Raw genomic sequence first — 57,671 nt, forward strand, 5'->3', positions numbered from 1 at the left:
GACCGACTGAACCGGGCTGAAGAGGTGGCCATGTTCGGCAACTGGGAACTGTCTCTCACCGACAGCACGATGCGCGCATCCGACGGTGCGAGGAGACTATACGGCATCGAGGACGTTGTTTTTGAATTTGTCGGGATCAATATCCCGAACCAGAGACAGCAATCCAGTCTGATGATCGACCAGTAGAACAGCGGCATTATTTTTGTCGAGACGGACATAAGGTGTAGTCATGGTATTTCTCCTTAACGGTTGATATGGTGCCTAGGCACCGGTTGGTGACGCTCCACCGCCCTGAGGCGGTTGAGCTGGATCTATTCACATTTGGCCGAAATGGCCGCTGTTGAAATCGTCTATGGCTTGCATGATTTCTTGTTGACTGTTCATCACGAACGGACCGTGACCCACAATGGGCTCGCCTATCGCTTCGCCGCTCAACAGCAATACCACGGCATCGGTGCTGGCCTCGATGGCGATATTTCGTCCTGACTGGCCCAGCACCACCAACTGTGCATCGCGGGCGGTCGCGCTGCCGTTTACCCTCACACTGCCGTGCAGAACCACCAATGCCACATTCCATCCCTCAGACAACGCCAGTTCAGTCATGCCACCTTGCGCCAGTCGCATGTCCCAGACCTGAAGCGGCGTGAAGGTTCGGGCCGGGCCGGCATGGCCGCCGAATTCACCCGCAATCACCCGTAGTGTTCCAGCATTATCGCCAAGGGATATGACAGGAATATTTTGGTCGAGTATGGCCTGGTAACCTGGCTGGGTCATTTTATCCTTGGCCGGCAAGTTTACCCAAAGCTGCACCATTTCCAGCGTGCCACCGGACTGGGTAAATGCCGGGGAGTGGAATTCTTCATGCAGAATCCCGTCGCCCGCCGTCATCCATTGCACATCGCCGGGGCCAATGACCCCGCCCTGGCCGGTCGAGTCGCGATGAGCGACTTCGCCCTTGTAGACGATGGTGACTGTCTCGAAGCCACGGTGCGGATGTTGACCGACGCCTCTCGGTCTATCAGTGGGGGTGAAGTCGGCCGGCCCTGCGTAGTCTAGCAACAGGAAAGGACTGAGCTGCTTGCCGTGGCTTTCGTAGGTAAACAACGAACGGACTGGAAAGCCATCGCCCACCCAATGAGAGCGCGGTGCGGTGTAGATGCCGAGGACGTTTTTCATGTCGATCTCCTGATAGTGAGGATGTTTATAGCGTTGGGTAAAGTATAATATCGACACAATGGTTCGTGTAGCCTGCTAAACTGGGCCTCAGAGTCCTATTTTATGAACGATGAAGCGTAGGCTGTAATGCAGGATCTGAATGACCTTTACTACTATGTCCAAACGGTTGATCACGGCGGCTTTGCGCCGGCAGGCCGGGCCTTGGGCATCCCGAAGTCCAAACTCAGTCGTCGTATGGCCCAGTTGGAAGAGCGTTTGGGTGTGCGTCTGATTCAACGTTCGACACGCCATTTCACCGTCACGGAAGTCGGACAAACCTATTATGAACATTGCAAAGCGATGTTGGTGGAAGCTGAGGCGGCGCAAGCGGCTATCGACACGGTGCATGCCAAGCCTTGCGGCGTGATCCGCCTGACTTGCCCGGTGGCGCTGCTGCATGCACATGTTGGCGCCATGCTGGCCGATTTCATGATGTGTTATCCGCAGGTCACAGTATATCTGGAAGCCACCAACCGGCGGGTCGATTTGCTGAGCGAAGGCGTGGATGTGGCGATTCGGGTGCGCCCGCCGCCGCTAGAGGACAGTGATCTGGTCATGCGGGTGTTGTCCGAACGAGGCCAATGTTTGGTGGCCAGCCCCAAACTGGTTCAGCAGTTTGGCCCGCCTGCCGCCCCGTCCGAGCTGGGTGAGTGGCCTAGCTTAGGTCTCGGTGCGCCGCAGCAAACCTATAGCTGGGTATTGCATGGCCCGAATGCCGCAGAAGCGATTGTGCATCATAGGCCGCGCTTTGTGACAACCGATATGATCGCACTGAGAAATGCGGCCCTGGCTGGTGTCGGCGTCGTACAACTACCGGTACTGATGGTGCAGGCGCAGTTGGCCGCTGGCTCTTTGCTCAAAGTGTTGCCCGAATGGAAACCACGTCGGGAGATCATCCATATCGTGTTTCCTTCGCGACGAGGCCTATTGCCTTCTGTTCGGGCATTGATTGACTATCTCGCCAATCGTTATGCATCTTTCGATGAAGAATGACGCAAACACCCAGCGATGTCTAACGTAACTTTTGATGTTGCAGGTCTTCGGTGCCAGCTATACAGGCCAATTCAGCCTATCGACTTTTAGCATTGCCACAGGCAGCAAAGAGCCGATACTTGACGGTTAACGTCAATAAAATCAATCATTGCCAGCGGTCGGTTTTTTGCCGGAATATCCGGCGGGTTTGCTATAAAATAGGTGGCATTTTGACGGGAATACTCAGTCCGCAAAAGACCCGCCGGAATTTCGGCGGTTTGGGCTTACACTTCCGGGATGGGCGTACTGTCCGCGTCCTATTCCGTAGCGACGCTTCGATAACCATTTAACCCATATTCCAACCGATAGGATCTCTCATGACTATAACCTTAATCATCGGCAACAAGAATTACTCGTCCTGGTCCCTGCGCCCCTGGCTGTTTTTGAAACACCACGGCATTGCGTTCGAGGAAGTGCGGATACCCCTTTACCGGGACGATACACAAGCCCGCATCGCCGAGTTTTCTCCCGCGGGTAAGGTACCGGTGCTGATGGACAATGGCATAACCGTCTGGGATTCGCTGGCGATCCTGGAGTATCTGGCCGAGCGCTTCCCGGAAACTCAGGGATGGACGGTATCGCGGGCCGACCGCGCCCTGGCCCGTTCCCTGGCTGCGGAAATGCACGCGGGCTTTGCCAACCTGCGCAGCCATTGCGGGATGAATTGCCGGCGGCCACTTGCCGCCAAGGCATTGCCCGACGGGGTCCATAAGGAAATCGCACGGATCGGTCGAATCTGGAGCGAATGCCGGGACAATCACGCCGCTGACGGCCCTTGGCTGTTGGGCCGTTTCAGCATTCTCGATGCCATGTACGCGCCAGTTGCCTTGCGTTTCCATACCTATCGGCTAGCAGCGGGGCCGACGGCTCAAGACTACGTGGATACGGTGCTGGATCATCCGGCGGTAAAGGAATGGATCGCATCGAGTCTAGCGGAAACCGAGGTCATTCAGGCGTTTGAAGAATGAAGGTGAAGGTTTGGGCCGCGTTGCTGGCGGTTTATCTGGTTTGGGGATCGACTTACCTGATGATCCGCTTTGTGGTCGAGACGTTGCCGCCGTTTTTGTCGGCGGGATTGCGTTTTGTCGTTTCCGGCGTCATTTTGCTGGGTTGGCGGCGCCTGGCCGGCGATGCCGCGCCGACCTTGCGCCAGTGGCGTTCGGCCGCCATTGTCGGCACCTTGTTATTGCTCGGCGGCAACGGCTTGGTCTGTTGGGCCGAACAAACCGTCCCGTCCGGCGTTGCCGCGCTGATCATCGGTACCGTGCCCCTGTTCCTAGTGATTGCCGATGCGGTCAGGCCAAACGGCACCCGGCCGTCGCTGCGTGTGCTTACCGGTTTGGTCATCGGTTTCTTGGGGATTTACCTGCTGGTCGGCCCGTCGGCGATTTCGGACGGCATGTCGTTAAACGGGCCCGGCGTGGCGGCGCTTCTGCTTGCCAGTTTGCTTTGGGCGATCGGTTCGATCTACAGCAAGAGCGCGGATTTGCCGAAGACGGCACTGATGACGACGGGCGCGGAAATGCTGGCTGGCGGATTTGCCTTGTTGGTTGTCAGCGTACTAAGCGAAAGATGGAGTGTCTTCAGCTTTGCCCAGGTATCGGCCGGCTCATGGCTGGCATTGGCGTATCTGATTGTGTTCGGCTCAATGATCGGTTTCGCGTCCTATGCCTGGCTGCTGCAGAACGCGTCGATCCCGCTTGTGGCGACTTACGCTTACGTCAACCCATTGGTGGCGGTGTTTTTAGGCAATTGGTTCGCGCAAGAGCCGCTGACGCCGCGCATTCTGAGTGCATCGGCGGTCATTATTGGATCGGTCATATTCATGAACGGCTCATATCGGGGAAAGCCAGCAACGGCGCAAGGCGTGGGCAAATGATGCGCCCCGACCGTTAGGCTTAGGGAACCCCGCCCTGGGCTTTTGCGTAGCTGTCCACGAACGCCCTGGCCGCCTTATATCGCGCGAATTCAGGAGGAAAAAAGAGAGGCGCGATCTGTTCGCGTTATCTGGAGCGATTTCCACTGGATGCCGAGGGTAAGGACTCCTGTGTCTATGGTGTTGATTGGAGTCGTGGCGGAAAAAAATTAAACCGGCTTGGCGTTAATGAGTTCGTTTGATAATGAATCCGTTTTCAATTTTCTCGAAGCCAACCTTGGGGTAATACGCCATTGCCTCAGGAGCCGATAATAGGATAAGTGCGACCTCATCACCGATGGAAGCTTGGACTCGGGCAATAAACCCACGCCCAATGCCATGCTTTTGGTAGGCATGGGCGACAGCAAGATCGGACAAGTAACAACAATAACTGAAATCAGTCAGTGCGCGACATACGCCAATGAGTTTGCCTTCATGCCAAGCGGAGAGGATGAGGTTGGCATTAGCAAACATACGCTCAATCCGCGCCAAATCCCTGGTGGGGCGGCGAATGCCTGATGCCTCAAAAACCGCTGCCACATCAGCAGCCTAAAGGGGGAAATTGTGGCGATATTCAATTATGATACGAATTCACCACCATAAAACAGGAGGCACAACATGAAAATTGGTTTTATCGGCCTAGGCGCAATGGGCTTAGGGATGGCACGCAACCTTGCCAAAGCAGGTTTGCTGGCAGGCGTGTACAACCGCACTGCCGTAAAAGCGCAAGATTTAGCGGTGGAGTTGGGTGTTTCCGCTTATGCAGACATCGCCACGCTTGCCGCTGACATGGATGTGGTGCTGACCTGCGTGTCGGCGGATGGCGATGTGTTGGCGGTGGTTGCGGCGATTGCCGGGACTGCCAAAATAGGTGCGGTGGTGCTTGATATGTCCACGGTCAGCAGCGAAACTGCGAAACAGGCGGCGGCATTGTTACAGGCCAAAGGCGTGGCATTTTTGGACGCACCCGTTTCCGGCGGCGTGGAAGGGGCGAACAACGGCACGTTGTCGATCATGATCGGCGGCGACGCGGATACGTTGGACAAAGTGCGCCCGGTGCTGGAAGCCATGTCTTCACGCATTATCCATATCGGCCCTGTAGGTTCCGGGCAAGCGACCAAAGCGGTCAACCAAGTCTTATGTGCGGGCATCAACCAAGCGGTGACCGAAGCCTTGGCGTTTGCGCAAGCGCAAAACCTGCCGATGGAAAAAGTGATTGATGCCGTGGCGGGCGGTGCGGCGGGGAATTGGTTTTTGGACAAGCGCGGCAAAACCATGACCAGCGGCACGTTTGCCCCGGGCTTTAAGCTGGCTTTACACCATAAGGATTTGAAAATCTGCCAACGCATGGCGGAAAAAGCCCATGTCGCCATCCCTTTGTCGGCGATGACCGTTACCGACTACGAACGGTTGATGGCGGAAGGCTATGGGGATGAAGACATATCGGCGTTGTATCGTCTGAGAAAACCTATCTGACCCTTTGGCCTGATGGTTTCCCAAGCAAGGAAGTGATAACAATCTTAACTAGCACTTGACAGAAAACACTAATAACCGTTATATAACAATAAGATAAGACAAGATAATACAGACGAAGATGATAGTCCGGCTCCAAGCAGGTATCGGTGAAGAATCTTAACTTTGTATAGTTCCGCGCGATCATATACCCACACAAGATCATTCGGATTGATCAGGTAACAGCAAGGCAAGGCTAAAATACGGGCGGCAGGGAAGGCAGGCGGAAGCCTATAGCAAATTCTATGTTGTATAAACCCGATAAAAACTAAGCCATGCCTTTTTGTCAGGGCACGGCTTGAATTGGATTTATTTCACAACGCGCAGATGTGGTCGGGAAGGAGGCTTTTTCTCTGGTGGAGGATCTCCGGCATCATGGTATTCCTCCTGGTCGAAGCCCATGCCTTTGTTGTTTTCTTTGGCATAAATCGCCAATACGGCAACAACCGGGACAATGATGTGCATCGGTTTGCCACTGAAGCGGGCGTTAAACTCGATATCATCATTGCCCAAGGATAATGCCTCTACAGCCTGTGGCCTTAGATTCAGGACAATTTTGCCGTCATTGACAAACTGTTCAGGAACCACTGCTTGCTTGTGCAGGGCATCAACCAACAAATGCGGGGTCAAGTCATTGTCAATAAGCCATTCATAAACAGAGCGGATTAAATAGGGTTTTAAGGGTGTCATTTTAACTCCACCATCTCTTTTTCGGCATCGCTGAGACTGCGTTTAAAAGCGGCGCGTTTAAAAATACGTTGGGCATAGTTGTTGATGGCTTCATTCTGGGTCGTGACATCAATTCCCACACTCGGCAACCGCCACAACAAAGGTGCGATCACACAATCAATCAGCGAAAACTCATCACTCATAAAATAAGGCCGTGCGGCGAAAACAGGTGCTGCGGCAAGCAGGCTTTCGCGTAGCAGTTTTTTGGCACGCGCCGATTTTTTCTCCCCGGACGATGAAATTTCTTCCAGCAATTCATACCAGTCCTGGTCTATACGCTTAATCACCATTCTAGCGGTGGCTCGTGAGACCGGATCCATCTGATGCAAGGGCGGGTGGGGAAAACGCTCGTCCAGGTATTCCATAATGATACGGGAATCGTATAAAACCAGTTCGCGTTCAATCAATGTTGGGGATGTGCCTGTTGGATTTAACTCCAGCAAATCTTCAGGGGGATTGGCGGGATCGTAATATTCTATGTCAGCGGTGATGGCTTTTTCGTGTAAGACAAAGCGGGCGCAGTGGCTCATCGGACAGGTGGCGGATGAAAAAAGCGTCATTACAGATTTACGAGTAATAATATTAGCCACAAATAACAACCTCTTTGACGTATGTAGGGCGATAAAAAAGAGCCATTATAGCAGAAAGATAGAGCTTTTTGTTGGAACTGTCGGATTGTTGTCGGAAACAAAGCCGCTTTTTTTGTTACAGCCCACGCTTCCATAATCTTATGGTATAGGCCAAATTAATGAATTGCATACGGGTATTGCTTATCCACCCAGCATTTTTATAGATTTTCGACATAATGTTTGCCATGTGGATAAAGAATCAACTGGCAACTTACACAATCTGGGTTATTTAAGGAACGGGCATGAAATAATTTCCGCACCGGCTCGTCAGACCTGTCAGGTTTTGAAAACCTGACAGGTCTTGATCCGAGAATTTATTCCATGCACATTCCTAAGTTATTTAACTAATCCGGGCTAAAACCCAATAGGCAAGTGGGTGTTGAAAAAGCAAGCCTTTGGGAATGTTAAATGCTTTTTTGACGGAATCGTGATCTATGATATATTCGCCATAAATGAGAATGATTATTGATAAATTATTGTTCTTTTAAAGTGTATTCACAATTTTGGGATGATTTTATGGCTCTTAGTTTAAAAAGTCTTCATGTCGGTGATCTAGGAAAAATTGTTGGCTTTGAACAGTCCGGCAAAGCTTACCGTAAACGTTTGCTGGCTATGGGGTTGACTCCAGGTACAGCATTTAGCGTGACCCGGTTCGCGCCTATGGGCGATCCGGTGGAAATCAAATTACGCGGTTTTTCCCTGACCTTACGCAAAGACGAAGCGGCGATCTTGTTGATAGAGAAGCTGTGATGAGGGCGGATTTTACGGTCGGTGTGGTTGGCAACCCCAATTGCGGCAAAACCACCTTGTTTAATGCCTTGACAGGTGCTAAACAACATGTGGGCAATTGGTCGGGTGTGACCGTGGAGAAAAAATCCGGCGAATATTCCCATGATGGCAAAATCATCGAATTGGTCGATTTGCCCGGCACCTATTCGCTGGAAGCCGCCGATGACCAAGTTTCTTTAGATGAAAAAGTCGCCAGGGATTATGTGGCGTCCAGGCAAGCCGACCTCGTTATCAACATCATTGACGCATCTAGCATTGAGCGTAACCTGTACTTGACCTCGCAATTGATAGAAATGCGTGTGCCAATGATTTTGGTGCTGAATATGATGGATGCCGTCAAACGGCGCGGCATAAAAATAGATGTAGACGAACTGTCCGTCCAATTAGGCTGTCCGGTAGTCCCTATCACCGCCTCAGCCAAACACGGTATTGCCGGATTAAAAACCGCGATCAACAAAGCCGCGCAAACCCAGCCCGTCCCATCTATTGCCATAGCCTATTGCCCTGCCTTGGAACAGGCCGTCAACGACTTGTCGCCCGACTTACAGGAAACGGCGGCCAATTATCCATGCGATTTGCGTTGGTTGGCTCTGCGCTTGCTCGAAGACGACACGCTCGCCAAAGACATTGGCGGCTTCGCGATCTTGCCAAAAGTATTGTCTTTGCAAGAGCGCGTCGCCGATGAGACCGATGATGAGATAGACATCCTCGCCGCCGACGCCCGGTATGCCTTTGTCAACCAACTCACCCAGCGCAGCGTCTGTAAACTCAACGAAATTAGCCGCCACACCACAGAAATGATCGACCGGTTTGTATTGAACCGCTTTCTTGGCATCCCCGTGTTTTTGCTGGTGATGTACACGATGTTTATGTTTACCATTAACATCGGCAGTGCGTTTATTGATTTTTTCGATCAAGCGGTCGGTGCGTTGCTGGTCGATGGTTTGGGGGTGTTGTTGACCGCTTGGTCAGTTCCTGACTGGCTGAATGTGCTCATCACCAAAGGCATTGGTAGTGGCATCCAAGTGGTTGCCACCTTTATCCCGATCATCGGTTTTCTGTTTTTATTCCTATCCGCGCTAGAAGATTCGGGTTATATGGCTCGTGCGGCGTTTGTAATGGACCGGTTCATGCGGATGATGGGTTTGCCTGGCAAATCCTTCGTGCCGATGATAGTCGGTTTTGGCTGCAATGTCCCCGCGATTATGGCAACGCGCACCTTGGAAAACCAGCGTGACCGGATACTGACTAATTTAATGAACCCGTTCATGTCCTGCGGCGCACGTTTGCCCGTGTACGCGCTGTTCGCCGCCGCTTTTTTTCCGGTCGGCGGGCAAAATATTGTGTTCGGTTTGTATTTGCTAGGTATTGCCGTCGCGGTCATCACGGGACTCATCATGCGCCATACCCTGTTCAAAGGTGAAACCACTCCTTTCATCATGGAACTACCCGCCTATCATTTGCCAACTATCAGCGGTGTCTGTATTAGAACGTGGGACAGACTCAAATCCTTCATTTTTAATGCCGGAAAAGTCATTGTGCCGATGGTTTTGATACTGAATTTCCTCAATGGCTTGGGTGTGGATGGCAGTTTCGGACGCGAAAACAGCGATAAATCGGTGTTAAGTGCCATAGGCCGCAGTTTGACGCCAATCTTTAAACCGATGGGCATCAGCGACAATAATTGGCCGGCGACAGTGGGCATATTCACGGGGATACTCGCCAAAGAAGCCGTCGTGGGGACATTGGATGCCCTGTACAGCCAACTGGGCAGCGACAGCACCGCACCAAACGTACCAGAGGCGGAATTTAGCTTAAAACAGGCGTTATTGGATGCGCTTTTGACCATTCCCAAAAATCTGCGTGACGTCGCTGACAACGCCCTCGATCCATTGGGCTTGAATATTGGCAACGTCAACGACCTAGCTGCGGCAGCCACCGAGCAAGAAGTAAAAACCGCCACTTTTGCGGCGATGCAGCGGAGTTTTGATGGCAAAGCGGGGGCGTTTGCATATCTGTTGTTCATCTTGCTTTATGCCCCATGCGTGACCGCAACCGCCGCCATTTACCGCGAAACCAACCGGACCTGGGCTATTTTTGTCGTCTGCTGGACAACCGGCATTGCCTACCTGACCGCCACGGTTTTCTACCAAACCATGACTTACGGGCAACATCCCTTTTATTCATTGGCCTGGATAAACGGTTTATTGATGGCCTTTGCTTTGGTCTGGCTGGGTTTATGGTTGACCGGAAAAAATGCCGACAATAAACCTCGTCAGGAGGTGTTGAAATGATTTTGGATTTACGCGAGTTTTTAAAACAACAACATCGGGTGTCATTAAAAGAGTTGGCCACCCATTTTGATGCTGAGCCGGATGCCATACGCGGCATGTTGGGTAAATGGATCAGCAAAGGCAAGGTGCGTAAAATGTCCCTGGAAGCCAATTGCGGCGGCAGTTGTTGCAAATGCGACCCGACCTTGACCGAGTTGTATGAATGGGTTGATAAGGTTTAAGTTAGCTGGTTTCAAGTCGGGATTGGCGCGATGAATCCTAGAAAAATGGGGTAGTGATTGTGATTTAATTGTTGAAGACTACAAACCGGGGTTTGTAGTCCATGAACACATATACTCTGAACGGTCACGTTTTCGGTTTTTTGCAATCCATCGTAGGGTACGCTGTGCGTACCTTTTGCGTTGATTTTATGATGATTTTTTAAAGGTACGCACAGCGTACCCTACCTAAAAAACCGAAAACTTGAGCGTTTAAAGTATATTTTGAAGCCTTAAACTTGGCTAACAAACCCATTGTTGGATTGTCAGGCTACCTTGCAATCACCAACAACCTGATATATCGCCCCCTTTAGTGCCAAAATTATCAATAGTCAAGGTTCCACAAGGGTCGCCGTCCTGGCCGCTACCCACTATAGGTGTAGCCGATAAAGTGTAGGTGGTCGCAGTAACCGGATTAATCGCTATTGTGTAATAAGGAGTGGGGGGGGGAGCGGGAACCAAGGTATAGTCAGGTTTTTCTGTATACCTCCGCTCCATGACGTTGACCAAATTCAATAAGTTGGCTTGCACATCGGAGCGGTGGGATTTTTGGACGCTGCTTTGGTAACTGGGATAGGCAATGCTGGCAAGAATACCAACAATGGCTACCGATATCATCAACTCAATCAGGGTGAACCCGTTGATTTTTTTTGCTTTATTCATGATGTTTTATTTAACCTCATTGATATTCCAATAGATGTGGCCTATACGGGGCTTGCTAAGGATTTGCTCAATAATTGCTTCCGGCATGAGAACGGTTGTTTCCGGCAAACATTCTTTCCTATTGCCGGAAACACCCACCCTGCGCTTCGCACGGGCGGCCTTATTTATGCCCTGCGGGTATTCCGGCCGGCCACGCCAATACCCGTCAAAATAAAAATGACTGGGTACTAGGTTTGCACTCCTGAAAACCTAAAGCCAAAGGAATTGTAAGATTGCCTTCAGTAGCGATTGTAACGCTTAGGATTTGGCTAAAAATAACTTCCCTGAACCATTCTTGAAACTCTAGACCTGACGGGTTTCAAAAACCCGTCAGGTCTTAATATCAGGAAGTTATTAATGGCCAAATCCTTAACTGATGTTACTCAAGCGTTGCGGCACCAATGGCTTACCCGAATTGTAGCTTGGTAAGCCGTTGGTTTTTTAGTTTGCCGCATAACATCATCAGTGCCTGGCGGATTGCAAGCTACCTTAGTTGCCGCCAAGACCGGCGGATTCCGGGACCAGCGGGCGGCTTGACATCAGCAACAGAACCCATTGTTCCATCAGAACCACTGACATATTTGTAATCAACTATTGGCGCCTCAACCACCGCAGGGGTTTTAATAATGCCGACTCCCAAGTCAATACCCGACGCCGCGTGTTTTTCACCGTTTACGGTTACCAAGTCATCGTTATCAACTTTACCATCCCCGTTAGTATCAAATGGCGCGCCACTAAATTCCCCGCCATTGAGCGCGTCGAGCTCCATTAACCATGATTTTCCACCAGAGCTGCATGGGTCACGATCTGGAATAACGGTTGGAAATATCACTAAGCCTCGGCGGACAAGGGGGAAACTGACAACCCGCTCACCTTCGGGACCATTTACTGGGCTTTTTAAATCTAATGCCCAACCGCTTCTAACCGGGCCACTCGGACAAGGAGCTTTATAACAAACAGGATCTTTCGAGACGACGCGAAGCGGATGGGCCGTCCCAAATGTGCCTTCAGCATCAATGGTTTGTTCTTTTAACAAGCCCCGGTCAGTGATAGACGTCCCCTTGTCCCATAAGCCGTAAAACGTTTGCACTGGCGGTGGCGGGCTGGCACTAACAATATTGTCGCCTGTTTCAAAGTATTTGCCGGTGCCAAAATAAACCATAATACCGACACCGTTTTGATCAGTACCCACAGCCCCCACTGCGCCTACGTTGGGTTTGCCGGTGATGGGTTGGCGGTTAGGGTCATTAGGGGCGCTACAGCCGCCCGCTGTCGTGCAAGCCACAAAGAACGGGGCGGATGGGACCGGCCAAGTGCCGGCGGCATCGGCAAGATTAAATTTCCATAAATTGCCGTACAAATCCCCTGCGTAAACCGTATCTACACTGCGGTCAAGATTAGCGTCAACGGCTACCGGGGAAGAAAGGCCATTTTTATTGGTCGGATCGCCAATCCCCGTATCAATTTTTTGCAGCACCGCACCCGTTTCTACATCAAGGACAAACAGCACGGCATGGCCTGAGTCACTGTTATAGCCATTGGCGACAATCACCGCCCAATGCCCGTCTTGCATCTTGACTACCGTCGGCTGCGCCAAGGTATAGCCTAAGTCACCATCGTCTGCGTTGGTAAACTCCCACAAAGGGCCGCCGACGCTGCCAAAGTGGTCAGGATCGGTCACGTCCAGCGCGAATACGGCACGACCACCGGCGCCAGTCGTCCCTGCCAGCACGGTGTGCCAATCCGAACCGTAATAAACATCGCTCACAGCAGACTGGCCATCGACATAATACTGATGGGCATAGTTAGGGGATGTCAACTTACTTAATTCAGGAAATAAGGCATTGGGAATGTAAGCCAATATTTCTGTCCCGCCAGTTGCGTTGGTGGCATCAAAACCATGCAACATGCCATCATTGCCCCCCACATAAATCATAGGCTTACGGGTTTTGTTGGTTGTTAGAAAGGCTTCATAACTGCTACCTTCTACGCCGGGTAAGCCAGCGTAGCCATAATCTTCTTTCCCCACAAATACGGGGTCGGAATTAACGATATCGCCCAAGGCACTATAAAGCCTATCCCTAAAGATACCGCCAGTATATTTTTGTTCTTTTGCGTTATCCCCCCGCAACCAGTCAACACGCAAACTGCCGTTGCCATCGTTAAAGCCTACCAAGGTATCCAGATAAGTCTGCTGGGAAGGGTTTAAGTTGTCCCACTTAAACTCGATGCTTCGAGGCACTGCCAAAGGGTTATAAGTGTAGATCTTGCGGCTGGCAGTAACCGGTAAAGGAAGTTTGGACGAGGCTTCCCAGTCTATAGTTAAAGCACCGGTATCAGGATCAATGTTATAGGCAAACAATTGACCGTTCCAGTATTTTGAGTTGAATTTGGCCTGATAAACTTGAGTGCCTTTATCCAAGCGGGTGGAATTGGCCGCCACTGCGGAAGCCGAACCCACGACATTGAGTGCCTTGGCAAAAGCTTTGCCCAGTTGCTCTGGAAGCTTTCCGGCATTGGTCACCAAAAAATAATTATCGGGCACACCGTCCTCATCGCTATCCCAATCTAGAGCATCAATAACGCCGTCATCATTTTTGTCAGTTGTTCCCCATTTTGCGGCATACCAGAGCGGATCGTGCTTGATAAAGCTGGCCGAGGTGTTAGCCCCTGCGGTGAAGGTTCTTGATGCTGTTAATGGCAAGGGCTGACCATCGTTCCATGGTGCCGATCCTGGCGGGGTATCCAGAAAATAGTCTGGATCACTGCCTACGGCTGTATCTTTATCACGAACTTCCAGATAAACCCCGTCGCTAGACTCAGTGCCGGAGATGACATAACCCATGTGTTGGATAATACCACCCGCAGCATAAGTAGAGTTAAGATCAACCACTACCTGCTTGGAGGCATTAACAGTAAAGGTGTATTCAACAATTGCATCCATATCATGGTCGGCGGCTTGTTCCACGTCTTCATAATTGATTCGGAATTTGCCATAAGGGCGGCCTTGGTTTATCGAGCCGTCCATGTTTCCAGTCGCCGTGTTCGCAATTTTTTCAACATAAAAATCAACAATTTGATTGGTTGGCTGAAATTGGCCTTCCGAATTGCTAATCCCGAATGCTCCTCCTACTGATTTTGCAAAAGGCACTAAGGTGATTTTTTTACCGTCTACCGGAATTTCAATGCGGGGTAGCGGGGAAGCCAAAGCCACTGCAATCGTATCGGTTTTTTGATTCCCCGCCGCCGTATGCAAGTCGCTTCCCCTACCATGCATAGCAACGCTGGCCGCATAATACCCGCCCAATTTGGTGGGCTCTTCCGGAGCCAAGCCCCGAATATCTTTAAAACTGGTCACTGTTTTAGGGGAAGGGGTGCCATCGCTATGCGTGTTTGATTGCCCGATGAATATATTGCTCGCTTCAGTTTCCCCCGCCCAGATGCTATCCGCCAAGGTGGACACATTGAGACCAGCCAAGTCACTGGCAAAAACATTGAAATAACTACCAGGCAATTGGTCAGTATCATACGATGGGTTGATATCGCTAATGACCAATTCCATCGGCCTAGCACAACTGAGGTGGCCCCCGCCACCTGCCGCCACCGCTTTATACGGGTCTAGCCAAGTTGCCACGGGCAAGCCTAAGGTGGCATCGGGTGTGTCAGTTGAAGATATTGAAAATGCAGGGGTCGGGCTGGCTTTCCCGGCAAAATAGCGCAACCCTTCGTACATCATTTCGGCAACAGGTTCGCCCCATTCAGCGGCCTCGCCTTCATTAATGGGACGGGTAGCGATCCAGCCTGACGCATAGCAATACGGGCATGCATAATTAAAAGTCACTACCCGCAACTTGTTGATAGTGTCGACAATGCCCTTGACGGCAAGGAACTGCCCTGTAGTAGGGTTCACCTCGTTTTTGAATGATTGTATATTTTTTCTAAGCACCCCGCCCGATATGTTTTTCTTGTACGATCCAGTGAGCAAACCAAAATACACCAAATCTTCTTCGCCATAGATATGCAGCAATCCGGTGGGTTTATAGGTGGTGGTGGTGCCATCACTGTAAGCCTTGCAGTTGGTTTCTAACAGGCTAGGCAAGCAGACATCGACGTATACGCGGTAATCCGTGATCGTACCGCAAGCCGGTCCGCTACTACCATGTAGACATTTTGGCCCTGCTACGGGCCGTTCAATGGACACCCATTCCCATATCCGGTATGTGCTATTTGGAAGTACGCGCAACAGCGGGTCACTTGCTGAACCGGTCAACGTGGTGCTGGCAAAAAGATGCCGCTTCCCCGAAGCAGGAAGCGGCAAAGGGGTGTAGTCCCTGATGTCATAGCCATCAACTGCCACGCTGGTATATTCCTTGCCCCAACTATGGGCGTCCTGAGGGATAAAGACCCGCTTTAAAACCGTGCTGCCCGTGGTGTCAGTACTGCGTTGGCCGCCGTATAACACTTTGCGTATCGCGTCCATTCTGGAGGTGGTCAAGTAGTTAAGGAAGTCGCCGCTCCATTCGCTGGTGCAGCTTTTGTCGGTAGTTATCGAGGTGGGCGTGAATTTATTTAAGTCGTAGATATAGCATTTGTGTGAATCAAAATAACCGTAGTAATCAATCCCGGGTTTATAACCGACATCAATCAGACCGTCATTATTAAGATCCGAGGCGTCGTTATAAGCTTCATAATAAAGCTTATGGTTCCGCCCCATGACTAGCATCACGATGGGCGGCACACTGGTGGAAAGGAATAATGGGGCTGGCGCAATAGCCGCAAGGCTGGTGCTGGCCGGAAGCCAGGCCATTAAGCCCAACGCCAACCAGACCAGCAAACTATTTGGGCTAAGATAAGGTTTATGCTTAAAAGTGTTCATTGCAAGTCTCCGATGGGATAGTTTCGGTAAAATCGATGCGTCCAAAGACCTTTTTTATGTGATTAGGGCTGATGGACGGATTGCAAAATAACCACTGTGCTGGCGGATTGTCCAGTGGCCCTAACGGTAATTCTATAAATCGGGATGGCAGGGCAAGGGGGGGTCAAACAGGGGACAGGCCCCAAATTTTGGATGATATAACTAGGCGTGGCGACGCCCAAGCCCGTAACTGAAGAAGTATGCACTGGTTGGCCTGTCCAGAAAGTATCCGTCATTAATGCCGATGTGGTCGGGATGGTGGATGCTTGCGAATAAAATCCGCCCGTACCGTCATCAGCAAACGTAGGCAAGGGGGTAGGGGGGGCAAGGGTGGCTTCTGCGGCGGCGAGGGCGGATTCGGCGGCTTGGAAAGCCAGGCTTTCGTCACGCATGTTACCAGCCATTCTCTCTTCCAGCGAGCTGGTTAGGGTGCCGGTGATGCCGATTAGGGTCAGCAGCAACAGCATGATCAAACTGATGACCAGAACCGCGCCGGATTGATATTTAATGCGTTGATACATAACTTTCACATTCTCTTATAGCCGGTTGCGGACGGCAATGGTTGAAGTAAACACCCTTCTTAACCGATGGTCAGGAGGTGTGATGGAGCCGCCATTGAAAAAATAAGCCACCGGCTCCAACGTGACATTATCTTCAAGGGATACCGCCACTAGGCTGATGCGGATGCTGACGACCCTGCCCCAGCCAGCGGCGGGTATTGAGTCGGCCGGCACATAGTAATTGGCCGAACCATAACCAGCAGTTCCAGGTGCATCCAAGTCTTCGCCATACAAAATTTGCATTTGTTCAATCCCCTCCACCAATTCTTCGGCATTCCTTGCATCAATCCGCCGATAAAGCGCGGGTTGGAGTGAGGCATTAAGCCTTATGTAATAGCTGATCGTGTGGATCGGATAGACTTCACCATTCCCGTAGGTTCTACCTAAATCATTATCGGCGTTACCAAGCGCACAAGCGTTGATGGGGCTTTGCGAAAGCAGGTTTGCTGCAACTGTATTAGCTTGAAAGATAGTGGCGGCAGCACAATTTGTTACTATTGCAGAAGCGCAATAATTAGTAGTGTCGACTTTTAAAAAATCAGCGGCCTGCAAATTTGCGATAGTGGCAGTGGCATCTAAAGTCAGGCCGGCAGTGGCTGCTGCATGGGCGACCACGGTAAAGCTTTGGTCTGCCGCCCTGCGGATGGTGACGACATCGGAGCCGCCCAGAGGGGAGGTGATCGCGGCATTGATGGCGGGTGTCCATGCCGCTGGGGACGTTGCTTCAAAGCCGTCAATGGCCCGGTCGAAGCGATATAAAAAATCGCCAGGTGGGGCAGGTAAATTCAATTTATTGGTCAGTGGTATCCCGCTGTCACATCCTAAAAACCCCGCCATGCGGATGTCGTTATTTAGAAACCCCATCGCATAGCGGCCATTTTCTTGTATTCTGGAGAGTGCCTCGAGCATCCGGTTGGTTTGTTTGCTACCGACAAAAACCTGCAATACGCCGCCCAATAAAAACAGGCCAATCAGCATCGCCACCATGATTTCTATCAGGGTTAGGCCGGTTTGGCGGCGGTAAGTTTGGGGGGGGGGTAAGGGTTTGTACGGCTGCCTATTTTCTAGGAGATAAGTTGACGAATGCACTTTGTTTTTTGTTGATGCTAAAAAAGATAGGCCAATGCTTTTGCTTTTATCTTCTAGGGCATTTAGGGAGGATGCCGACGACTGCATGGATGCAGGAGGTAGAGCAACGCAGGGAGCAGTTGCCGAAATACCCTGCAAGGAGGTGGCCATGCTGCTATCCAAGTGATTGATTGAGGAGGATATAAGGATGCCGTAATTCATGCCTAGACCAGTCATTTTGTCACACGCTTGATTATAAACGTCTTTTGCTTGGGCATCGGGGGCGATGATGGCTATATCAACGTCTGATTCGCCGTGGAAGCGACCCGTTGCGTAGGAGCCAAACAAGTAGACAGGATAGGCAAAGCCTTTGAACGCCAAGCTGAGGTAGGCCAGTACATTTTTTTGTTTTTTAATTCTGGCGGCCGAGATAGGGTTATTGATGTTCATAAACTTCCCTCAAAATATCCAAGGTTTGGGAAAGGGGGCTGGTGGCTGGCTGGGCTTGTCCCGCGTCGCATGGTACAAATTTTAACAGTTTTTCTAGGGCTTGTTGGGCATGGTAGCAAGTGCCGTCCCATTTGTTTGCTGTTAGCAATATCTTCGCCATTTCAAAGTCATTGAGGCTTTGTCTTAACCAGGCATATTGGACACCGTCTTGGGTGGCAATCTGTGTGAAAGGGTTCGTGTTCATAACCGAAAACTCGTTAGGAAATCGGGGTCATCACCGTCAACCACACCATCATGATTTTCGTCCCAACTGATACTGATGGTAATTATGCCGGCGATTTGGCCGATGTTGACCGCGTTGACGGGCAGGGCGGCTATTAACGCCAAGTTCCATTCATAGAGATCATTTTCTGCCATGTCCGCCGGACTGCAACCGGTGGTGCTCTGGCAACCTGGTTTTGCTGCGGCAGTGGTCGGGTCGGCGATGTAAGAGCCTACGGCACCGGCATTGGCGCGTATCCTGTCCGCCAAATCATTGGCGTATTGGGTGGCTTGGCTGCGGTTGTAAGCGCCCTGGTTATTGCCCAGGCTGGTGGCTTGCAAGCCAGCCAGCCCAAGCAAGCCTGCCGCTAGTACCAGCATGGCTATCAGGACTTCGATTAGGGTGAATCCGGAGCTGTTATTCATAATTCAAGATTGAAAAAATTATGGGCAATTGACTGGAAGGGGAGGGTCATAGGGAGGAACGTCAACTCTTGCCCGCCCCGTTGAGTTTACGATGATTTTACGCGATTGACCGTCATCATGAGTACCGTCGCATAAAGTGAAGGTATCGCCAATGGGAGTCCCACTGAGACCATTGGGTAAAAAAACTGCATGGTCATCATAACTACCCCCCGTTGTCAACGTGTAACCGGCCGGCAAGCCATCATAAGTCCGTAACAAACAGTCTGCGTTTGGCAGGCAAGCTCCCGCATTAGGATCGAGGGCATTGTCACCGTCGGCATCGACAAAAACATCCCAGCCGGATTCCCAAGCGCCGGCGGTAGGACCTTTCCGCAACACGGTGACCCGCACACTCCGCTTGACCGCTTCGCTTCTGGCAAGACTTAAGGCGCTAACGAAATCATTGGTGGAGGCGGTCAAGCGGCTGTTGCTGATCATGCTTTGGAAGCTGGGTGTGGCGATGCCTACGACTATTGAGGCTATCGCCAGCGTCATCATTAATTCAATCAGGGTAAAGCCGATCTGTGTTTTTTTGTTGTGCATTAGCGGATTGGATTTTATTTAGTTAGTTTCGTTACCAATTATCCCGCCATGTTTCATTAAAAAAGCGGCAGGAAATATAGCCCTGGAAAAAACATCTAGCATTAAAATTAACGCCTTCAACTGGCCCCAAAAAAACCGCCATACTCTTGAGCGGTCAGATTTTCAGTTTTAGTTTAGTGGGATGGGCTGACGCGAGGAAACCCATCCTACATGGGCCGTGTTCTGAAAAAACCGAAAACCTGATCGTTTGAAGTATAAATTATTCCATAATCACGGTAGCCGTCAAAAAGCCCCTTAAGCTAAAATAAGCCATTCATTTTTATCGCCATAAGTATAGTATTTATTGGCGAGAATTAAAGCTAAATTAAATAATTAGGCTCTATATGGGTTTCAGGATCTCTTTACTAAAAATGTATAAGGCAAGCCGTTAATGCACATAGCGGCTTCCAAAATACCCGTCATTCCGGCATATACCCTCTGGGGCATAAAGGGATTGCCGGAATGATGTGATATTTTGGATGGTTGTTGATAAGACCCCGAAACCCATATAGAGCAATTAATTTAGGATTTGGCCATTAATAACTTCCCGATATTAAGACCTGACAGGTTTTTGAAACCTGTCAGGTCTAGGGTTTCAAGAATGGTTCAGGGAAGTTATTTTTAGCCAAATCCTTAGGGGCAATTGACAAGATTTAGCCTTCCAGACGTTTGGCGGTTTGTTGGTTTGTTGGTTTGTTGGTTTGTTGGCGGGATTAGCCATACTGCCATTAAGTCAATGAATTTATTTTATGTGGGATGTTTTTCGGTGGTCGGGTTAGCGGCAGCGTAACCCGACAGCATTCCGGCAGGGAGAGCGTAGCGAGGGTTGGCCGGGCAGGTTTTTAAACCCTGTCGGGCCAATGAATTAATGGTTGCGCTCAATAATATAAAGCGATAAATCACGTAATAAATCCGCTTCCTGGCCAAAAACACCTAGATTTTCCAATGCCATTTCATGCAGCTCACGGGCTTTTTGTTTGGCCCCCGCCATGCCCAACAGGGCAGGGTAGGTGGGTTTGTTGTTGTCTTTGTCTTTGCCTTGGGTCTTGCCCAAGGTCGCCGTGTCGCTTTCTTCATCGAGTATGTCGTCCTTAACTTGAAAAGACAGGCCGATACATTTTGCATAATGGTCAAGCTTGGTCGCCACCGCGGTATCCAAATCACTTTTTGACAGCGTTGCCAGATTGACACTGGCGCGTATCAAGGCCCCGGTTTTATGGATGTGCATGTTTTCCAACTCAGGCAGGCTCAACATCGTACCGACCGAATCCAGATCTATCGCTTGACCGCCGACCATGCCTTGCGAACCGCTGGCTTTTGCCAGGGTGGTGAGCATTTTTAAACGGTTGGCGTCGCTGGCGATGATGCTGGGGTCATGCGCCAGAATTTCAAATGCCAGGGCTTGCAGGGCGTCGCCAGTCAAAATCGCCGTCGCTTCATCAAAGGCGATATGGCAAGTTGGTTTACCACGCCGTAAACCGTCATCATCCATAGCGGGCAGATCATCATGGATTAAGGAATACACATGGATGAATTCCACAGCACAGGCCGCGCCATCTAAGGCTTCAGGGGCAATGCCCAAGGTTTTGCCGGTGGCGTAAGTCAACAGCGGGCGGGTGCGTTTGCCGCCGTCCAGCACGCAGTAGCGCATGGCCTGATGCAGTTTTTGCGGCAAAATGTTTGCGTTTGGCAAACGAAGATCCAGTGCGTGTTCGACACGGGCTTGGCAAAAACTGAGGTATTCTTTTAACGCATTACTCATTGGCGAAAGGCTCCAGGGATTGAGTGCCGTTTTTTTCTATCAGGATCTGGACTTTTTGTTCCGCTGCTTGCAAGGCTTGCTGGCAGGTGCGCGTCAGATTGACACCCCGTTCAAATGATTTTAGCGACTCTTCCAGGGAAATATCACCTTGTTCAAGACGGGTGACCAGTTGTTCCAGTTCGGCAAGCGCGTCTTCAAACAGGGTCGCAGATTTTTTTTTCGGCATGTAAGATTATAAAAAGGTGGCTAAATCAAGCTTTCCATTATAGCTGAAATCTTTGTACGGCGTGTGTGGGTAGAATGGTTGTTGATGGCGATGGGATTCGCTGCGCGGCCTGGGTTCCGCTGATTTCTACTGGAATGGACGGATCTTGAATTGGACTGATTTTTGGGCGCGTTGGGATCAGGCCATTGCAAGGCGGCAAATAGGATAAGATAAATCTGGGTGCAGACACGCGGCGCATCGAGCATGGTTCCAGTAAACCCTTCCAAAATAACTGCCGTCATCGACGGTAAAAACGCCAGCGGGACTGACGAGCCTTTTGCCAGCAACACGCATTGGTGTTTAAAGGCGAAAACCAACAAGCAGATAAACAACACTAGGCCCAAGCCTCCTTGTTCTAACCAAACATGGATAAATAGCTGTTTGCTATGCCAGGGTAAATGGTCAAAGTCTATGACCCATAACCAGCTTTGTAATTTATCGGTGAAACCGCCGTTTCTTATCACTTGGTTTTCTGTCGGGCTGTCGATGGTGATTGAGCCGATTTCAACAGCTTGCTTGCTGTCATTATGAATAACTAAAGTGGTCGGCCAGTCCAGCCAAGTGTCTTTTTCGTTATATTTAAAATCCCAGTTATAGGCGTCCCAGGTGTCAATATGGCTGGGTTTGAATCCGTTTGAAATACAACTGGGTTGATAGTGTTCACTGGTTAAGATGTGTTTTTTACAAACGCCTATTGCCAATTTGTCCGCCAATGATTTGAAACGGGCGGTCACGGTCAAATGATAGTTCTGCTCAGGTTCTAAAAAGATTTTCTGGAAAAAGTTAAATTCACCGGCTCCAAGTATCAAATAAGCTTGTCCGTTTTCTTCTGCAATACGAAAACTGGGCAGCGAGCGCGTCAATAAGGTATTTTGATAAAACAAACCGGGTATCGTGCCTACACCTTCGCCGATGACGGCACTGCTAAAACTGTCGGGGGTACGGAAAGAAATCATTTGTAGCCAGTGATGTTCGCGGGTTGAAAGATCACCTGACACTTCAGAAAAACGTTGTTCAAATCGGGTTGAGCTTAAACCAATCGCCAGAAATAAAAATAATCCGATAAACACGGCGGCTATTTGTAGGTTTTTTAACGGGATGGCTTGTTTTTTGGCGATTCTGCCCAGCAAGAAACCTGGGCTTACATGGGAAATGCTTAGCAGCACCGCTAGACGAATGGCATCGGAGTAACTGAAAAAATGCCATTTACTTTCCAATGCCGAGTTGCTTATCCCCACAACAGATAGCGTCAATAAAGCGATTGCAGCAATGCCAAGCCATTGCCATTCCCGGTTGCGTCCAAACAAAAAATAACCGGACAGCAGGGCGGCAAAAAAACTGATTAGGCCAGTCAATAAAGCTTGGTATCCGGCTAACTTAAAACCCAGGAATAAGCCGATAAAACAGAGTGGAAACAGTACAAAAGTGGGCAAAAAAGCATTGTGGGTTGATTTGAAGGAATTGCGTTTACTGACGATTAACACCAATAAGGTGACAAACAGGGATAAGGTGAAACTGGCAATAGTTGTGCGCGTAAAAGTCACGATAACGGCATAAAACCCTAAGCCGGCGGCAAGCGAGATGATGGCGAACTCAACTTGCCGCAATTGGCGGGTCAGCAAATAAACGACCAAGGGTGTCAGCGAAACCAGGTAGCCATCAACGGCTTCGCCGCCAACGTGCATTTCGGTAAACCAGCCGGTGATCCGGTATGTGCTGGAAAAATCCAATAATGCCGATAAAAATTCATAACGGTCATGAAAAGGGGGCAAAGCACTAAGCACATGCCGCTCCCATAGCACCAACAGCCCAAAAATCAGTAAACTGGCGGTAATGCCTGTTGCCAATAAACGTTGGCTAAGCTTGGGATGGACGTAAAGCTCCCGTCGAATAAATGGCCATAAAAGCCAAGCATAAAAAAATCCTTTACCGATACGTAGGCTATTCCAGTTGCTTTGATAAATATCATCAGGCTGTAAGCCGCTTTCCAGCAGCGGCCAGAAGTTTTTTAAAAAACTCGCGGTAAAGGCGATCAATAATAGCCAGTATAAAAGCTGATATGGCGGCGTAGCCTCTTTTTCGGTGTTATCTTTGCGCCAAAACAACACCGCCAAAGTAAGCAGCAGCAGGATGTCGTATTCGTTATAAAGCAGGTTTCCCGTCCATAGGCTTAAATCCAAAATAGGCAATAATGCGGGTATTGCCACTAGCCATAAACGCGGAAAATAAATTGATAATGCCAGATAAAATAGTAAAAAAATGATCGGCAACGGGGAGAAAACATGGGATATTGCGGCAAAGCTAGCGAGCAAAAAAAAGGCAAGGGCAAGGCTGTGGGTATATAAATAGTTGATTAATTGCATAATATCCGTGAATTCAAGTCATAATAACCGAGTGCGTACCGCTTGGGCTGAAGCCAATTTTCTTCGTCGGAAATCGCCTAAGGCCAATGCCGGGTTTTTAGATTTGCTAAGGTGTCACGCTGTCCAGTATATTTTTCTTTCAACCGCGATTTACTAAGCTTATGCCTAATTCTGAGCCGATTAATTTTTCTAAACAGTTGGCGATTTGTTTCTTGCTGTGCTTTTTAACAGCAAGCCCTCTAGCTTTTGGAATTGATTTGCCCGATAAATCAAAAATTTATAGCAATTTACAAAAAATTGAAAGAAAAATAATACGGGTTTTTAACCCTAACCCAGTGCTTGAAGACGAGGCAAGCATACAACAACAGCTTGATAAAGACATTCAACAACAGCTTGATAAAGACATTGCCGTCAACTTTGGGCTTTGGCAGCCGTTGCCGATAACTTATCCTGGCACCGGCAAAGGCATCAAGATTGGCGAAAAAACCTATCCTTCCCTGGCGGTTGCCAGCACCGCCTTGCAAGACCACCAAACCTTGTTGATCGGGGAAGGGGTTTATACCGAGCCTTTAGTCATCAACCGCAACCATGTCCAAATTATCGGTTCAGGCCGTGTGGTTTTTGATGGTGCCAGTGCCGAAGGCAAGGCGGCAATTATCACTAAAGGCAAGCAAATCACCATCAGCAATATCGAATGCAAAAACATCGCCGTTGCCGACCAAAATGGCGCGTGTATCCGTTCCGAAGGCGCGGGGCTTACCGTTGAACATGTTTATTTCCATGATTCAGAGCAAGGTATTTTATCTAGCAACAATCAATCCCTGCGCATTAGTGACAGCCGTTTTGAAAAACTCGGCAAAAATGGTCGGGCGCATGGCATTTATATTGATGGCGGTGAGGTTTTGATTGACCACAGTTGGTTTATTGCCTCGAAATCTGAAGGTCATGAAATCAAGTCCCGTGCCAGTAAGACAGTGATAAAAAACTGTGTCATCGCGTCCTTGTCCGCTGTTGATAGCCGTTTGGTCGATGTGTCCAATGGCGGTGAACTGGTCATTGAAAACTCGGTTTTGGAAAAAGGCCCCCAAAGTGCCAATGCTACGGCGATAGGTTATGGTTTGGAGGGCATAACCCACCAGCAAAATGCCATTATCTTGGAGAAAAACGTGGTCATTTTAGAGCGTGACGGGCATAACGTCTTGTTGGATGCCCGTCCAGAGGGACAAGTACCCGTTAAAATAGTCGGCAATATCATCGTCTCTAAAGACGAACAGGTCATTGATGGTTTGAATTGGTTGTTTTCAAGCAGGCAAGAGGCGCGTATGGGTGAGTACCCCCAATTACCTGTTTTGGAAAACCAGCAAAAACCGCTGAAATAGAAAAGTAAACGCCTAACGTAGGAAGGACGTAGGAATCCAACAGACACAGATTCCTAGCCATTTTCCTACCTAGATCACCCCTTTTTCAATCACCGGCAACACCCAATATTGAATCCCCGCACCGGCAAATTCTTGCTTTAATTGACTCAATAATTTCACCAAGCCCTGGGTATCGACATACATTTGGATACGAACCCTCTTCTGCCGCCCGCTGACTTGTTCCGCCAACGACAAACCTTGGTTCTCGTGATGGTGCGCGTTGACGGGAAAGCTGCTGAAACCATGTTCGGCTTCGAGCATTAACAAGGTGTCAACCACCGCTTCTTCCAGGCTGGGCGATAGGTTAAGGGTGAGCAAATATTCTGTGTGGGTCATACGCTTACCTCATGGTTGCTGGCTGTTTTGTTGACCATAGCCGCCTTATCCTGGCCAAATAATTTGAACAATATCGGCAGTAAGAACAGGGTCAAAAACGTTGAGGAAACCAAACCGCCGATGACGACTATTGCCAACGGACGTTGGATTTCCGAACCGGGACCGGTGGCGAACAGCAAAGGGATCAAGCCAAATGCCGCGATGCTCGCGGTCATCAGCACCGGACGCAAACGCCGTGACGAGCCGATCAGCACGACTTTGGCGATGTCCATGCCCGTCGCCAGTAATTGGTTGAAATAACTGACCATGACCACGCCGTTCAGCACGGCAATCCCCAGCAAAGCGATGAAGCCAACCGAGGCGGGGACGGATAGGTATTCGCCCGATACCCACAAGGCAAACACTCCGCCCACCATCGCCAACGGAATATTCGACAACACCAACGTGGCCTGGCGCACCGAGCCAAATGTCGAAAACAGCAGTAGAAAAATCAGGCCCAGCGACACCGGAACCACCACCGACAAGGTGGCGGCGGCGCGTTGTTGGTTTTCAAACTGACCGCCAAATTCCAGCGTATAGCCTATCGGTAGCGGCACTTTGTCGGCGACGGCTTTGCGGGCTTCATCAACAAAACCCACCAAATCGCGGTCTTGGACATTGCTGCGCACGACGGTAAAACGTTGCCCGTGTTCGCGGCCTATCGCCACCACGCCTTCGACTTTTTTTAATTGCGCGATTTCGGTCACAGGTACATGACCACCGTTTGGCAAGGTGATTTGCAGATTGTCGAAGTTAGCGGTATTGCTGTTGCCGCGCAAAATCAATGGTGTACGTTTGATGCCTTCCTGGACGATGCCCAAATTCAGCCCCTCGATTTGCGCCCGCAACAGGGTTTCTATGCCGTCACTATCCAGTCCCAAACGTCCGGCGGCGGCCTTGTTGATGGTCAATTGCAGAAATTGCATCCCCGCGTTTTGTTTGGCGAACACGTCACTAGAACCTTGGATATGCTTCAACACCTCGGCGATAGCAACCGCTTTTTCATTTAAAACCTGCAAGTCCGGCCCGAACAATTTCACCGCGACATCGCCGCGTGTGCCCGTGAGCATTTCCGAAACGCGCATTTCTATCGGTTGGGTAAAACCGAAAGCGATGCCTGGGGTTTGTTCCATCACTTTGCGGATGTCTTCGATCAGATGGTCTTTGTCGGGCGTATGCCATTGCTCCTTGGGTTTTAACACCAAAAATGTGTCGGTTTCGTTCAGGCCCATCGGATCTAAACCCAGTTCATCAGAGCCTACCCGTGACACTACGGTAGCGATTTCAGGGACGTTTTTGAGCAGGTTTTTTTGCACCTGCCCGTCCAGCATCACCGATTGCGCCAGCGTGATCGATGGCAGTTTCTCCAATTGAACGATAATGTCGCCCTCGTCCATCGTCGGCATGAAGGTGCTGCCGATTTGCATGAATACCACCACCGTCGCCGCCATTAAAACGCCCGCGCCGATAAAAACCTTTTTGCTGTTATCCATGCACCAAACCAAGACGGGTTTATAAATCGCCTGTAAGTTTCTGGGCAACCAGGGTTCTTCATGGGAGACTTCTTTCAACAGGTACGAGGCGATGACCGGAATTACCGTCAATGACAAAATCAACGAGCCGCTTAAGGCGAAAACAATGGTTAAGGCGACGGGGGTGAACAGCTTGCCTTCCAGCCCTTGCAAGGTCAGTAAGGGCAAAAACACGATGATGATGATCAATATGCCCGACGTGACCGAGGCGGCGACTTCGCGGGTGGCGCGGTAGATGACATGCAGGTGCGGCAAGCGTTGCGCGGTTTGGGTATGCGCCAAATGGGTGATCAGGTTTTCGGTCACGACCACGGCGGCATCGACCAACATACCGATAGCAATCGCCAAACCGCCCAAACTCATCAAATTGGCGGACATGCCCATGTAATTCATCAGGATGAACGTGAACAAGGCTGCCAAGGGCAAGGCCAGGGCCACCACAATCGCGGCGCGTAGATTGCCCAAGAAAAGCAGCAGCAAGACCACGACCAGTACAATCGCTTCCAGTAAGGCATGTAATACGGTTTCCACGGCTTTATCGACCAGATTGCCACGGTTGTAAAACACTTTCGCCTCCACGCCTTTGGGGAAGCCCTTGCTGATTTGTGCGAGTTTTTCTTCAATGCCGACAATGGTTTGCCGCGCATTCGCGCCACGCAAACTCAGAACCAGCCCTGTCACGGATTCGCCTTCGCCATTTTTGCTGACCGCGCCGTAACGGGTCAACGCGCCGATTTTTACTTCGGCCACATCGCCAATCCTTACCGCAATGCCGTTTTTGCTGTCCACGACCAAGCCGCGCACATCATCCAGCGTTTTCAAGCGGCCTTCGGCACGGACGATCAAGGCTTCTTCGCCATCGCTTAAACGCCCTGCGCCATCGTTGCGGTTATTGGTTTTTAGGGTTTGGATCAGTTTCTCGGTACTGATGCCCCGCGCCGATAAACGCGTGTTGTCGGGAATCACTTCAAAACTTCTGACCAGTCCGCCTAACGAGTTGACATCCGCCACGCCAGATACGGTACGCAATGCCGGACGGATAACCCAATCCAGCAAGTCGCGGCGTTCCATCAGCGACAAATCGCCGCCTTCGATGCTGAACATGAACATTTCGCCCAGCGGTGTGGTCATCGGCGCAATGCCGCCTTGAATATCGGCGGGCAAGGCCCCCCAAATTCCATTCAAGCGTTCGGCGATTTGCTGGCGCGCCCAGTAAATGTCCGTGCCTTCTTTAAAATCGACGGTAATATCGGTCAGCGCGTATTTGGCTATCGAGCGCAACACAGTTTGGTTGGGGATGCCCAACAACTCCACTTCAATCGGTGCGGTGATCCGCGCTTCGATTTCCTCAGGGGTCATGCCGGGGGCCTTGACGATGATTTTTACTTGGGTCGGCGATACTTCGGGAAACGCATCAATTGGAATCTGGTTAAACGCGTAATAGCCACCACCGCCGAGCATCAGCACTAAAATCAGCATCAGCAGCCGTTGGCTTAAGGCAAAACTGATTAAACTACCCATTATTCGCCACTCCCCAAGCCTAACCAATTGGCTTTAAGGGCGACAGCGCCTTTGACGGCGATGGTTTCGGTGCCGGTGAACTCGCCACTAATTGTGGCTTCTTCCGCTTGTTTACCGATGACGGTAATCGGGATGGCACGGAAGCCTTCCGGGATTTGCACAAACACAAACGCCTTGCCTTCTTGTTGGGCAATCGCCGTGTTGGGTACGGTGAATACCGGACGGTTATGCGGTTGGATAATTTGCGTGTTGATGCGCTGGCCCGGACGGACATCCGCTTGCGCTCCTTTGATAATGGCGCGTACCAAAATAGTTTGGTTTTCAGGATTGACCGATTGCCCTAATAAGGTGATATGGGCAGTAACGGGTATCGCTTGGGCGGCTTTGCGCTGTTCCAATTCTTGCGTCTCGGTGGCGGGTTTTTCCATCAGCACCTTATCGCCAATTTTGATCTGGCCGATGCGCTCTTGCGGGATATTGATCTCCAGCCACAGTTCATCGAAATTGGCGATGCGGTACAGCGGCGTCAGGCTGTCGATGCGTGCGCCGGCGACTATCATCCGTTCCATGACCACCCCGGTGATTGGCGAACGGATGTTCAACAGCCCGGATAAATGGCGGGTTTTTTTAAGCTGTTCAATTTCATTGTTGGTCATGCCGGCTATTTCCAGCAACTGTTTATGCTCGTTGGTTTCCGAAAGCAAGGCGTTGTATTGGCTGTGGGTTTCCTGCCAGCGGCGTTCCGGGATAACGCCTTCATCAAACAGTTTTTTATCGCGCAGGTAAGCAATTTCCCCCAGCATCAATTCACTTGAGGCTTTCAGGTATAGCCGTTGCATGGACAGCAAGTCCGAGCTGTTGACCGTAGCCAGGACCTCGCCTTGCTTGACCTTATCGCCGATTGCGGCATTCAGTTTCATGACCAAACCTGCTTGCGAGGCGCTGACGATATACTCCTGGGTGGGTGGCACGACAATTTTGGCAGGTGCGTATAACACCGGAACCTGGGTCACCGGAGCCAGATTGCCTAAGGTCACGCCCAGATTGTTGCTGTGTTCGGTGGAGATTTTGATGGTGTTGTCTAACGCAAAAGCGGGTAGGGGATAGAATGGCAATACTGCCAACAGTGTGGCTAGGGGCAACCAGCTAGGGTACGCTGTGCGTACCCTTTCATTGTTTACAGTGCCAAGGCGGATATTACCCAAGTTTGACCTATTGGCGAGTGTCTGGTACGCGCAGCGTACCCTACTTAACTTAATCATGGCATAACTCCTACCGCTTGGTTATAAAATGCCTGGTCGCGTTCGAGCATGACCGCGCGTTCTTTGGCGTTCAAAATCGCTTGTTGGGTCCGTGATTGAATTTTTAGCAAGTCAATCAAATCAATTTCACCAACGGAAAAAGCGGTGTTTGACATGGTTAAATGTCGCTCGGCGACTTGCTTGAGTTCATTGGCTATGCCCAATTCCACGCGGTTGACTTCCAGATTGTGCTCGGCCTCATGATGGGCTTGCTCCAGATTGCGGTACAGCAATTCCCGTTCGGCAATCAGGCGGTTCAATTCGACATTGACGGCGGCGATATGCGGCTGGATATGGGCACTGCCGCCAAACGGCACGTTGACACCAATATTGAAGCTCTCAGTTTTATTACTGCGCGGATCATTAGTAAAACTGTCACTATTGACACCGACCACGACATTGCTTTGTCCTGAGCCCGTCAATTTCAGCATGTCCAATTCCGCCTGTTTACGCTCGATCTGGCTGTTGACGGCTTGTAAAGCCGGGTGGTTTTGCTGGATTTCTGTCAATGCCACCAGTTTTTCCTGAAATGCCCCGGGCATTTTGGTCGTTTGGGTCAGGCTGGTATAGCGTTTCCGTGAGTGCATCAACTCGGCTTCCGCCATCGTCAGCACGGCGCGTTTTTGCAACAGCTCGGTTTGTGCCAGCAATTCATCGGCGCGGGGCAAATCACCCAATTCGACACGGCGTTTTATCTTTGCTAATAATTGTTCAAAAATGGCAATTTCCGCTTGCGCTTGTTCGTAACGGATTTTTTGCAGGGACATGTCCCACAACGCGCTTCTGACCAAGCCTGCGATACGCAATTTGGTTGCTACTGTCTGGAATTGGGCACTGGCTTCGGCTTTTGCACCGGTTTCTCGCCCGGCCTCACGTTGCCCAAGGTTCCATAACGGCACTTGTACCGTGGCGTCGATATAATGCAGGGTGCCGCTGGTTGCTTCCTGATAGCGCAAACCCGCTTGCGGCGCACCGGCTATCCAACTTTGGCTGCGCTGGGTAATCGCCGCCGCTTCTTCTTCCAAAGCATCCAGCCAGTGGCTGTCGGGATATTTTTCCAGTGTCAGATCCACCAGTTTGCTCAAGCTCAATTGCCGGTCGACGATAATCTGGTCCTGGTGCGGGATGATGGTGCGTTCTTGCGTGGCGGGCATACCATCCGTCGCTGTACAGACAGAAGCGGCAAAGCTTAGCGGGAATACCAAGCAAACAAACTGGAAATTGACCGGCTTACGCCTGTGTTGCTTTCGGGGAAAATTACAATTCATAAAATGATCTCAATGCGGTGTAAACCGCGTTTTAGCCTAATAAAAAAACGATACGGGTGTGTTATAGCCAAATATTAATTTTCCGATAAGTTCTTGCACGATCTTCCTTCTATAAAATTAAGGCAAGAACTTATCGGAAAATTAATTCCTATTCAATAACAAGCGAAAGCGAACCGTTCGAAAAAACGAAGCAAGGGCTTGTTTGGCAAGCCTTGAGTATTCAGGCAAAAAACGTAGACGAAGGGGGAGCGCGGGGGGCGTGGGCGGTGAGGGTTAGCCGATAGCTAAAAGCGATGTTACGAGACGAAAAACCAACCTGGAATTCGGTAAAAAACGGAATGGCAACCGATAAAAGTGGGGGTAAATGGAAAAAATCACCGGTATCCGGCAACATGTCATGTTGCGCTTGTTTTATGCCGCTATGGACACCCACTATCAGTCCGTCCGAGGGCATATCCATTGCCTGGATGCTGCCGGTGGCTTTGTTAGCTTGCAGGTGATCCCCCACCATACCTAACGCTTCCAGTCCAGGAATATGTAATTTTCCAGCTTTACCCGCCATCGCCGCAAAAACAGGATGTCCTGCGTGTGCATGCACTAAGGGAGAGACAAATTGTAGCAGCACTAGAAAAGTGACTAAGCTGATACGGAGTATTGGGGTCATGTGCGGGTGTTAGCTAAGGGTTACTTATCTGGATAAAGAACATTATATAGCTGGAGCGATATAAATTGATAGCGTTACAGGCCAAAGTTTCTGGGCGAGAGGATACTGCATATCCACAATAGGCAAAGATGAGGAGGCCGTCCGTGAATATATCAAGCATCAGGAAGAACAGGACAGGCGTATTGAGCAGATGAATCTGTTTTAGAACGCCGCCACCCTTTAGGCGGCACACATTTTAACCCGCTTTGAGCGGTTCATATTTTCAAGCCTCCGGCTTTGCCGGAGGTATATGACTGCGCTTGCCTTCAATATCCGCGATTAAAGCGTGTTGATGCCACACATTGTGTTCAATGCTGGTTTTTTAAAAAAGTGTCAAACTGTTTTAAGGTTTTTTTCAGTAAATGGGGGATCAGCAAATTAGGGGGCATTTTCAGCCAGTGTGAACGGATGAACAGCAAAAAGCGTGCTGTGTGGGTCCACGGGCTATTGCAGCTATTATGATAAGGCTGCAAAGCGGGAAGGAACAGTGGGTCGAGGAAGGTAAAACTGAAAACTGTGTTGCCTTGTTTGTTGGCGGTATTGATTATTTCAGGCGGTATCGGTGTGTTGAGGATTTTATGCGTATAACGGAGCGCGTAACACAACGCCATTTGTTGCTTGAGTTCTTCCGCCCGTTGCAGGAGTTTCAGCCAAAAATTTTCTTGATGGGCAAATTCTTTTAGCAGTAGGTCTAGGTCGGATAAATCCCGAAAGCCTTGCTCAAATTCCCCGCCGTGAAACAGATGGGTTGCGCTATGTAACACGCGGTCTTCCGGTGCCAATACCCAGAAATTGGTGCCAGGTTTGTTGACGATGTTTGCCAGCAATTTTTTGGCATCGGGGCTAAATTTGTAGGTTTTCGGTAAAATATTATGATGGACATCAATGGATGTCTGCCTTTGAAGATGGCGCATCGGCGGGATTTCGTGCATCCATTGCCGATAATATTTCTGGTCGTAAGCATCCAAATTGCTGGTCATCCAGCCCGCTTTAATCAGCGCGATTTCAACGTCTGGCAATATGGCTTCAGGGACTAAAATATCCACATCGGAGAATATCCGTCCTTGGGCGGCGATATTTCCGGCGACATAATAGGCAGAGCCCTTTAAAAAAACCAGCGGTATGTCTAGCGGTTTTAATGCGGCTTCAATGCAAGTAATTTCCCATTGCAAAGAACGCTCAAAACGTCTTGCAAAAATAAGGCTGGATTGGATGTGCGCCAAGGCTTTGGCTGGGATTTGTCCCAATAATCCAGCAGCCTCAAAAAAATGGCCGAGACGTGGCAAGACATTGGCTCCCCTCGCTTGCCTGATCAATAAGCTCCATTGCGGCAAATCCAAACTAAGCGCAATTTCCGGGTCAATAAAAACCGCGTTTAACAAAGGGATACTTGATCCGTTCAAACCGCTAGTTCCGTAAATAAGGCGACGGCTTCATCAAGGTCGCTGTAGCTAAAATCGTAGCAATCACTTGCATCGCATAATTGTCCTAAGGCATTAAACCCATCTAAGCCTAATACTGAATAATTGAGACAATTTTCTGCCAATTTGAGCAGTGTTTTTCCTTTTGACAAGGGGATAAGCCCAGTATTTGCCCCCAGCTTGAATTTAGGAAAAATCACTTTGGCGGGTTGGGCAGGAATTGCACTGAAATCGACACTATTGTCAGGCGGACGCATGTGTCCGACGCTGCCTTTTAAGGTGTCATGGACAATAGACCCGATTACCGCGTCGGGGGAGAATTGGCTTATGATGTCAAGTGATTGGTTTTTTAGGCTGATGGGACGGGGTACTGGGTAAATTAAGCCATCAGCGACACATAGCAAGGTCAATTCATCGGATAGCAAGCGCCAGCCACGGCAAACCATAGCGGCACTGAGTGTGCTTTTGCCACTGCCGGGTGCGCCAGGGAAAATAAATGCTTGCTTATTAAGTTCCACGACAGCCGCATGGATAATAAGGAATTGGTTGGAATTGCCGGAAATGCACCAATTAAGGCCCCATTCAAAAAAAGCGGCGGCTTGTGCATACGGCAAAGGTTTAAACGGAATAAATCCATCTAAAGAAAAATTCACTTGAGGGCGAAGATAGCGGCGTATTGATAAGGGCGCCTCGATTGCCACATTAAAATCAATAAAATCTTCTGCATGTAAAGTATCAAAAGCACCGTACAGGCAAATTAAATGTTCGGCAACAGCGGTAATAGGCGAGGATAGTTTTACATTGAACAAGCCTATCTTCAACGCTAGGCCATCACTGTTTAGGGATTCGATTATGGCTTTTTTTGAAAATGTCGATAGCTTCACGACTAATAGTTTTCCATCACTTCAATTAATCCGAGATTTTCATAGTCAAAGATTAGCTTATCCAAGTAGGCTTCTAAGTCAAAATCTACTGGCAATTCAAAGGTGGCTACGCAATGCGCCAATAATTGGGGGCGGGTAAGGCAATGTTCTAAAATGGCTTTATACAAAAAACCACCCATTTCATCAAGTAAATGAGTTTTACCGCTTAATTCATGATAGACAACACATTCATCTGATGCAAAATAGCAACTGATGCCAGCGTTTTTAGGCAAGGCGACGGTATAGTTTTTAAACACGTCAGGCGGGATGAGTTAAAGATTACCGGGAGAAAGTCGAACGCAAAAAATCCGTATCACTTGAGTAACCCGCAGGGCGGCCCGAAGGGTTGTCATATAATTCGATAACTTGTATTGGCTTTAATACATAGCTGTTTGAGGCTTGGGCATTCAAAAAAGCGGCGATATATACGGATTCGCGTGATTCGGTGCTTTGCTCTATGATTTCGCCAAAACTATGGCTGTTTGTGCTTCTTTGAAATACGCTGTTAAAAACCGTGTCTTGATTATAGTCACCAATAGTAGGGAAGTTGGAGATTTTCGAAGAAGAATCGGCAAGAACAAGCGAAGAAGTCTTGGAAGGTGCAAGTGAGGCTGGGCTTATAGGGCCTGACTGGCAATTTGGGGTGATGGGACGGGATAGATTACCAGAGGCGACTTGTGAAGCGCACAAAACAGATTCACCAAAAACGCTCGGACTCGTAAACGTTAAAATTACGGGAGCAACAACACCTGCTTTTTGTAAAAAGCGACGTCTTTTGCTTACATCGACTTTTTCCTTGCATTGATTCTCTAATTTTTGATTATTCATGATAGCTCACCTGGGAAAGTACATATCCTAAAAAACGCTTGTTTACGGGATTAAAAAGGCAGATTGTTCTTTATTGCACTGTACTCTGAGTTATGTCGATATTACTCAATATTCTGCAAAGTATAGCGGTGATGACAGGACTCGTCCACTCATTGTAAGCATTAATCCGATATTCCACTGATATTTTCCTTGCCGTCTTTGCTGCCAGTATGCGGTGTTGAAATTTTTGTTTAGCATCAATAAATGGCTAAAAAAGGCTAACGAATTACGTTGGCGGCGATGTTTCGACGATTATTTTCCTCAGGGTATCTAGGGCTTGTTCAAAGCTAAAAGCATTGATTTGCTGCTTTAATGTATCGACTTTATTGCCCCAAGCGGAACGCAGCAATGGTTCCGGGTCTAGCATTAAAGTTCTGGCTTGCAGGTCACCTTTGTCAAGCAAGTTGAGCAATTGCCCGGCAATATCGTTTAAATTTTGCGTCCTTAGCGGTATGTTGGCTGGGGTTGTTTGGATTGGCAAGGCATTGATGGCTTCGGTAAAGGTTCGCCATTGTTGTTCGAACGCCTCAATGAACGGCATTAGGGCTTCAACACTTTGTTGTTCGCGGATAGCCTGGTTCAGCTCGCCCGACAAGGCATATAACTGGATCAAACCCAATGTCCCTGACGCGCCTTTAAGACTGTGGGCTAAATGTTTGGCCTTCGCCCAATCCCCGGTCGATAGGCAAGTACGCAAGGTTTGCATGTCATGTTGGTGATGTTCGATGAACATGTGCAAAAAGGAAACAAGTTTGCCTACATGATTGCCGGTGGCATTCAATCCGGTGTTTGTGTTGAATCCGGGGATTTCGTATAGAGATTGTTTGAGGGGAGGATGCTCTGATGTTGGGTTTGGCATTACGGTGATTGCTCGTGTTAAGGGCGGATGTGCAGATGGCGGTCATTTTTGCAAGGCGGCAAACAATTTTTCGGGATCGACGGGTTTGGCAATGTGGGCGTTCATGCCGGCATTGAGACAGTCTTGGCGGTTTTCGTCAAAGGCATTTGCCGTCATTGCCAGAATGGGGACTGATTGGTAGCCGGGCAAGGCGCGGATTGCACAGGTCGCTTCCAAGCCATCCATAACCGGCATTTGTATGTCCATCAGTATTAGATCGTATTGGTTTTGTTCGGCTTTAGCCAAGGTTTCCGCGCCATTTTCGGCGAGGTCGGCAGTTCATCTGGATGGGGTGTCATTTTTTGCGTCCTGGTCTTATCCTATTTATTTTTGGCGGTCAGCCGTTATTTCTCAATAATGAGTTGGTCGAGCAATGCCATCCGTTTATGGGCTATGGATGTTTGCTTGCAGCAATCCATAAAAAATCAAGGGTTAGTTAATTCACCATAAACGGCTACAATGATACCCAATCAAAATACAGAACACAGTGAACTAATTCACTATCCGTGATTTTTTTACAAAAATATTTCCGTTACATTTTTTGTTTCATAAATGCTTGCGTTGAACCTGGAATGCTCCGCCCACGTTTTTTGGGCCAGCGCTGATGAAACACTTAACAATTTTATTGAATGGCCTATTATAAAACTAGGGCAAGAACTTAGGGGAAAATTAATACAGGATGGAACAAATAAAATATGCACAAGCTTGAATATAAATTAAAACATGGCAACCCATATCCGCCAGGTTGCAACCCGACGGTGGGTGGGGTTAATTTTTCCATTTTTAGCCGCCACGCAACGGCGGTGGAGTTGTTTCTGTTTGATTCGTCAGATAGCGAACATCCTTTTCAAATCATCCAATTGCGTAAAGAAAAAAACCGCACGTTTTTTTCGTGGCATGTGTTTGTCAAAGATTTGCCTATAGGGACTTGGTATTCCTGGCGGATGGACGGACCTTATGAACCCCGGCAATCCGGCCTGCGGTTTGATAAAGAAAAGAAATTGCTCGATCCCTGGGCGCGGGCGGTCAGCCATAAACGCTGGAATCGGGCCGCCGCTTGTGTGCCTGGTGATAATTGCCAAGTGGCAATGCGGGCTGCGGTGGTTGATCTTGACTATGATTGGGAAGGCGATACATCGCTGCGTATCAGCAGTGAAAAAGCGATAGTTTATGAACTGCATGTCGGCGGTTTTACCCGCCATCCGTCAGCCCACGTCAAATATCCAGGGACTTTTGCGGGTTTGATAGAAAAAATTCCTTATCTTAAGGAATTGGGCATCAGTCATGTCGAACTCTTGCCGGTGATGGCGTTTGATGAGCAGGACGTGCCGCAACACACGGCGGAATTGGGTTTGAAAAATTACTGGGGCTACAGCACCCACAGTTTTTTCAGCCCGCATCCAGGATTTTGTGTGACACCGGAGCAGGCCACGCATATCCATGAATTCCGTGATCTGGTGAAGGCTTTGCATAAGGCAGGGATAGGCGTTATTCTGGATGTGGTGTTCAACCACACTTCCGAAGCGGGCTCGAGTGGGCCGATCATCAATTTTAAAGGCATTTCCGGTGATATGTTTTACCACCTGGATGAATTTGATAAGAGCATTTTTCATGACTATACCGGCTGTGGCAATACCGTCAACGCCAACCATCCCTTAGTGGCAAATTTTATTATCAGTTGCCTGGAATACTGGGTGCGGGAAATGCATGTCGATGGTTTCCGTTTTGATCTTGCCAGTGCCTTGGCGCGTGGGGAACAGGGGGAAGTGCTGCATAATCCGCCAGTATTGTGGGGTATAGAATTATCCGAGCAATTGGCGAAAACCAAATTGATCGCCGAAGCCTGGGATGCCGCCGGTTTGTATCAGGTCGGCAGTTTCCCGGGCTACCGCTGGGGCGAATGGAATGGGCGTTACCGTGATATTGTCCGCCGTTTTATCCGTGGCGATAAAGGGTTGATCCAAGAACTGGCTACGCGGGTTTGTGGCAGTAGTGATTTGTATGAACCGCATGGCCGGTTGCCAATCAGCAGCATCAATTTTGTCACCTGCCACGATGGTTTCACGTTGCATGATTTGCTCAGTTACAACCACAAGCACAATGAAGCTAACGGCGAAAATAGCCAAGATGGCTGTAATAATAACCTTAGCTATAATTGCGGTTTTGAAGGTGAAACCCAGGATCCCGCCATTTTGGCTTTACGTCGAAAACAGGCTAAAAACGCCTTGGCTATTTTATTATTGAGCCAAGGTGTGCCTATGTTGCTGGCCGGTGATGAATTTTTAAACAGTCAACATGGCAATAACAATGGCTACTGCCAGGACAATGAATTGTCTTGGTTGGACTGGAATTTGGCAAAACACAATGCGGATATGGTGAATTTTGTGCAAAACATGATCGCCTTGCGTAAACGTCATCCATCGATCATGCGCCGCCATTTTTTAACCGGCAAACCCAGTGGCGAAAGGCAGTTGCCGGATATTAGCTGGCATTGGTCAAATGCCGACGAAGTGCCTTGTTGGGACGATCCAGGGGCGCGTTTGTTGAGATATACCTTGGTTGGCGTTGATATTCATGAAGCCGATTTACATATCGTCATGAATATGGATCATGAACCCGTGATGATTACGCTGCCTACCATGAAAGGCAGGTATTGGTGTTTGGCGGTAGATACCTCGTTGCCGCCGCCACGCGATATTGTGCATCCAAAAGACCAAAAGCGCGCCCATAAATCCAGTTATCAAGTGGCTGGGCGCAGTGTCGTGGTGTTTGAAAACCACTAGGCCTGACCTGGGTTAATTTTTTCCCGCCGCAACAATTCGGCTTTGCGCCCTATCCCCCAACGGTAGCCAGACAAGCTGCCGTCTTTGCCGACAACCCGATGGCAGGGGATCATCACCGCCAGTTTGTTTGCGGCACACGCGCCAGCCACCGCGCGGACGGCTTTGGGTGAGCCGATATGTCCGGCGAGCTGGCTGTAACTGACTGTTGTCCCTACCGGAATTTCCCGCAGGGCCAGCCATACCCGTTGTTGGAACAGGGTGCCTTGAATATCGAGCGGCAAATCGGATTCTAGATTGGGTTTTTCAATTTTTTCGATCACCTGGGCTAGTGAGTGGACAAGTCCGCTATCTTCCCCATCCCACTGGGCCTGGGGAAATTTATCCAACAAGCCGCAGCTTAAGGTATTGGCATCGTCGCCCATGCCGATAAAACTGATGCCGCGTCCGCTCATGGCGACCAGGACAAAACCTAAAGGGCATTGGCCGATAATAAAACGGATGGCCGGATTAACGGCATTGGCAGGGAAGCTGTCCATAGGGAACAATCGCGCTAAAAAACGGCTTCAACCCGGCACATGCAAAGGTTTTTTCTTAATCGCCAGCGCCGCTTCGTGGAAAGCTTCCGAGCGGGTGGGATGGGCGTGGATGGTTCGGGCAAAATCTTCGCTACTGGCAGAAAATTCCATCGCCAACACCGCTTCGGCGATCAGTTCCGAAGCGTGTGTGCCGATGATATGTACGCCTAATAACATGTCGTTGTCGGCATGGGCGATCAGTTTGACCATGCCTTCGGCCTTGCCGCAAGTATGGGCGCGTGCCGTTGCATTGAACGGGAAAACACCGATTTTGATGGGTTCGCCCATCGCCCGCAATGCTTGCTCGGTTTGGCCGACCCAGGCGATTTCAGGGTCGGTATAGATGACGCTAGGCAAGGTGTCATAGTGGATGCTGGCGTGGCGGCCAGCGATTTGTTCGGCGACAAACACGCCTTCTTCTATACCTTTATGTGCCAGCATCGGGCCTAGCAGGTTCAGGTCGCCAATCGCATAGACACCTGGTAGGTTCGTGCGGCAGTTCTCATCGACATGCACATAGCCGTTTTCATCCAGCAACAAATTGGCTTCCGGTGCAGCGAGGTTCTCGGTGTTCGGTTTGCGGCCGGAGGCGACGATCAACTTATCGACACGCAAATTGTGCAAACCTTCCTGGTCTTGATATTCAACCACCACTTTTTTGCCGGCTTTTTTGGCAGATGTCACCCGTGCGCCCAAACGCAAATCCAAGCCTTGCTGGCTATAAATTCGGTAAGCTTCCCGCGAAATTTGCTGGTCAGGTAGCGATAAAAAGGTTTCTTGCGCTTCCAGCAGGATGGTTTCGCAGCCCAGCCGGCTCCAAATACTGGCGAGTTCCAGGCCGATTACGCCCGCACCGATAATCGCCAGTTTTTTAGGCAGGGTGGTCATATTCAAGGCGGCGAAGGAATCGATGATAGTGTCGTTATCGACTTTGGCGTAAGGTAATTGCGTCGGCGATGAGCCAGTCGCCAGAACGATGTGCTTGGCTTCAACAAAGGACGCTTCCGAACCGTCTACGGGGCTGATGCGTATTTGCCTGGCATTGCTTAATTGGGCGGTGGCATGGATGCTGTCAATCTTGTGATGCTTAAAAAGCTCGGTGATCCTGTGTCCGAGCGCGTCAATCACCTTGTCTTTATGGTCAATCAACGCGGCTATATCAACGCTGATATTTTCGGCATGGATGCCTTGTTTTTTTAAATCATGGTTAAGCGAATGGTACAGCTTTGCTGATTCGAGTAGCGTGATCGACGCAACGCAGCCAGAATTCAGGTGTGCGCCTCCCAAAATACGCTGTCCCTGTTTATTACGCCAGTTATCAATACAAGCGGTTTTCAAACCGAGCTGGGCACAGCGGATGGCACTGGAATAACCCGCAGGGCCAGCACCGACGACAATGACATCATAAATCGGGGATAGTTTTGACATAGGATTAAATATTCAGCAGTAGATGGGCGGGAGCTTCCAGGCATTCTTTGATGGTCACTAAAAATTGTACCGCTTCACGGCCATCGACTAAGCGGTGGTCGTAAGACAAGGCCAGATACATGATCGGGCGGATGACAATCTGGCCGTTTTCAACAACGGCACGTTCTTTAATGGCGTGCATCCCTAAGATCGCGCATTGCGGCGGGTTCAAAATGGGCGTTGACAGCATCGAGCCAAACACGCCGCCGTTGGTGATGGTGAAAGTGCCGCCTTTCAGGTCGTCATAGCTTAAGGTGCCGGCACGGGCTTTTTCGCCATAATCAACGATGCTTTTTTCAATGCCCGCAAAATCCAGTTGGTCGACATCATGCAGGACAGGGACAATCAAGCCGCGCGGTGTGCTGACGGCGATGCCTAGATCATAATAGCCGTGATAGATGATGTCGTTCCCGTCGATGGATGCGTTGATGGCAGGGAATTTTTTCAAGGCTTCGACGGAAGCTTTGACAAAAAATGACATAAAGCCCAGTTTGACTTTATGTTTTTCTTCAAAACGAGTCTTGTATTGGTTACGCAAGTCGATGACATTTTGCATATTGACTTCGTTGAAGGTGGTCAACATTGCTGCATTTTGCTGGGCTTGCAACAAACGCTCGGCGACTTTGGCCCGCAAACGGGTCATCGCGACACGCTGTTCAGGGCGCAGATTGGAGGCGGTGGGCGGCGTGGCCGCCATTTCGGTGTGGGTGGCTGCTGGTGCGCTGGGTGCGACGGCTACGGCAGGGACGGGGGCCGGTGCGGGCGGTGGGCTTACCGCCGCCGGTGTTTGTTTATGCAAATGATCCAGCACATCGGTCTTGGTCAAACGCCCGCTTTTTCCGGTTCCGGTAATTTGGGCAGGATCCAAGGTGTTTTCGCTGATTAACCGCCGTACCGACGGGCTTAACGGAATCGCGCTAGCTTTGGACTCATCGGCAATAGTGGGGGCTGCTTGTTCGGCAACAACTGTCTGGCTGGTGCTGATCCGTGCCAATAACTCGCCGCCAGTGACTATCGCACCATCTTCTTTCAATAATTCGCTGATGACACCCGCTTCAGGGGCGGTGACTTCCAAGACAACCTTATCGGTTTCCAGATCAACCAGATTTTCATTTTTGTTGACGGAATCGCCGACTTTTTTGTGCCAACTGATCAAAGTGGCATCAGCGACGGATTCGGGTAAGTTGGGGACTAGGACTTCAATGCTCATGTTATTTTCCTGAAGGTTTTCCGTAAAGGGCGGTCTGGACGACGGCTTTTTGTTGTTCTATGTGGACGCGAAAATTTCCGACAGCGGGGGATGCCGAGGGTTCACGGCCTGCGTAAGAGACTTTGATGGAGGCGGGTAGATTGTCGATAAAATGGTGGCTGGAATTATACCAAGCCCCCTGGTTTTTAGGTTCTTCCTGGCACCAGACAAATTCCTGCAAATGCGGGTATCGGGCGATTTCGGCCTTGAATGCGTCCAGCGGGAAAGGATAAAGTTGTTCGATACGCGCAATTGCGACATGTTTAAGATCCGTTTCGCGGCGCGTTTCCAGCAAATCGTAATAAACTTTACCCGCACACAAAACTAAACGGGTGATTTTTTTAGGGGCAACAGCTTCCTGCTCGCCAATAATCGGTTGGAATTGCCCCTTGGTCAAATCTTCCAGCGTGGACACTGCCAGTTTATGGCGCAATAGGCTTTTAGGGCTCATGACTATCAATGGCTTGCGATAAGGACGCAACAATTGCCGCCGTAATAAATGGAAAATTTGTGCGGGTGTGGTCGGATAACATACTTGCATATTGTGTTCGGCGCACAGTTGCAGGTAACGTTCCAGCCGCGCCGAGGAATGTTCAGGGCCTTGGCCTTCAAAACCGTGCGGCAACAGCATCACCAGCCCGCATAAACGTCCCCATTTGGTTTCGCCTGAGCTGATGAACTGGTCGACCAGCACTTGCGCGCCGTTGGCAAAGTCACCAAATTGCGCTTCCCAGATGACCAAGGTATTCGGTGTAGTGGTGCTGTAGCCGTATTCAAAACCTAAGACACCGGCTTCGGACAACAGCGAGTCAAAAATTTGTGCACGTCCTTGGTCTTTATCCAAATGCTTGAGCGGCGTATGGGTTTTATAATTTATTTGGTTATGCAGCACGGCATGGCGATGCACAAACGTACCGCGTCCGACATCTTGTCCGATCAAGCGAATATTGTGTTTTTCCATCAATAGCGTCGCATAAGCCATATTTTCGGCAAATCCCCAGTCCAAAGGCATTGCGCCCGCCGCCATTTTGCGGCGGTTCTCCATGACTTTTGCGACGCGCGGGTGCAGTTCAAAACCCGCCGGCAAACGCTGCATCCTATCGTTACAAAAACGTAGCCTATCCAGAGACACCGCCGTCTGGCAGGGCATATCCCATTGTTTATTAAGAAACTGGTTCCATTGTGTTGCGTATGAGTAACTGCTGGTGTCCAATACCGGCCTGGAAACAATTTCACCCGCTTCCAGCAGGTTTTGGTAATTTTGCGCTATCTCCTGGACTTCAACATTGCTGAGTACGCCTTCGCCGATGAGCTTTTCCGCATAAAGCTTGCGGGTGGTTTTGTGTTTGCGGATTTTTTTGTACATCAACGGTTGCGTTGCCGCCGGTTCGTCCGCTTCGTTGTGTCCTAAACGGCGGTAACAAATCAAGTCAATGACGACGTCCTTATTAAAGGACATACGGAAATCGACCGCCAGTTGGGTGACGAACAGCACCGCCTCGGGATCGTCGCCGTTGACATGGAATACCGGGGCCTGGATCATCCGGGCCACATCGGTGCAATAAGGTGTCGAACGGGCGTCTTGCGGGTTGCTGGTGGTAAAACCGATTTGGTTGTTGATGACGATGTGGATAGTACCGCCTGTTGAAAAGGCACGGGTTTGCGACATATTCAAGGTTTCCATGACGATACCTTGGCCCGCAAACGCCGCGTCGCCGTGGATCAGCACCGGAATCACCGTGCCTTGGCCTTCTTTGCCGGCACGGTCTTGGCGGGCTTTCACCGAACCTTCAACAACAGGATTAATGATTTCCAGATGCGAGGGGTTGAAAGCCAAAGCCAGATGCACGGCTCCGCCTGGAGTCTCGATATTGGATGAAAAGCCCATGTGATATTTCACGTCACCGGAACGCATGCCGGGTGTTAAGGTGTAGTTGCCGGCAAATTCTTCAAATAAACTGGCGGGGCTTTTGCCTAGGATATTCACTAGCACATTTAGGCGGCCACGATGCGCCATGCCTATGACGATTTCTTTCACGCCTTTTTCGCCGGAGCGCTGGATCAATTCATCCAGGATCGGAATCAGCGATTCGCCGCCTTCCAGTGAAAACCGTTTCTGGCCGACGAATTTGTTTTGCAAATGGCTTTCTATGCCTTCCGCCGCCGTCAATAATTTTAGCGTCCAGCGTTTTTTTTCGGCATCCAGGATGAGCTGGGATTTGGTGCTTTCCAAACGGTTGATCAACCAGCGTCTGATATGCGTATCGTCTATGTGCATATATTCTGAGCCGATACTGCCACAGTAAATTGCTTTTAAGTTGGCGATAATATCCCGTAGCGGCAGACGATCCACTCCGTATAAAGAACCCGTGTCGAACAAGGTGTCCATATCCGGTTCTGAAAGCCCGTAATAGGATAAGTCCATATCCAATGGGGGTGGTGCTGTTTTGCCTAGCGGATTATTGTTGGCAATCTGATGTCCACGGACGCGGTAATGATTGATGAGCCTGGCGACTGCCGATTGTTTTTTGACACTTTCTTCGGTAAAACCCTGGATTTGTGCCAGTCGATTGGGGGATTTAACCGCCAGTTGGGCGAAACGTTCGACAATGGGGCTGTGCGGTGTTTCAAAATCGGTGTTGCGATGCAGGGTCTTGAAATGCCGTTGCCAACTCGGCTCAATGGAATCAGGATCTTCCAGAAAGCGTTCGTACATATCTTCAATAAAATTGGCATTGCTGCCATACAAAGAAGAGGAATCTTGAAAAAGTTTAAGTAATGTACTCATGAGAGTGAATCCGATATGTTCTGGACGGGTGTTGTTATCACGGTAGAAAAGCTTGCTTGGGGCGTTGGGTGCTGGCGTGGTTAAAATATGGGCTATTTTAACAGGAAAGGCAAGTAATAGCCGAACCGGAGTTTTTTTAGACGGTATTGGAATGGTTTCCAAAGCCTTGCAAGGATGTTTCTAGCCAGTTGGGTAGCGGCGGGGACGTGCAGGGTGTGGCTGCGGATAATCTAGGATTTCAGTTACTTGAAGTGCTATCTGCCGGATTTTAAAAACCCGGCAGATAGCTAAACATCTCAAGATTTTGCTAAAGGTTTTGCTAAAAAACAACTTCCCTTGATGTTTTCCTGGCGGGTGTTGGAAACCTGCCAGATCTAAATTTTGGGAAGTTATCAATAACCAAGCCCTTAATTAATTAACAACCTGGATTTGTCGCCACTGAGCAGTAGAGGTTATACAAAAACAATATGTTACCGCTAGTGAAAGGGCTGGCGCCTTGTTCTTTTGGTAAATCGCTGATGTAGCCCCAACTGGTGACACCGACAACAATATTATGGACAGCCGCTGAACCGAAGTTTGTACCGCTAAGCGATGGTGTCATGCCTAAGTTGACCAACCAAGGGCCGCCGCTGGAACCGCCAGTTTGCAGTGAGCCAATCACGGTGTTGTTGGAAAGGCTGCCATTGACATAACCCAAGGAGTCGGTTCTTTGCATAAAGTTACCGCTATCGATTGCTTGCGGATAACCTAATTGCGAAATTTGCGCGGCGGTCAGGCCGGCAAAAGAAGTATAGCTGTAGCCATTATAGCCAAAACCATACCAGCCAGTTTTATTGCCCGCGTAGTACGCAACACCTCTTCTACTATATTGCGGTGCGAGCCTGATCAACGCAACATCATTTTGGCAAATAACGCCGGATTGGGCGCAAGAATCAGTGCCCTTGATATAAGAAGTCATAACCGTAGCGGATGACCAACCCCAAGTACCGTAAGGAGCTGCTGCGCCGTTCTTAGCAGGCACGAACGTCCAGCCGGTATAAAAGCTGTTGGTACCGAAACCGGCCACACAATGGGCCGCGGTGACCAGTATGCCTGGAGCGATTAACGAGGCGGAACAGACATAAGTGCCACCGTTAATATTGAAATAAAGCTTGCCTGTCGCTCTGTAAGGGTAAAACTTAGAGGTTTGGTTACCAAATACGTTGACTTCTGAGGTAGTGTAGGGATGGTTGAATGAACCAAACTCTTGAGGACTGACTCCTGTTTCATCTTCAATGAAATTGGATACAGGTACCGTTGTTGGTGTTTGTTTGCCATCTCCAGTTCCGCCGGGTACAAATCCAGGGACACCAGGGAATGTAGGTGCTGCATCTGCTGTAGGGGCAACTGGGCCTAGGGTGTTTTTAGGAAGCGGCATTGGGATTGCGTTGGCAAAATCAATGTTTGAGCTTTGAGGGCCTTGGGCAGGAACAGTAATGGTAGTGGCAGCACCGTTTTGTTGGACAACAGGCTCACCCGCTACGGCATCTGTGGCAACCGCAAAACTGATCGCGGTGCATAAGAATCCTGCAACTGGCAACAGGGAAAGTGATTTTAGTTTCATAACATAATTCCTCGCAGTGATTAAATAAGTTTGGTGAGAATGCGGGCCGAAAACCGACATTCATCAACCTGCTTTGAGTGTGGAGAGTGATTTATTCGTGCGGATACATCAATTTCAACCGCAGGTAAACAATAGCACCAAAGCGGCGGATATGCTGTGAAATATTAACATGCAGAAAATGTGAAAAATACCATAAAAACAATTTATGTTGTCTTATTGTATTGAATTTAAAGTTATTTTTTCTGCATCGGGAGCGGATGCTTGTGTAGGCAGGTTAAAAAGAAAAGAAAATATATAGGTAGCTAATGCTAAGAACCATTGCAATCAATTTAATTTTGTTGAGCAAAGAGAGTCCGTGCCAATAAACGGTGAGACCGGTTTTATGGTAAAGATAGAAAGCCAGGAGTTTATTGTGGATGCGTCGATAGACGCCAGGTATCAATAAACACAGCCGATAGATACCGAAACCCAATATGGACATGAGGATGTAGAAAACAATGATCTGGGTGTCATGCAAATCCGTTTCAAAAATCATCTCGATGACGGTGTCAAGCGTAATTTCCACCCATTCAAATAGAATGTCACCGAGTTCATAAAGCCACTCAAATAATAAATGAAACAGCTCGGTCAGCAACTCAAACACCAGATGCGGCAATAAGATGATGATTAGAATACCGATTGCTAATAGCCCCCTGAAAATTTTTTGGTAATTCAGTGAATCCATGGGTCATCCGATAATAAAAAAGCTCTCAATTTGATATACATACGGTTGTGAGTATAAAAGATTTACGATAGCCTGTATATGTCATCGCATCTGCGGTTTTAGCTTTAATCAACCCAAACTCGTGCATTTTTGAACAAGCGCATCCACGCACCGTGCTCTTGCCAGCCGTCAGGATGCCAGGAGTTTTGCAAGGTTCTAAAACAGCGTTCAGGATGTGGCATCATGATGGTGAAACGCCCGTCGCTGTTGGTCAGGCCCGTGATGCCGAACGGCGAGCCGTTGGGATTGGCGGGGAAGGCGGTGGTTTTATTGCCGTAATTGTCGATATATGACAAGGCCACAGCCCCTGCGTCGATTGCTATTTGCGGATCGCCTGTAGCCTTTGAATTAAAAGCAAAAATGGCGCGGCCTTCGCCATGCGCGACAACTACAGGGATGCGTGTGCCGACCATATCCGTGAACAAAATCGACGGTGAAGCTTGCACTTCGACCATCGCCACCCGCGCTTCAAACTGCTCGGAGGTGTTGCGGACGAACCGGGGCCATAACTTCGCCCCTGGGATAATGTCTTGCAAATTCGAGAGCATTTGGCAACCGTTGCACACGCCTAAACCGAAAGTGTCGGTGCGGTTGAAAAACGCGCTGAATTCGTCACGCGCACGGGCATTGAACAGGATGGATTTTGCCCAGCCGCCACCTGCGCCTAACACGTCGCCGTAAGAGAAACCACCGCAAGCCGCCAGGCCGACAAACTCCGCCAAACTGACGCGCCCGTGGATGATGTCGCTCAAATGCACGTCGATGCTGGCGAACCCGGCACGGTCAAACGCCGCCGCCATTTCCACATGCCCGTTCACGCCTTGCTCGCGCAGGATGGCGATTTTCGGGCGGCTGAGGTTTAGGAACGGTGCGCTGATGTCTTCGTTGATAGGAAAACTTAAGGCCGCATGTAAGCCGGGATCGTTGTCATCGGCGATAAGCTGGAATTCCTGCAAGGCACAGTCGGGATTATCGCGCAGGGCTTGCATCCGGTAGCTGGTTTCCGACCACACGGTTTGCAATTCGGCGCGTGTCGCACTGTAAATGACTTTTTCCAAATGATTGATGGTCAATTGCTGTCCGCTGACCACTTCGCCAATTTTAAAGACACAATCAACCAAGCCCGCATCAGTCAAGACTTTCATGACATGGTGGCATTGTTCGGTGCGGACTTGCAGCACCGCACCCAATTCTTCGTTAAACAAAGCGGCTAGCGGATCATCGCCCAACACATCCAAATTCAAAGCCACGCCTTGGCGTCCGGCAAACAGCATTTCCGCTACGGTTGCCAACAAACCGCCGTCGGAGCGGTCATGGTAGGCCTGGATATTGTTGTTTTGGCTTAAAGTTTGGATGGCCTCGAAAAAGCCTTTCAATAAATCGGGGTGGTCAAGATCGGGGCAATCATTGCCCAATTGCCCGTAAACCTGCGCCAACACCGAAGCGCCCAAGCGGTTTTTGCCTGCCCCCAAATCTACCAATAACAAGACGCTGCCGATCAGCGGGCGCAATTGCGGGGTCAGGGTTTTGCTGATGTCCAGCACGGGTGCGAAGGCGGTGATGATCAGCGACACGGGCGAAGTCATGGTTTTCGTGTCCGCCCCGTCTTGCCAGACGGTTTTCATCGACAAGGAATCTTTGCCGACCGGAATCGCAATGCCTAGGGCGGGGCATAAGTCCATGCCGACGGTTTTTACGGTGTCGTACAACGCGGCGTCTTCGCCGGGAAAACCTGCCGCCGCCATCCAGTTGGCGGATAATTTGATGTTGCTGAGCTTATCAATCCGCGCCGCCGCCAAATTGGTCAGAGCTTCACCAATTGCCATCCGGCCTGAGGCGGGCGCGTTGATGACTGCAATCGGTGTGCGTTCGCCCATCGCCATCGCTTCGCCTGTCACGCCATAAAAACCGGAGGCGGTGACGGCGACATCGGCGACGGGGATTTGCCAGGGGCCGACCATTTGGTCACGCGCCACCAAACCCGTCACCGAGCGGTCGCCGATGTGGATCAAAAAGCTTTTGTCGGCCACGGCGGGGAAGGACAAGACCCGTTTCACCGCTTCGGCTAAGTCTATGCCGTTAGTGTCGAAATCAGGCAAAACAGGTTTGACATGTTCGGCATGGCGGTGCATTTTCGGCGGTTTGCCGAATAAGACCGACATCGGAATATCGACGGGCTTGTCGCCCAACATGCTGTCATTTAAGGTTAAATGTTCGTCTTCAGTCGCTTCACCAATAACCGCAAATAAGCAATGCTCACGTTCGCAAAATGCGCTGAATAATTCCAAAGACTCCGGTTTGATGGCGACCACATAGCGTTCTTGGGCTTCATTGCACCAGATTTGCATCGGTGACATGCCCAAATCGGCGTTGTGGACGTTGCGCAATTCAAATCGTCCGCCACGCCCGCAATCGTGGATGATTTCCGGCACGGCGTTGGACAAGCCGCCCGCGCCGATGTCGTGGATGGAAATGATCGGTGTGTTTTCGCCCAAGGCGTTGCAATGGTTGATGACTTCTTGGCAGCGGCGTTCCATTTCGGGGTTTTCGCGTTGCACGGAAGCAAAATCCAAGGCTTCCGAACTGCTGCCGGACGCTTGCGACGAAGCCGCACCACCGCCCAAACCTATCAACATGGCCGGGCCGCCTAGAATAATAATCAAGGAACCCGCCGGAATCGGGTGTTTATCAATCAGCATCGGGCGGATATTGCCCATGCCGCCAGCAATCATGATGGGTTTGTGGTAGCCACGGAATTGCTTGTCAGTATCCGCAAAAGGCTGCTCAAAGCTACGGAAATAACCTGCGATATTAGGCCGTCCGAATTCATTGTTAAACGCAGCACCGCCTAAAGGGCCTTCGATCATAATATCCAAGGCGGAAGCGATGCGTTCGGGTTTGCCGTTGTCGGTTTCCCAAGGCTGGGCAAAACCGGGGATTTTGAGATGCGACACCGAAAATCCGGTCAGACCAGCTTTGGTGGCCGAACCGCGTCCGGTCGCGCCTTCATCGCGGATTTCCCCGCCTGAACCCGTCGCCGCGCCAGGGAATGGCGAAATGGCGGTGGGGTGGTTGTGGGTTTCGACTTTCATCAACAAATGCGCCGCCTCTTCCGTGTAGCGGTACGCGCCAGTGTGCGGGTCGCGCAGGAACACATGGGTGTTTGAGCCTGTGACTACGGCGGCATTGTCGCTGTACGCCGACAAAATGCCTTCGGGAGATTTATCCTTGGTGTTGCGGATCATGCTGAACAAGGTGTGTGTGTGCCCAACGCCATCTATCGTCCAGTCGGCGTTGAAGATTTTGTGGCGGCAATGCTCGGAATTGGCTTGCGCGAACATCATCAGTTCAACGTCGGTAGGGTTGCGCCCCAGATCTTGGAAGCTGACGGTCAAGTAATCAATTTCGTCAGCGGACAAGGCCAGCCCTAAATCCGAGTTGGCCTGTTCCAGCGCGTTGCGGCCTTGTTCGATGACTGCGACAGTTTGTAAGGGTTTGGGCGCGTGGTGACTGAATAAATCTGGTGTGGTGTCACCGTAGATTACGCTTTGGGTCATGCGGTCATGAAGTAAGGCGGCGAGGGTGTCCGGCAATGCGGCGGTGCTGGTGACGGTATATTCAATGCCGCGTTCGATACGATTGACCGCAGACAAACCGCAACGCTGGGCGATTTCCGTGGCTTTGCTTGACCACGGCGATTGTGTGCCGGAACGCGGGATGACCAACAGGTGTTCGCCGTGACAGTCAGCAACGGCGGGTTCCGCACCATAAGCCAGCAAAGAATGCAGGATTGACTGCTCGGCTTCGTTCAAATCGCCATCAACATCGACAAAGTGGACAAAACGGGCGGACAAGTTACCGATAGCGGGTTCCAGGGCTTGCAGTTTTGCCAGCAGTTGTTTGATACGAAAGCCCGACAGGGCAGCGGTTCCAGGGATTTTTAACATACGGTGGGGAAGTTTGGGATTTGGGGGAAGTCGGGTTGATGCTAATGGCGGGCTCGACGCGGCAAATGGGATACAAACTACGTCACTGCGTACATCAGTTATTTAACCACAACCAACTTTCGTGTTTTTTGTGCTTTTCGTGGCTAAAGCTTTTATCACTTGGCAAAATCCGATTTAATCGTATCCTGCAATAAATTCAGCAAACGCGCAGCACTGGCATCGGTGGCAGGTTTTTGTTCTTTATCCAAAACAGTGACATCGGTTTGTTGGCCTTGGTCGGTCAATTTCACGGTAAATTCTTGTTCGTTATTTTGCAAGCCGCTGAAGATGAATAAGGCTTCATGCCAAAGTGATTGATCTTCCAAGGCTTTTTCATCGGGGTCGAAATGTAGCGCGAAAGTTTTTTCAGCCTTGTTGCGGTTCGTCACTTCTATGGATTTGCGGCTTAAGGCTTTGTCTATCGCCCGCCAAGACGTTTCAAACGGTGCCGCCAGGCGCAAAATGTCCACGCCCTCGGCTGATTTTTGCAATGTCACCGGAATGGGTTCGTGCTTGATAGGTGTTGTGTTAGCTTTCGTTTCCGAAGCCGGAGTTTCGGATAGTGCAGGCGAGGCTATCTCAGGTGCTTCGTTAGGCAATACCGTGGCGGGTGCTAACGCTTCGGGTGTTTTTTCAACGGCAGAAGCGGGGATTGCGTTGGTTTCCGGCTTGTTGGCTAGGGCTGGTTCTGTACGGGCGATGGGTTTTAGGTCGCGGCCTTTTGCCAAATCTGCCGGCAACACCAGGGCCGGAATCTCCGTGGTGTATTGGTAATCTTTTTCCTTATCGGGAAACAGGCTTTTGATAGTGCCACAAGCCGTCAACAAATTCAACGCAAGCATACCGGTAATAATCAGTAAAATTTTCGCTTTCATCATCAAATCACTTTGTCATCAAATCGCTTCGGCAAGACGCATCGCAGCACGGACTGCGTCAAAATATTCTTCAGAAAGCCACGTCAACGGCAAGCGTATGCCTTTGCCGATCAGTCCCATTTCGGCGACCGCCCATTTTACCGGGATGGGGTTGGATTGGATAAACAGGTTTTTGTGCAGGGCCATCAATTTCGTGTCAATCGCCAAGGCGGTGCCGGCATCACCGGCGATTGCCGCCATTAACATGTCATGGATTAATTTAGGTGCGACATTGCCAGTCACGGTAATCGAACCATTGCCGCCGAACAGGCAAAACTCGCGGCTGCTGGCGTCGTCACCGCTATAAATGGCAAAGTCCGGCCCGGTCAAATCGCGGATTTTTTGGTAGCGGGATAAATCGCCGGTGGCTTCTTTGACGCCGACAATATTTTTTAGTTGGCCGATACGGCCCACTGTTTCCGGCAACATATCGCAAGCCGTGCGTCCTGGCACATTGTATAAAATTTGCGGGATGTCCACGGCATCGTTAATGGCCTTGTGGTGCAGGTACAAACCTTCTTGGGTCGGTTTGTTGTAATACGGGGTGACGATCAGGCAAGCGTCTGCGCCCGCTTCTTTTGCGCGGCGGGTCAGGTTGATGGCTTCCGCTGTGGAATTGGCCCCCGTGCCTGCGATGATTGGAATCTTGCCGCCAGCATAGTCAACCACGGCCTTGATGACCGCGCAGTGTTCCTGTTCATCCAGCGTCGCGGATTCGCCTGTGGTACCGACGGCGACCAGGGCATCGGTGCCCTGTGCGATATGGAATTGCACCAAAGCCTCAAGCTGTTTGAAGTCCACAGCACCACTGTCGTCCATGGGTGTGACTAATGCGACGATACTACCTTGAATCATGAAATCTCTCGAACAGAATGGATACGGATATAAAGCTTTGCATTATAACAAGCAAACACTTAAAACTCAGCCTGATACGCAATTAATTGGTTTAGACCTGTCAGGTTTCTAAAACCTGACAGGCCGTTACGCCGTAGAATTTAATCCTCCACCCATTGCTGGCGGTAATCCTGATACGTGTAATGCTTGATTTTTTCCAAGCCATTGTCTCCCTGCTTATAAATATCCGGTAAATTGTAACCATTAAAACGGCTGGCTTTGACGAGGCTGTAGGCGCCGATATTTTTAAAAACGATTTTATCGCCCAATTGCAAAGCGTGGTTAAATCGGTATTCGCCAAATAAATCCCCGGCCAGACAAGTTGAACCTGCCAGTATGGCTTTATAACGGCCATTGGCATCTTGACCGACAATTTCGGGTTGGAACTGGTATTCAAACACTTCGGGTTGATGGTTGACCGAGGTGTCGAGTATCGCGATGGTCTTGCCGTCGCTGTCAAACAGGTCAATCACCGTCGCCACCAAGTGTGCCGTGTTTTCCAGCACCGATTTGCCCGGCTCGATATAAACCTCCAAACCAAACGTGTTTTTCAAGGTTTGCACCTGTTCGATAAAAGGCTGTTGATCTTTGATCTGGCAGTACAAATAACCGCCACCTAGGTTCAGCCAGCGCAGTTTGCCTAGTTTATCGCGCAAATACCGCGTCAGTTTTTCCAGCGTTTTTAACAGCGGCGTGTAATCCGTACCGGAAAATTGGGTATGGATGTGCAAACCTTGGATAGGGTCGATGCCGGAAGACTGCCACAAGCGGTCAATATCGACACCGAGTTTTGAATGCGGGCGGCAAGGGTTGTAACGTGCGTCTTCCACGAAAGACAGCTTGGGATTGACGCGCAAGCCCACAGAAGTTTGTGCTGCGATGCCTGAAGCAAAACGTTGGTGCTGTGACAGTGAATTAAAACTGATATGCGTACATAACTCCGCTAATTCCGCCAATTCGTTAGGTCTGATGCCGGGTGTGGTCAAATGCAGGCTGCCCGCCTTTGATAAAACTTCATCAGCGAGTTTGGCTTCGAACAAGGAGCTGACCGAAAAACCATCAATAAAAGGTTTCGCCAACTTCAGTACCTGGGTAAATGGTAAGGATTTGATCGAATACAAAACCTTGCAAGCGCTCTGTTGGCGCAATGCAGCCAGAGATTGTAAGTTGGCGAGGAGCTGGGCTTCATCCAATACAAAAGCGGGTGTCGCAATATCGGACTGGGTGAGGGTGGAAATATCCATCGCCTATCCTGTAAAAAAGTGGATCGTGAAATGTTATTTTAACGGATGTTGGGTTTTAATATGGTTTCGTCATTACTTGATTTTTCAGGTATCCATAAACCAAGATGCTAGGCGTTATTTCTAATGCTTGTTACCCTGATTCATGACAAAATACGCGCCATTTTACCCTCCCACTTGAGACGTTATGAGAATTGCCATTTTATCGCGTAACCCTAAACTGTATTCAACGACTCGATTGGTTGAAGCTGCCGAAGCACGCGGACATCAGGTCAGGGTGTTGGACGTTTTGCGTTGTTATATGAATATCACCTCGCACAACCCCTCCATCCATTATCGGGGCGAAGACTTGACCGACTTTGATGCCGTCATACCTCGGATCGGCGCGTCGGTCACTTTTTACGGTACGGCGGTGTTGCGGCAATTTGAAATGATGAATGTCATGCCCTTGAACGAATCGGTCGCCATTTCCCGCTCCCGCGACAAACTGCGCTCCACCCAACTGCTCGCCAGAAAAGGCATAGGCTTGCCTGTCACCGGTTTTGCCAACAATCCTGATGATATTGCTGATTTGATAGACCAGGTGGGCGGTGCGCCGCTGGTCATCAAATTGCTCGAAGGCACCCAAGGCATAGGGGTGGTGCTGGCGGAAACCCATAACGCCGCAGAAAGCGTGATCCAGGCGTTTATGGGTTTGAAAGCCAATATCATGGTGCAGGAATTTATCAAAGAGGCGGGCGGCAGTGACTTGCGCTGTTTTGTGGTGGGTGACAAAGTGGTCGCCGCGATGAAACGCCAAGGTGCCGAAGGCGAATTCCGCTCCAATTTGCACCGTGGTGGTTCCGCTTCACTGGTGCGCCTAACCCCCGAAGAACGCTCCACTGCGATACGCGCCGCCAGAATTATGGGCTTGAATGTCTGTGGCGTCGATATGCTGCGCTCAAACCACGGCCCCGTCATCATGGAAGTCAATTCTTCACCCGGTCTTAAAGGCATAGAAGCCGCCAGTGAAAAAGACATCGCCGACTTGATCATCCAGTTTATCGAAAAACGCTTTGAATCGTTGGAAACACCCAAAGATAAATCCCCCAAAGCCAGGGCCAGGACTCGTGGCAAGGGATAGATTGGCTTCAATAATGCATTATTAACGCATTAGGTTTTCTGGAATCATCATGAATTCAAACCCTCATCTATGGCATAAGCGTGTAGATACTTATGATTGATGGGGGCGGCCTGCACATAATCGTATTCTGCCAGAAAGTCCGCATAGAATTCCGTATAAACCTAAGATAGGTTACGAAAGCGTGTAGATACTTATGATTGATGGGGGCGGCCTGCACATAATCGTATTCTGCCAGAAAGTCCGCATAGAATTCCGTATAAACCTAAGATAGGTTACGAATGTTGTTTAAAGTCCGCTGATGAAGTGTCAATTTTGTTTACACACTGGTGGTGGGCTTTAAATACATGATGTAAAAAAATCTCTAATAACAATAAGTTGTTTTTTTGGCATGTAGTTTGCTTATTTTATTTGGGATAATTCCTTTCCATAATAAAACGTCTATTTCTTAAAATGAGGATAAAAAAATGAACAAATTTAAAACATTATCAAGCGGCCTTTTGTTAGCCGCCGTCCTGGGCTTAAGCAATCAGGCCCAGGCGTTAGTTATTGATACTTTTGACACAACGCCAATGTCTGTGTCGGGTACCGTCCCTGCAACAAGTGGACAGACAATTGCCCCTGAAGCCATCCAAGGTTATCGTCAGCTTGATATTGTCAGCACTAACGGCAATGTCGTTATTAATACAAATACAACGCCAACTTTTGGCGCTCTGTCAGTCAGTAATGCCGCTGATGTGATTTCACAAACTTCCGTGCTGTGGAATGGTAACAACACTGGTTTGTTTGGCGGTGTAGATTTAACTGACGGTGGTGCATCTACAGCTTTGTTGTTGGCGATTACTTCGATTGACCAAGGTAATGTGACAATTACTTTTAAGGTAAGAGAAAAAACTAGTGCGGGTGGCGAGACAGCAACTCTGGCATTAACTGGCTTGGGCGTAGGTACACAAAGCTTTTTGTTCTCTTCATTTGCTAACTTCGCAGCTGTTGATTTTACTCAAGTGAATAAAATCGAGATGATTATTGACGCCGGTAGTGCATCTGATTTGACATTGGATATGGTTGAAACCAATCAAGATATCAACTTGCCAGAGCCTTCCAGTTTAGTGCTGATGGGTCTTGGTTTGGCTGGTTTGTCTTTTTTGCGTAAAAGAAAAGCGGCTTAATTGATTTTCCGGTTTCACTTGCTGTAACAAAAAGCCGCTCACTGAGCGGCTTTTTTGTTTTCAAGATTTCGTATAGTTCCCACGTTCTGGCGTATTCTCTGAGGCATAAATGGGAATGCGTAGGCTGGGATGACGTAAGGAATCCCAGCATTTTGTGTCCTCATTGCCGGGATTACGCTATCGCTTCATCATAGCCTACAAACTATTCGCTGCATTAGGTTGGCGACTTGCCTCAATAAAAAAGCCGCTTTATAAAAGCGGCTTTTTTGTTTTGATGATTTTCGTGCACTGGTTACTTGCCCATTAAATGTTGTCAACGAATCTGACAGTTATTTGATAAGAAAAAAGGCGTACAAAAGGATCTTGTACGCCTAATGTCAAGCGGGCAGGATGTTGCTTATGGCAACAATTGGATACGGTCTAAAGCACCAGGGGATACCGGGCCGGTCTGTGCTTTGAAGTAAGCTTCCAAGGCATCAATGTCTTGTGCGCCACCTAATGGGTTGGTGCCTTTGACAAGGGCGAAGAATTTATCGCCGCCTGTGGCTAGGAAGTTGTTCACGGTCACACGGTAGCTGGCTGTTGGATCAACAACCACGCCGTTAAGCGTGATGCTGGCAGGGTCGATTTTATCGCAAGCCGGGCCGGTACCGCTCCATGAGTAGTTAAAGCCTGCAGATGTTGACAGTATGCGGTTGAAGGTTTGGCCATTTGGACAGCCGACAAATTGTTGTTCCAATACTTCTTCAATTTGTGTGCCAGTCAAGGTCATGGTGACTAAGCTGTTACCGAAAGGTTGCACGGTAAATGCTTCGCTGTAAGTCACGTTGCCGTCACCTTCGCCAGCAGGGCTGGAGGCAAAAGTCATATCGGCGCGGATACCACCTGGATTCATGAAGGCGATTTTTGCCGCGCCTAATTTGGCGGGCGCAGTTGCCAGCAGTTGTGAATCGGCAATGACATCGCCCATGGTTGATTCACCGGCAGGATTTGCGGTTTTTGACAAAGTTTCGGTAATGCTACCTATTACGCGGTTAGCAATCGGTGTCACCAGGGTTTTGTAGTTATCGACAATTTGTTTAATGCCGGCATCAGGGGTGATAGTTGCGTTGTTTCTGTCCACGGCA

At 49.7% G+C, this 57,671-nt stretch carries 46 protein-coding genes and 3 pseudogenes (1 of these 49 running past the window's edge); 12 read left to right on the top strand and 37 right to left on the bottom strand.

The window, feature by feature from the left end; translation table 11 throughout:
• Positions 1–108: 108 nt before the first annotated feature.
• Positions 109–231, bottom strand: a pseudogene (locus PHH59_RS12100) (hydrolase); the annotation flags it as partial.
• An 84-nt stretch (positions 232–315) separates the two neighbouring features.
• Positions 316–1,176, bottom strand: a complete 861-nt coding sequence (locus tag PHH59_RS12105) for a pirin family protein (RefSeq protein WP_300016307.1) — start codon at positions 1,174–1,176, stop codon at positions 316–318.
• Positions 1,177–1,302: 126 nt separating this feature from the next.
• Between PHH59_RS12105 and PHH59_RS12110 the strand changes: the two genes are divergently transcribed.
• From PHH59_RS12110 to PHH59_RS12120, 3 genes are all read left to right on the top strand, one after another.
• A complete protein-coding gene (locus PHH59_RS12110; RefSeq protein WP_300016310.1) occupies positions 1,303–2,208 on the top strand; it encodes a LysR family transcriptional regulator in 906 nt (301 codons plus the stop codon).
• A 356-nt stretch (positions 2,209–2,564) separates the two neighbouring features.
• Complete coding sequence (locus PHH59_RS12115) at positions 2,565–3,215, top strand: glutathione S-transferase family protein (RefSeq protein WP_300016313.1); 651 nt, start codon at positions 2,565–2,567, stop codon at positions 3,213–3,215.
• Positions 3,212–4,126, top strand: a complete 915-nt coding sequence (locus PHH59_RS12120; RefSeq protein WP_300016316.1) for an EamA family transporter — start codon at positions 3,212–3,214, stop codon at positions 4,124–4,126. The genes PHH59_RS12115 and PHH59_RS12120 overlap by 4 nt, the downstream gene beginning before the upstream one ends.
• A 222-nt stretch (positions 4,127–4,348) precedes the next feature.
• On the opposite strand, the gene PHH59_RS12125 is transcribed toward PHH59_RS12120, so the two are convergent.
• Entirely contained in the window at positions 4,349–4,702 is a 354-nt protein-coding gene (locus PHH59_RS12125) for a GNAT family N-acetyltransferase (RefSeq protein ID WP_300016319.1), read from the bottom strand.
• A gap of 78 nt (positions 4,703–4,780) precedes the next feature.
• Between PHH59_RS12125 and PHH59_RS12130 the strand changes: the two genes are divergently transcribed.
• Positions 4,781–5,638: an NAD(P)-dependent oxidoreductase gene (locus PHH59_RS12130; RefSeq protein WP_300016322.1), complete on the top strand. Its 858-nt coding sequence runs from the start codon at positions 4,781–4,783 to the stop codon at positions 5,636–5,638.
• Positions 5,639–5,983: 345 nt separating this feature from the next.
• Here the strand turns inward: PHH59_RS12130 and PHH59_RS12135 are convergent, their stop codons facing one another.
• Positions 5,984–6,364 (bottom strand): ClpXP protease specificity-enhancing factor, encoded by a 381-nt coding sequence (locus tag PHH59_RS12135; RefSeq protein ID WP_300016325.1) that lies wholly within the window; start codon positions 6,362–6,364, stop codon positions 5,984–5,986.
• Positions 6,361–6,963 carry a glutathione S-transferase N-terminal domain-containing protein gene (locus PHH59_RS12140; RefSeq protein ID WP_300016328.1) on the bottom strand — a complete coding sequence of 201 codons (603 nt, stop codon included), beginning with the start codon at positions 6,961–6,963 and terminating at the stop codon, positions 6,361–6,363. Before PHH59_RS12140 ends, PHH59_RS12135 begins: the two co-directional genes overlap by 4 nt.
• A 585-nt stretch (positions 6,964–7,548) precedes the next feature.
• Here PHH59_RS12140 and PHH59_RS12145 point away from each other — a divergent pair.
• Genes PHH59_RS12145 through PHH59_RS12155 form a run of 3 tightly spaced genes read left to right on the top strand, consistent with a single transcriptional unit; the run spans position 7,549 to position 10,336 of the window.
• Complete coding sequence (locus tag PHH59_RS12145) at positions 7,549–7,782, top strand: FeoA family protein (RefSeq protein WP_300016331.1); 234 nt, start codon at positions 7,549–7,551, stop codon at positions 7,780–7,782.
• Positions 7,782–10,115, top strand: coding sequence for a Fe(2+) transporter permease subunit FeoB (gene feoB / locus PHH59_RS12150; protein ID WP_300016334.1), 2,334 nt, complete (start codon positions 7,782–7,784; stop codon positions 10,113–10,115). The genes PHH59_RS12145 and feoB overlap by 1 nt, the downstream gene beginning before the upstream one ends.
• Complete coding sequence (locus PHH59_RS12155; protein ID WP_300016336.1) at positions 10,112–10,336, top strand: FeoC-like transcriptional regulator; 225 nt, start codon at positions 10,112–10,114, stop codon at positions 10,334–10,336. Before feoB ends, PHH59_RS12155 begins: the two co-directional genes overlap by 4 nt.
• A 318-nt stretch (positions 10,337–10,654) precedes the next feature.
• Here the strand turns inward: PHH59_RS12155 and PHH59_RS12160 are convergent, their stop codons facing one another.
• The 10 genes from PHH59_RS12160 to PHH59_RS12205 form a co-directional block, all read right to left on the bottom strand.
• Complete coding sequence (locus PHH59_RS12160) at positions 10,655–11,035, bottom strand: type IV pilin protein (RefSeq protein WP_300016339.1); 381 nt, start codon at positions 11,033–11,035, stop codon at positions 10,655–10,657.
• A 523-nt stretch (positions 11,036–11,558) separates the two neighbouring features.
• Entirely contained in the window at positions 11,559–15,950 is a 4,392-nt protein-coding gene (locus PHH59_RS12165; protein WP_300016342.1) for a PilC/PilY family type IV pilus protein, read from the bottom strand.
• Positions 15,951–16,012: 62 nt separating this feature from the next.
• Entirely contained in the window at positions 16,013–16,510 is a 498-nt protein-coding gene (locus PHH59_RS12170; RefSeq protein WP_300016345.1) for a pilus assembly protein, read from the bottom strand.
• Between the two features lie 15 nt (positions 16,511–16,525).
• Positions 16,526–18,067 (bottom strand): PilW family protein, encoded by a 1,542-nt coding sequence (locus PHH59_RS12175; protein ID WP_300016348.1) that lies wholly within the window; start codon positions 18,065–18,067, stop codon positions 16,526–16,528.
• Complete coding sequence (locus PHH59_RS12180) at positions 18,054–18,311, bottom strand: HEPN domain-containing protein (protein ID WP_300016352.1); 258 nt, start codon at positions 18,309–18,311, stop codon at positions 18,054–18,056. The genes PHH59_RS12175 and PHH59_RS12180 overlap by 14 nt, the downstream gene beginning before the upstream one ends.
• A complete protein-coding gene (gene pilV, locus PHH59_RS12185; protein WP_300016355.1) occupies positions 18,308–18,754 on the bottom strand; it encodes a type IV pilus modification protein PilV in 447 nt (148 codons plus the stop codon). The genes PHH59_RS12180 and pilV overlap by 4 nt, the downstream gene beginning before the upstream one ends.
• Before the next feature lie 18 nt (positions 18,755–18,772).
• On the bottom strand, positions 18,773–19,336 hold the full coding sequence (locus PHH59_RS12190) for a GspH/FimT family pseudopilin (protein ID WP_300016358.1): 564 nt from the start codon (positions 19,334–19,336) through the stop codon (positions 18,773–18,775).
• Between the two features lie 904 nt (positions 19,337–20,240).
• On the bottom strand, positions 20,241–21,137 hold the full coding sequence (gene ispA, locus PHH59_RS12195) for a (2E,6E)-farnesyl diphosphate synthase (RefSeq protein ID WP_300016361.1): 897 nt from the start codon (positions 21,135–21,137) through the stop codon (positions 20,241–20,243).
• On the bottom strand, positions 21,130–21,363 hold the full coding sequence (gene xseB / locus PHH59_RS12200; protein WP_300016364.1) for an exodeoxyribonuclease VII small subunit: 234 nt from the start codon (positions 21,361–21,363) through the stop codon (positions 21,130–21,132). Before xseB ends, ispA begins: the two co-directional genes overlap by 8 nt.
• Before the next feature lie 20 nt (positions 21,364–21,383).
• Complete coding sequence (locus PHH59_RS12205; protein ID WP_300016367.1) at positions 21,384–23,765, bottom strand: hypothetical protein; 2,382 nt, start codon at positions 23,763–23,765, stop codon at positions 21,384–21,386.
• A 257-nt stretch (positions 23,766–24,022) separates the two neighbouring features.
• Between PHH59_RS12205 and PHH59_RS12210 the strand changes: the two genes are divergently transcribed.
• A complete protein-coding gene (locus PHH59_RS12210; protein WP_300016370.1) occupies positions 24,023–25,144 on the top strand; it encodes a right-handed parallel beta-helix repeat-containing protein in 1,122 nt (373 codons plus the stop codon).
• A 69-nt stretch (positions 25,145–25,213) separates the two neighbouring features.
• On the opposite strand, the gene PHH59_RS12215 is transcribed toward PHH59_RS12210, so the two are convergent.
• From PHH59_RS12215 to PHH59_RS12235, 5 genes are all read right to left on the bottom strand, one after another.
• Positions 25,214–25,519, bottom strand: coding sequence for a DUF3240 family protein (locus PHH59_RS12215; protein WP_300016373.1), 306 nt, complete (start codon positions 25,517–25,519; stop codon positions 25,214–25,216).
• Positions 25,516–28,611, bottom strand: a complete 3,096-nt coding sequence (locus PHH59_RS12220) for a CusA/CzcA family heavy metal efflux RND transporter (protein WP_300016376.1) — start codon at positions 28,609–28,611, stop codon at positions 25,516–25,518. Before PHH59_RS12220 ends, PHH59_RS12215 begins: the two co-directional genes overlap by 4 nt.
• Positions 28,611–29,873, bottom strand: a complete 1,263-nt coding sequence (locus PHH59_RS12225) for an efflux RND transporter periplasmic adaptor subunit (RefSeq protein WP_300016379.1) — start codon at positions 29,871–29,873, stop codon at positions 28,611–28,613. Before PHH59_RS12225 ends, PHH59_RS12220 begins: the two co-directional genes overlap by 1 nt.
• Positions 29,870–31,066: a TolC family protein gene (locus PHH59_RS12230; RefSeq protein WP_300016466.1), complete on the bottom strand. Its 1,197-nt coding sequence runs from the start codon at positions 31,064–31,066 to the stop codon at positions 29,870–29,872. The genes PHH59_RS12225 and PHH59_RS12230 overlap by 4 nt, the downstream gene beginning before the upstream one ends.
• A gap of 334 nt (positions 31,067–31,400) precedes the next feature.
• A complete protein-coding gene (locus PHH59_RS12235) occupies positions 31,401–31,844 on the bottom strand; it encodes a hypothetical protein (RefSeq protein WP_300016382.1) in 444 nt (147 codons plus the stop codon).
• Positions 31,845–31,923: 79 nt separating this feature from the next.
• Between PHH59_RS12235 and PHH59_RS12240 the strand changes: the two are divergent.
• Positions 31,924–32,049 (top strand): annotated as a pseudogene (locus tag PHH59_RS12240) (transposase); the annotation flags it as partial.
• Between the two features lie 142 nt (positions 32,050–32,191).
• Here PHH59_RS12240 and PHH59_RS12245 read toward each other — a convergent pair.
• From PHH59_RS12245 to PHH59_RS12270, 6 genes and pseudogenes are all read right to left on the bottom strand, one after another.
• Complete coding sequence (locus PHH59_RS12245; RefSeq protein ID WP_300016385.1) at positions 32,192–33,286, bottom strand: nucleotidyltransferase family protein; 1,095 nt, start codon at positions 33,284–33,286, stop codon at positions 32,192–32,194.
• Entirely contained in the window at positions 33,283–34,188 is a 906-nt protein-coding gene (locus PHH59_RS12250) for an HprK-related kinase A (RefSeq protein WP_300016388.1), read from the bottom strand. The genes PHH59_RS12245 and PHH59_RS12250 overlap by 4 nt, the downstream gene beginning before the upstream one ends.
• Positions 34,189–34,190: 2 nt before the next feature.
• On the bottom strand, positions 34,191–34,484 hold the full coding sequence (locus tag PHH59_RS12255) for an HPr-rel-A system PqqD family peptide chaperone (protein WP_300016391.1): 294 nt from the start codon (positions 34,482–34,484) through the stop codon (positions 34,191–34,193).
• 22 nt (positions 34,485–34,506) lie between these two features.
• The gene (locus PHH59_RS12260) at positions 34,507–35,055 is read right to left on the bottom strand and encodes a hypothetical protein (RefSeq protein WP_300016394.1); all 549 of its coding nucleotides are present in this window, start codon (positions 35,053–35,055) and stop codon (positions 34,507–34,509) included.
• Positions 35,056–35,320: 265 nt separating this feature from the next.
• A complete protein-coding gene (locus PHH59_RS12265; RefSeq protein ID WP_300016397.1) occupies positions 35,321–35,953 on the bottom strand; it encodes an Hpt domain-containing protein in 633 nt (210 codons plus the stop codon).
• Positions 35,954–35,995: 42 nt separating this feature from the next.
• Positions 35,996–36,253, bottom strand: a pseudogene (locus PHH59_RS12270) (response regulator); the annotation flags it as partial.
• Between the two features lie 434 nt (positions 36,254–36,687).
• Between PHH59_RS12270 and glgX the strand changes: the two are divergent.
• The gene (gene glgX, locus PHH59_RS12275; RefSeq protein WP_300016400.1) at positions 36,688–38,775 is read left to right on the top strand and encodes a glycogen debranching protein GlgX; all 2,088 of its coding nucleotides are present in this window, start codon (positions 36,688–36,690) and stop codon (positions 38,773–38,775) included.
• Here the strand turns inward: glgX and PHH59_RS12280 are convergent.
• The 10 genes from PHH59_RS12280 to PHH59_RS12325 form a co-directional block, all read right to left on the bottom strand.
• Entirely contained in the window at positions 38,772–39,311 is a 540-nt protein-coding gene (locus PHH59_RS12280; RefSeq protein ID WP_300016403.1) for a methylated-DNA--[protein]-cysteine S-methyltransferase, read from the bottom strand. The two genes, glgX and PHH59_RS12280, sit on opposite strands and share 4 nt — an antisense overlap.
• Before the next feature lie 27 nt (positions 39,312–39,338).
• Positions 39,339–40,778 (bottom strand): dihydrolipoyl dehydrogenase, encoded by a 1,440-nt coding sequence (lpdA, locus tag PHH59_RS12285; RefSeq protein WP_300016406.1) that lies wholly within the window; start codon positions 40,776–40,778, stop codon positions 39,339–39,341.
• A 4-nt stretch (positions 40,779–40,782) separates the two neighbouring features.
• Entirely contained in the window at positions 40,783–42,027 is a 1,245-nt protein-coding gene (gene odhB, locus PHH59_RS12290; protein WP_300016409.1) for a 2-oxoglutarate dehydrogenase complex dihydrolipoyllysine-residue succinyltransferase, read from the bottom strand.
• 1 nt (position 42,028) lies between these two features.
• Entirely contained in the window at positions 42,029–44,854 is a 2,826-nt protein-coding gene (locus PHH59_RS12295; protein ID WP_300016412.1) for a 2-oxoglutarate dehydrogenase E1 component, read from the bottom strand.
• Positions 44,855–45,269: 415 nt separating this feature from the next.
• Positions 45,270–46,457: a trypsin-like serine protease gene (locus PHH59_RS12300; protein ID WP_300016415.1), complete on the bottom strand. Its 1,188-nt coding sequence runs from the start codon at positions 46,455–46,457 to the stop codon at positions 45,270–45,272.
• A 274-nt stretch (positions 46,458–46,731) separates the two neighbouring features.
• A complete protein-coding gene (locus PHH59_RS12305; protein ID WP_300016418.1) occupies positions 46,732–47,181 on the bottom strand; it encodes a hypothetical protein in 450 nt (149 codons plus the stop codon).
• A gap of 104 nt (positions 47,182–47,285) precedes the next feature.
• Complete coding sequence (gene purL / locus PHH59_RS12310) at positions 47,286–51,167, bottom strand: phosphoribosylformylglycinamidine synthase (RefSeq protein WP_300016421.1); 3,882 nt, start codon at positions 51,165–51,167, stop codon at positions 47,286–47,288.
• A 155-nt stretch (positions 51,168–51,322) separates the two neighbouring features.
• Positions 51,323–52,081 carry an outer membrane protein assembly factor BamC gene (gene bamC, locus PHH59_RS12315; protein ID WP_300016424.1) on the bottom strand — a complete coding sequence of 253 codons (759 nt, stop codon included), beginning with the start codon at positions 52,079–52,081 and terminating at the stop codon, positions 51,323–51,325.
• 18 nt (positions 52,082–52,099) lie between these two features.
• On the bottom strand, positions 52,100–52,975 hold the full coding sequence (gene dapA, locus PHH59_RS12320; RefSeq protein WP_300016427.1) for a 4-hydroxy-tetrahydrodipicolinate synthase: 876 nt from the start codon (positions 52,973–52,975) through the stop codon (positions 52,100–52,102).
• Positions 52,976–53,115: 140 nt separating this feature from the next.
• Complete coding sequence (locus PHH59_RS12325; RefSeq protein WP_300016430.1) at positions 53,116–54,258, bottom strand: carboxynorspermidine decarboxylase; 1,143 nt, start codon at positions 54,256–54,258, stop codon at positions 53,116–53,118.
• 184 nt (positions 54,259–54,442) lie between these two features.
• Between PHH59_RS12325 and rimK the strand changes: the two genes are divergently transcribed.
• Positions 54,443–55,378: a 30S ribosomal protein S6--L-glutamate ligase gene (gene rimK / locus PHH59_RS12330; protein WP_300016433.1), complete on the top strand. Its 936-nt coding sequence runs from the start codon at positions 54,443–54,445 to the stop codon at positions 55,376–55,378.
• A gap of 464 nt (positions 55,379–55,842) precedes the next feature.
• Entirely contained in the window at positions 55,843–56,544 is a 702-nt protein-coding gene (locus PHH59_RS12335) for a PEP-CTERM sorting domain-containing protein (RefSeq protein ID WP_300016436.1), read from the top strand.
• A 397-nt stretch (positions 56,545–56,941) separates the two neighbouring features.
• On the opposite strand, the gene PHH59_RS12340 is transcribed toward PHH59_RS12335, so the two are convergent.
• Positions 56,942–57,671, bottom strand: partial view of a bifunctional metallophosphatase/5'-nucleotidase gene (locus PHH59_RS12340; RefSeq protein ID WP_300016439.1) — the 3' end only. 1,013 nt of this gene lie beyond the right edge of the window; only the last 730 of its 1,743 coding nucleotides appear in the window; the start codon falls outside the window, past its right edge; it ends in the stop codon at positions 56,942–56,944.

This window comes from Methylovulum sp. (assembly GCF_028687615.1).
Classification (GTDB): domain Bacteria; phylum Pseudomonadota; class Gammaproteobacteria; order Methylococcales; family Methylomonadaceae; genus Methylovulum.

Bases quoted from the DNA above. Each gene is read 5' to 3' on its own strand.
- PHH59_RS12190 (WP_300016358.1), bottom strand. From the start codon at position 19,336: ATGCACAACAAAAAAACACAGATCGGCTTTACCCTGATTGAATTAATG.
- xseB (WP_300016364.1), bottom strand. From the start codon at position 21,363: ATGCCGAAAAAAAAATCTGCGACCCTGTTTGAAGACGCGCTTGCCGAA.
- PHH59_RS12280 (WP_300016403.1), bottom strand. From the start codon at position 39,311: ATGGACAGCTTCCCTGCCAATGCCGTTAATCCGGCCATCCGTTTTATT.
- feoB (WP_300016334.1), top strand. From the start codon at position 7,782: ATGAGGGCGGATTTTACGGTCGGTGTGGTTGGCAACCCCAATTGCGGC.
- PHH59_RS12180 (WP_300016352.1), bottom strand. From the start codon at position 18,311: ATGAACACGAACCCTTTCACACAGATTGCCACCCAAGACGGTGTCCAA.
- PHH59_RS12335 (WP_300016436.1), top strand. From the start codon at position 55,843: ATGAACAAATTTAAAACATTATCAAGCGGCCTTTTGTTAGCCGCCGTC.
- glgX (WP_300016400.1), top strand. From the start codon at position 36,688: ATGCACAAGCTTGAATATAAATTAAAACATGGCAACCCATATCCGCCA.
- PHH59_RS12145 (WP_300016331.1), top strand. From the start codon at position 7,549: ATGGCTCTTAGTTTAAAAAGTCTTCATGTCGGTGATCTAGGAAAAATT.
- PHH59_RS12155 (WP_300016336.1), top strand. From the start codon at position 10,112: ATGATTTTGGATTTACGCGAGTTTTTAAAACAACAACATCGGGTGTCA.
- PHH59_RS12130 (WP_300016322.1), top strand. From the start codon at position 4,781: ATGAAAATTGGTTTTATCGGCCTAGGCGCAATGGGCTTAGGGATGGCA.
- PHH59_RS12325 (WP_300016430.1), bottom strand. From the start codon at position 54,258: ATGGATATTTCCACCCTCACCCAGTCCGATATTGCGACACCCGCTTTT.
- PHH59_RS12235 (WP_300016382.1), bottom strand. From the start codon at position 31,844: ATGACCCCAATACTCCGTATCAGCTTAGTCACTTTTCTAGTGCTGCTA.
- lpdA (WP_300016406.1), bottom strand. From the start codon at position 40,778: ATGTCAAAACTATCCCCGATTTATGATGTCATTGTCGTCGGTGCTGGC.
- dapA (WP_300016427.1), bottom strand. From the start codon at position 52,975: ATGATTCAAGGTAGTATCGTCGCATTAGTCACACCCATGGACGACAGT.
- PHH59_RS12140 (WP_300016328.1), bottom strand. From the start codon at position 6,963: ATGACGCTTTTTTCATCCGCCACCTGTCCGATGAGCCACTGCGCCCGC.
- PHH59_RS12230 (WP_300016466.1), bottom strand. From the start codon at position 31,066: ATGCCCGCCACGCAAGAACGCACCATCATCCCGCACCAGGACCAGATT.
- PHH59_RS12215 (WP_300016373.1), bottom strand. From the start codon at position 25,519: ATGACCCACACAGAATATTTGCTCACCCTTAACCTATCGCCCAGCCTG.
- PHH59_RS12225 (WP_300016379.1), bottom strand. From the start codon at position 29,873: ATGATTAAGTTAAGTAGGGTACGCTGCGCGTACCAGACACTCGCCAAT.
- pilV (WP_300016355.1), bottom strand. From the start codon at position 18,754: ATGAATAACAGCTCCGGATTCACCCTAATCGAAGTCCTGATAGCCATG.
- purL (WP_300016421.1), bottom strand. From the start codon at position 51,167: ATGTTAAAAATCCCTGGAACCGCTGCCCTGTCGGGCTTTCGTATCAAA.
- bamC (WP_300016424.1), bottom strand. From the start codon at position 52,081: ATGAAAGCGAAAATTTTACTGATTATTACCGGTATGCTTGCGTTGAAT.
- PHH59_RS12120 (WP_300016316.1), top strand. From the start codon at position 3,212: ATGAAGGTGAAGGTTTGGGCCGCGTTGCTGGCGGTTTATCTGGTTTGG.
- PHH59_RS12220 (WP_300016376.1), bottom strand. From the start codon at position 28,611: ATGGGTAGTTTAATCAGTTTTGCCTTAAGCCAACGGCTGCTGATGCTG.
- PHH59_RS12105 (WP_300016307.1), bottom strand. From the start codon at position 1,176: ATGAAAAACGTCCTCGGCATCTACACCGCACCGCGCTCTCATTGGGTG.
- PHH59_RS12260 (WP_300016394.1), bottom strand. From the start codon at position 35,055: ATGAATAATCAAAAATTAGAGAATCAATGCAAGGAAAAAGTCGATGTA.
- PHH59_RS12265 (WP_300016397.1), bottom strand. From the start codon at position 35,953: ATGCCAAACCCAACATCAGAGCATCCTCCCCTCAAACAATCTCTATAC.
- rimK (WP_300016433.1), top strand. From the start codon at position 54,443: ATGAGAATTGCCATTTTATCGCGTAACCCTAAACTGTATTCAACGACT.
- PHH59_RS12110 (WP_300016310.1), top strand. From the start codon at position 1,303: ATGCAGGATCTGAATGACCTTTACTACTATGTCCAAACGGTTGATCAC.
- PHH59_RS12295 (WP_300016412.1), bottom strand. From the start codon at position 44,854: ATGAGTACATTACTTAAACTTTTTCAAGATTCCTCTTCTTTGTATGGC.
- odhB (WP_300016409.1), bottom strand. From the start codon at position 42,027: ATGAGCATTGAAGTCCTAGTCCCCAACTTACCCGAATCCGTCGCTGAT.
- PHH59_RS12115 (WP_300016313.1), top strand. From the start codon at position 2,565: ATGACTATAACCTTAATCATCGGCAACAAGAATTACTCGTCCTGGTCC.
- PHH59_RS12135 (WP_300016325.1), bottom strand. From the start codon at position 6,364: ATGACACCCTTAAAACCCTATTTAATCCGCTCTGTTTATGAATGGCTT.
- PHH59_RS12300 (WP_300016415.1), bottom strand. From the start codon at position 46,457: ATGAAACTAAAATCACTTTCCCTGTTGCCAGTTGCAGGATTCTTATGC.
- PHH59_RS12205 (WP_300016367.1), bottom strand. From the start codon at position 23,765: ATGCAATTAATCAACTATTTATATACCCACAGCCTTGCCCTTGCCTTT.
- PHH59_RS12175 (WP_300016348.1), bottom strand. From the start codon at position 18,067: ATGAACATCAATAACCCTATCTCGGCCGCCAGAATTAAAAAACAAAAA.
- PHH59_RS12165 (WP_300016342.1), bottom strand. From the start codon at position 15,950: ATGAACACTTTTAAGCATAAACCTTATCTTAGCCCAAATAGTTTGCTG.
- PHH59_RS12305 (WP_300016418.1), bottom strand. From the start codon at position 47,181: ATGGATTCACTGAATTACCAAAAAATTTTCAGGGGGCTATTAGCAATC.
- PHH59_RS12160 (WP_300016339.1), bottom strand. From the start codon at position 11,035: ATGAATAAAGCAAAAAAAATCAACGGGTTCACCCTGATTGAGTTGATG.
- PHH59_RS12170 (WP_300016345.1), bottom strand. From the start codon at position 16,510: ATGTATCAACGCATTAAATATCAATCCGGCGCGGTTCTGGTCATCAGT.
- ispA (WP_300016361.1), bottom strand. From the start codon at position 21,137: ATGAGTAATGCGTTAAAAGAATACCTCAGTTTTTGCCAAGCCCGTGTC.